This is a genomic window from Streptomyces sp. NPDC029152 (genome assembly GCF_055564355.1).
On sequence record NZ_JBVHWR010000009.1, the window covers coordinates 234,243 to 290,398 of the forward strand.

The 56,156-nt window shown below is 73.9% G+C and carries 51 protein-coding genes and 1 pseudogene (1 of these 52 only partly in view); 25 read left to right on the plus strand and 27 right to left on the minus strand.

Translation table 11 applies throughout. The features are described 5' to 3' along the window. The first annotated feature begins 137 nt into the window (after positions 1 to 137). The 3 genes from ACZ4V6_RS20955 to ACZ4V6_RS20965 all read left to right on the plus strand — a co-directional run bounded on the left by ACZ4V6_RS20955 (position 138) and on the right by ACZ4V6_RS20965 (position 2,976). Positions 138 to 1,118 (plus strand): glycosyltransferase family 9 protein, encoded by a 981-nt coding sequence (locus ACZ4V6_RS20955; RefSeq protein WP_467829656.1) that lies wholly within the window; start codon positions 138 to 140, stop codon positions 1,116 to 1,118. 119 nt (positions 1,119 to 1,237) lie between these two features. Continuing rightward, positions 1,238 to 2,083, plus strand: a complete 846-nt coding sequence (locus ACZ4V6_RS20960) for a glycosyltransferase family 2 protein (protein WP_467829658.1) — start codon at positions 1,238 to 1,240, stop codon at positions 2,081 to 2,083. Continuing rightward, complete coding sequence (locus ACZ4V6_RS20965) at positions 2,080 to 2,976, plus strand: glycosyltransferase family 2 protein (RefSeq protein ID WP_467829452.1); 897 nt, start codon at positions 2,080 to 2,082, stop codon at positions 2,974 to 2,976. The genes ACZ4V6_RS20960 and ACZ4V6_RS20965 overlap by 4 nt, the downstream gene beginning before the upstream one ends. 79 nt (positions 2,977 to 3,055) lie before the next feature. On the opposite strand, the gene ACZ4V6_RS20970 is transcribed toward ACZ4V6_RS20965, so the two are convergent. From ACZ4V6_RS20970 to ACZ4V6_RS20980, 3 genes are all read right to left on the minus strand, one after another. Then, positions 3,056 to 3,364, minus strand: a complete 309-nt coding sequence (locus ACZ4V6_RS20970) for a DUF3040 domain-containing protein (RefSeq protein ID WP_077797557.1) — start codon at positions 3,362 to 3,364, stop codon at positions 3,056 to 3,058. A gap of 56 nt (positions 3,365 to 3,420) precedes the next feature. Further along, positions 3,421 to 4,308: a polysaccharide pyruvyl transferase family protein gene (locus tag ACZ4V6_RS20975; protein ID WP_467829455.1), complete on the minus strand. Its 888-nt coding sequence runs from the start codon at positions 4,306 to 4,308 to the stop codon at positions 3,421 to 3,423. A 114-nt stretch (positions 4,309 to 4,422) separates the two neighbouring features. Then, the gene (locus tag ACZ4V6_RS20980) at positions 4,423 to 5,151 is read right to left on the minus strand and encodes an MgtC/SapB family protein (protein ID WP_467829457.1); all 729 of its coding nucleotides are present in this window, start codon (positions 5,149 to 5,151) and stop codon (positions 4,423 to 4,425) included. A gap of 376 nt (positions 5,152 to 5,527) precedes the next feature. Between ACZ4V6_RS20980 and ACZ4V6_RS20985 the strand changes: the two genes are divergently transcribed. Next, the gene (locus tag ACZ4V6_RS20985) at positions 5,528 to 6,634 is read left to right on the plus strand and encodes a winged helix DNA-binding domain-containing protein (protein WP_467829460.1); all 1,107 of its coding nucleotides are present in this window, start codon (positions 5,528 to 5,530) and stop codon (positions 6,632 to 6,634) included. A 122-nt stretch (positions 6,635 to 6,756) separates the two neighbouring features. Here the strand turns inward: ACZ4V6_RS20985 and ACZ4V6_RS20990 are convergent. Next, positions 6,757 to 6,924: pseudogene (locus ACZ4V6_RS20990) on the minus strand (trypsin-like serine protease); the annotation flags it as partial. 392 nt (positions 6,925 to 7,316) lie between these two features. On the opposite strand from ACZ4V6_RS20990, the gene ACZ4V6_RS20995 reads away from it, so the two are divergent. Continuing rightward, positions 7,317 to 8,153 carry an alpha/beta fold hydrolase gene (locus ACZ4V6_RS20995; protein ID WP_467829462.1) on the plus strand — a complete coding sequence of 279 codons (837 nt, stop codon included), beginning with the start codon at positions 7,317 to 7,319 and terminating at the stop codon, positions 8,151 to 8,153. 219 nt (positions 8,154 to 8,372) lie between these two features. Here the strand turns inward: ACZ4V6_RS20995 and ACZ4V6_RS21000 are convergent, their stop codons facing one another. Together ACZ4V6_RS21000 and ACZ4V6_RS21005 are read right to left on the minus strand one after the other, a co-directional pair. Next, on the minus strand, positions 8,373 to 11,195 hold the full coding sequence (locus tag ACZ4V6_RS21000) for an AAA family ATPase (RefSeq protein ID WP_467829465.1): 2,823 nt from the start codon (positions 11,193 to 11,195) through the stop codon (positions 8,373 to 8,375). 290 nt (positions 11,196 to 11,485) lie between these two features. Further along, a complete protein-coding gene (locus tag ACZ4V6_RS21005) occupies positions 11,486 to 12,325 on the minus strand; it encodes a helix-turn-helix transcriptional regulator (RefSeq protein WP_467829467.1) in 840 nt (279 codons plus the stop codon). Between the two features lie 124 nt (positions 12,326 to 12,449). Here ACZ4V6_RS21005 and ACZ4V6_RS21010 point away from each other — a divergent pair, with 124 nt between their 5' ends. Next, a complete protein-coding gene (locus ACZ4V6_RS21010; protein ID WP_467829469.1) occupies positions 12,450 to 14,123 on the plus strand; it encodes an AMP-binding protein in 1,674 nt (557 codons plus the stop codon). Then, complete coding sequence (locus tag ACZ4V6_RS21015) at positions 14,120 to 15,733, plus strand: AMP-binding protein (RefSeq protein ID WP_467829472.1); 1,614 nt, start codon at positions 14,120 to 14,122, stop codon at positions 15,731 to 15,733. Before ACZ4V6_RS21010 ends, ACZ4V6_RS21015 begins: the two co-directional genes overlap by 4 nt. A gap of 18 nt (positions 15,734 to 15,751) precedes the next feature. Here ACZ4V6_RS21015 and ACZ4V6_RS21020 read toward each other — a convergent pair whose 3' ends face one another. Then, positions 15,752 to 16,438, minus strand: coding sequence for a hypothetical protein (locus ACZ4V6_RS21020; protein WP_467829474.1), 687 nt, complete (start codon positions 16,436 to 16,438; stop codon positions 15,752 to 15,754). Positions 16,439 to 16,623: 185 nt separating this feature from the next. On the opposite strand from ACZ4V6_RS21020, the gene gcl reads away from it, so the two are divergent. Then, positions 16,624 to 18,408 (plus strand): glyoxylate carboligase, encoded by a 1,785-nt coding sequence (gene gcl, locus ACZ4V6_RS21025; RefSeq protein WP_467829476.1) that lies wholly within the window; start codon positions 16,624 to 16,626, stop codon positions 18,406 to 18,408. Positions 18,409 to 18,486: 78 nt separating this feature from the next. Here gcl and ACZ4V6_RS21030 read toward each other — a convergent pair whose 3' ends face one another. The 5 genes from ACZ4V6_RS21030 to ACZ4V6_RS21050 form a co-directional block, all read right to left on the minus strand. Beyond that, on the minus strand, positions 18,487 to 19,125 hold the full coding sequence (locus ACZ4V6_RS21030; protein ID WP_467829478.1) for a TIGR04222 domain-containing membrane protein: 639 nt from the start codon (positions 19,123 to 19,125) through the stop codon (positions 18,487 to 18,489). A 101-nt stretch (positions 19,126 to 19,226) separates the two neighbouring features. Next, positions 19,227 to 19,472, minus strand: a complete 246-nt coding sequence (locus tag ACZ4V6_RS21035) for a hypothetical protein (protein ID WP_107481879.1) — start codon at positions 19,470 to 19,472, stop codon at positions 19,227 to 19,229. A gap of 502 nt (positions 19,473 to 19,974) precedes the next feature. Continuing rightward, a complete protein-coding gene (locus tag ACZ4V6_RS21040) occupies positions 19,975 to 21,438 on the minus strand; it encodes a catalase (RefSeq protein ID WP_467829480.1) in 1,464 nt (487 codons plus the stop codon). Between the two features lie 177 nt (positions 21,439 to 21,615). Further along, positions 21,616 to 22,530, minus strand: a complete 915-nt coding sequence (locus ACZ4V6_RS21045) for a 2-hydroxy-3-oxopropionate reductase (protein WP_467829482.1) — start codon at positions 22,528 to 22,530, stop codon at positions 21,616 to 21,618. Positions 22,531 to 22,562: 32 nt separating this feature from the next. Beyond that, entirely contained in the window at positions 22,563 to 23,402 is an 840-nt protein-coding gene (locus ACZ4V6_RS21050; RefSeq protein ID WP_467829484.1) for a TIM barrel protein, read from the minus strand. 141 nt (positions 23,403 to 23,543) lie between these two features. On the opposite strand from ACZ4V6_RS21050, the gene ACZ4V6_RS21055 reads away from it, so the two are divergent. The 8 genes from ACZ4V6_RS21055 (at position 23,544) to ACZ4V6_RS21090 (ending at position 30,765) form a co-directional block, all read left to right on the plus strand. Next, the gene (locus ACZ4V6_RS21055) at positions 23,544 to 23,795 is read left to right on the plus strand and encodes a YkoF family thiamine-binding protein (protein ID WP_467829486.1); all 252 of its coding nucleotides are present in this window, start codon (positions 23,544 to 23,546) and stop codon (positions 23,793 to 23,795) included. Continuing rightward, entirely contained in the window at positions 23,792 to 24,160 is a 369-nt protein-coding gene (locus ACZ4V6_RS21060) for a helix-turn-helix domain-containing protein (protein ID WP_467829489.1), read from the plus strand. Before ACZ4V6_RS21055 ends, ACZ4V6_RS21060 begins: the two co-directional genes overlap by 4 nt. Positions 24,161 to 24,309: 149 nt before the next feature. Next, positions 24,310 to 24,816: a 2-oxo-4-hydroxy-4-carboxy-5-ureidoimidazoline decarboxylase gene (uraD, locus tag ACZ4V6_RS21065; RefSeq protein WP_467829492.1), complete on the plus strand. Its 507-nt coding sequence runs from the start codon at positions 24,310 to 24,312 to the stop codon at positions 24,814 to 24,816. A 48-nt stretch (positions 24,817 to 24,864) separates the two neighbouring features. After that, positions 24,865 to 25,266, plus strand: a complete 402-nt coding sequence (gene uraH, locus ACZ4V6_RS21070) for a hydroxyisourate hydrolase (RefSeq protein ID WP_467829495.1) — start codon at positions 24,865 to 24,867, stop codon at positions 25,264 to 25,266. 7 nt (positions 25,267 to 25,273) lie between these two features. Further along, complete coding sequence (gene pucL / locus ACZ4V6_RS21075) at positions 25,274 to 26,209, plus strand: factor-independent urate hydroxylase (RefSeq protein WP_467829498.1); 936 nt, start codon at positions 25,274 to 25,276, stop codon at positions 26,207 to 26,209. Between the two features lie 64 nt (positions 26,210 to 26,273). Further along, complete coding sequence (locus ACZ4V6_RS21080; RefSeq protein WP_467829501.1) at positions 26,274 to 27,686, plus strand: nucleobase:cation symporter-2 family protein; 1,413 nt, start codon at positions 26,274 to 26,276, stop codon at positions 27,684 to 27,686. Positions 27,687 to 27,755: 69 nt separating this feature from the next. Next, complete coding sequence (locus tag ACZ4V6_RS21085) at positions 27,756 to 29,144, plus strand: 8-oxoguanine deaminase (protein WP_467829504.1); 1,389 nt, start codon at positions 27,756 to 27,758, stop codon at positions 29,142 to 29,144. Between the two features lie 232 nt (positions 29,145 to 29,376). After that, on the plus strand, positions 29,377 to 30,765 hold the full coding sequence (locus ACZ4V6_RS21090) for a nucleobase:cation symporter-2 family protein (RefSeq protein ID WP_467829507.1): 1,389 nt from the start codon (positions 29,377 to 29,379) through the stop codon (positions 30,763 to 30,765). A 93-nt stretch (positions 30,766 to 30,858) separates the two neighbouring features. Here the strand turns inward: ACZ4V6_RS21090 and ACZ4V6_RS21095 are convergent, their stop codons facing one another. The 6 genes from ACZ4V6_RS21095 to ACZ4V6_RS21120 form a co-directional block, all read right to left on the minus strand. Next, a complete protein-coding gene (locus tag ACZ4V6_RS21095) occupies positions 30,859 to 31,281 on the minus strand; it encodes an acyl-CoA thioesterase (protein ID WP_467829508.1) in 423 nt (140 codons plus the stop codon). A 56-nt stretch (positions 31,282 to 31,337) separates the two neighbouring features. Then, complete coding sequence (locus ACZ4V6_RS21100) at positions 31,338 to 31,997, minus strand: hypothetical protein (RefSeq protein WP_467829660.1); 660 nt, start codon at positions 31,995 to 31,997, stop codon at positions 31,338 to 31,340. Between the two features lie 48 nt (positions 31,998 to 32,045). Continuing rightward, positions 32,046 to 32,645, minus strand: coding sequence for a histidine phosphatase family protein (locus ACZ4V6_RS21105; RefSeq protein ID WP_467829511.1), 600 nt, complete (start codon positions 32,643 to 32,645; stop codon positions 32,046 to 32,048). A gap of 60 nt (positions 32,646 to 32,705) precedes the next feature. After that, positions 32,706 to 33,374, minus strand: a complete 669-nt coding sequence (locus ACZ4V6_RS21110) for a maltokinase N-terminal cap-like domain-containing protein (protein ID WP_467829513.1) — start codon at positions 33,372 to 33,374, stop codon at positions 32,706 to 32,708. Between the two features lie 168 nt (positions 33,375 to 33,542). Then, positions 33,543 to 34,697: a serine hydrolase domain-containing protein gene (locus tag ACZ4V6_RS21115; protein ID WP_467829515.1), complete on the minus strand. Its 1,155-nt coding sequence runs from the start codon at positions 34,695 to 34,697 to the stop codon at positions 33,543 to 33,545. Between the two features lie 85 nt (positions 34,698 to 34,782). Then, positions 34,783 to 35,991, minus strand: a complete 1,209-nt coding sequence (locus tag ACZ4V6_RS21120; RefSeq protein ID WP_467829517.1) for a pyridoxal phosphate-dependent aminotransferase — start codon at positions 35,989 to 35,991, stop codon at positions 34,783 to 34,785. Positions 35,992 to 36,078: 87 nt separating this feature from the next. Here ACZ4V6_RS21120 and ACZ4V6_RS21125 point away from each other — a divergent pair, with 87 nt between their 5' ends. Further along, entirely contained in the window at positions 36,079 to 36,720 is a 642-nt protein-coding gene (locus tag ACZ4V6_RS21125; protein ID WP_467829519.1) for a winged helix-turn-helix transcriptional regulator, read from the plus strand. A 49-nt stretch (positions 36,721 to 36,769) separates the two neighbouring features. Here ACZ4V6_RS21125 and ACZ4V6_RS21130 read toward each other — a convergent pair whose 3' ends face one another. The 3 genes from ACZ4V6_RS21130 to ACZ4V6_RS21140 all read right to left on the minus strand — a co-directional run bounded on the left by ACZ4V6_RS21130 (position 36,770) and on the right by ACZ4V6_RS21140 (position 40,410). Further along, on the minus strand, positions 36,770 to 37,570 hold the full coding sequence (locus tag ACZ4V6_RS21130; RefSeq protein ID WP_467829521.1) for a hypothetical protein: 801 nt from the start codon (positions 37,568 to 37,570) through the stop codon (positions 36,770 to 36,772). Beyond that, entirely contained in the window at positions 37,570 to 38,844 is a 1,275-nt protein-coding gene (locus ACZ4V6_RS21135; RefSeq protein ID WP_467829524.1) for a vWA domain-containing protein, read from the minus strand. Before ACZ4V6_RS21135 ends, ACZ4V6_RS21130 begins: the two co-directional genes overlap by 1 nt. A 63-nt stretch (positions 38,845 to 38,907) precedes the next feature. Continuing rightward, positions 38,908 to 40,410 (minus strand): IucA/IucC family protein, encoded by a 1,503-nt coding sequence (locus ACZ4V6_RS21140; protein ID WP_467829526.1) that lies wholly within the window; start codon positions 40,408 to 40,410, stop codon positions 38,908 to 38,910. A 115-nt stretch (positions 40,411 to 40,525) separates the two neighbouring features. On the opposite strand from ACZ4V6_RS21140, the gene ACZ4V6_RS21145 reads away from it, so the two are divergent. Then, positions 40,526 to 42,085: an IucA/IucC family protein gene (locus tag ACZ4V6_RS21145; RefSeq protein ID WP_467829529.1), complete on the plus strand. Its 1,560-nt coding sequence runs from the start codon at positions 40,526 to 40,528 to the stop codon at positions 42,083 to 42,085. 43 nt (positions 42,086 to 42,128) lie between these two features. Here the strand turns inward: ACZ4V6_RS21145 and ACZ4V6_RS21150 are convergent, their stop codons facing one another. After that, a complete protein-coding gene (locus ACZ4V6_RS21150; RefSeq protein WP_467829531.1) occupies positions 42,129 to 44,951 on the minus strand; it encodes a SpoIIE family protein phosphatase in 2,823 nt (940 codons plus the stop codon). A gap of 246 nt (positions 44,952 to 45,197) precedes the next feature. Continuing rightward, on the minus strand, positions 45,198 to 45,572 hold the full coding sequence (locus tag ACZ4V6_RS21155; RefSeq protein WP_467829663.1) for an ATP-binding protein: 375 nt from the start codon (positions 45,570 to 45,572) through the stop codon (positions 45,198 to 45,200). Positions 45,573 to 45,779: 207 nt separating this feature from the next. On the opposite strand from ACZ4V6_RS21155, the gene ACZ4V6_RS21160 reads away from it, so the two are divergent. From ACZ4V6_RS21160 to ACZ4V6_RS21170, 3 genes are all read left to right on the plus strand, one after another. Further along, a complete protein-coding gene (locus ACZ4V6_RS21160) occupies positions 45,780 to 45,926 on the plus strand; it encodes a hypothetical protein (RefSeq protein WP_467829533.1) in 147 nt (48 codons plus the stop codon). A gap of 106 nt (positions 45,927 to 46,032) precedes the next feature. Further along, the gene (locus tag ACZ4V6_RS21165) at positions 46,033 to 47,229 is read left to right on the plus strand and encodes a hypothetical protein (RefSeq protein WP_467829536.1); all 1,197 of its coding nucleotides are present in this window, start codon (positions 46,033 to 46,035) and stop codon (positions 47,227 to 47,229) included. A gap of 218 nt (positions 47,230 to 47,447) precedes the next feature. After that, positions 47,448 to 48,359 (plus strand): HipA family kinase, encoded by a 912-nt coding sequence (locus ACZ4V6_RS21170; protein ID WP_467829538.1) that lies wholly within the window; start codon positions 47,448 to 47,450, stop codon positions 48,357 to 48,359. A gap of 116 nt (positions 48,360 to 48,475) precedes the next feature. Here the strand turns inward: ACZ4V6_RS21170 and aceB are convergent, their stop codons facing one another. Both aceB and ACZ4V6_RS21180 read right to left on the minus strand, forming a co-directional pair. Beyond that, on the minus strand, positions 48,476 to 50,098 hold the full coding sequence (gene aceB / locus ACZ4V6_RS21175) for a malate synthase A (protein WP_467829540.1): 1,623 nt from the start codon (positions 50,096 to 50,098) through the stop codon (positions 48,476 to 48,478). 184 nt (positions 50,099 to 50,282) lie between these two features. Continuing rightward, on the minus strand, positions 50,283 to 50,882 hold the full coding sequence (locus ACZ4V6_RS21180) for a nucleotidyltransferase family protein (protein ID WP_467829542.1): 600 nt from the start codon (positions 50,880 to 50,882) through the stop codon (positions 50,283 to 50,285). A gap of 223 nt (positions 50,883 to 51,105) precedes the next feature. On the opposite strand from ACZ4V6_RS21180, the gene ACZ4V6_RS21185 reads away from it, so the two are divergent. Continuing rightward, entirely contained in the window at positions 51,106 to 51,393 is a 288-nt protein-coding gene (locus ACZ4V6_RS21185; protein ID WP_467829545.1) for a DUF5955 family protein, read from the plus strand. A 69-nt stretch (positions 51,394 to 51,462) separates the two neighbouring features. Here the strand turns inward: ACZ4V6_RS21185 and allR are convergent, their stop codons facing one another. Then, complete coding sequence (gene allR / locus ACZ4V6_RS21190; RefSeq protein ID WP_467829548.1) at positions 51,463 to 52,266, minus strand: allantoin degradation transcriptional regulator AllR; 804 nt, start codon at positions 52,264 to 52,266, stop codon at positions 51,463 to 51,465. Positions 52,267 to 52,569: 303 nt separating this feature from the next. Between allR and allB the strand changes: the two genes are divergently transcribed. Next, the gene (allB, locus tag ACZ4V6_RS21195) at positions 52,570 to 53,910 is read left to right on the plus strand and encodes an allantoinase AllB (protein WP_467829551.1); all 1,341 of its coding nucleotides are present in this window, start codon (positions 52,570 to 52,572) and stop codon (positions 53,908 to 53,910) included. Positions 53,911 to 53,971: 61 nt separating this feature from the next. Next, positions 53,972 to 55,102, plus strand: a complete 1,131-nt coding sequence (gene alc, locus ACZ4V6_RS21200; protein ID WP_467829554.1) for an allantoicase — start codon at positions 53,972 to 53,974, stop codon at positions 55,100 to 55,102. Positions 55,103 to 55,239: 137 nt separating this feature from the next. Here the strand turns inward: alc and ACZ4V6_RS21205 are convergent, their stop codons facing one another. Then, the gene (locus ACZ4V6_RS21205; protein ID WP_467829556.1) at positions 55,240 to 56,004 is read right to left on the minus strand and encodes an SDR family oxidoreductase; all 765 of its coding nucleotides are present in this window, start codon (positions 56,002 to 56,004) and stop codon (positions 55,240 to 55,242) included. A gap of 143 nt (positions 56,005 to 56,147) precedes the next feature. On the opposite strand from ACZ4V6_RS21205, the gene ACZ4V6_RS21210 reads away from it, so the two are divergent. Then, positions 56,148 to 56,156 carry the start of a ribonuclease domain-containing protein gene (locus ACZ4V6_RS21210; protein ID WP_467829559.1) on the plus strand. It continues 417 nt past the right edge of the window, so only the first 9 of its 426 coding nucleotides appear in the window; the start codon lies at positions 56,148 to 56,150; the stop codon falls past the right edge of the window.

Here is a 56,156-nt window from a genome sequence, read left to right on the forward strand (position 1 = left end):
GCGGTCCGGGGTCCCGGCCGTCCGGAGGTCTCGCGCCTTCGCCGTCGGCGGGCGGTCCGGTGACGGGGGATCCGGTGCATCCGCCGTCCGCCGGTTCCGTGCCCGGGGCGTCCACGCCCCCGCCCGCCGCCGGACCGGTGTCCCGGGGGGCCGGGGCGGGGACACGTCCCCGCGTTCTCGTCCTGCGCGCTCTCGGGCTCGGGGACCTGCTCGCCGGCGTGCCCGCGCTGCGTGCCCTGCGCCGGGCGTACCCCGGTCACGAGCTGGTGCTGGCCACCCCCGCCGAGCTGGCGCCCGTGGCCGCGGCGACCGGTGCCGTGGACCGGGTGCTGCCCGCCGCCGAGCCCGGCCGGGCCGTGCCCCGCACCCTCGACTGGACCGGCCCGCCCCCCGACGTCGCCGTCGACCTGCACGGCAACGGACCGCCCAGCCACCGCCTGCTGACGGCTCTGCGCCCGCTGAGGCTGATGGCGTTCGCCCACCCGGAGACCCCGGAGGTCGACGGCCCGCCCTGGTACGCGGACGAGCACGAACGCGACCGCTGGTGCCGGCTCCTGACGGCCTACGGCATCGACGCCGACCCCGCCGACCTGCTCCTGCCCCGACCGGACACGCCCTCCCCGGCGCCCGGCGCGATCGTCCTGCACCCGGGCGCGGGTGCCCCCTCCCGGTGCTGGCCCGTCGAGCGGTACGCCGCCGTCGCCGCCGTCCTGCGCACCCGCGGCCGGCGGGTCGTGGCCACCGGGGGAGCGGACGAGGGCGACCTCGTGGCCCGCCTCGCCAAGCTCGCCGACCTCCCCGACACGGACGTGTTCGCCGGCGGCCTGCCCCACGACCGGCTCTCCGCCCTGGTGGCCGGCGCCCGCGCCGTGGTCAGCGGCGACACCGGCATCGCCCACCTCGCCGTCGCCCACGCCGTACCCTCCGTCACCCTCTTCGGCCCCGTCCCGCCCAGCCGCTGGGGCCCGCCGGACCACCCCCGCCACCGCGCCCTGTGGCACCCCGGGCCGGACGGCGACCCGCACGGCCGCGAGACCGACCCCGCGCTGCTGCGGATCGGCACCGACGAGGTCCTCGCGGCGCTCGACGCCCTGGACGCCCTCTGCGAGGCACCGTGAACCACGGCACCCCCCACGGCCCCGGCCCCGCGGCGCACCGGGCCGCCGGCGCCGGCCGCGCCGCGACGGCCACCCGCGAACGACCGCGCACCGGCCCCGCGGGGCACGCCCCCGTCGGCATCGTCATCGCCACCCGCAACCGCTCCGCGAGCCTCGCCGTGACCCTGCGCCACCTGCTCGCGCTGCCCGAGCGGCCCGAGGTCCTCGTCGCCGACAACGCCTCCACCGACGACACCCGCGCGATGCTCGCCCGCGACTTCCCCCGGGTCCGCGTCCTCGCCCTGCCCCTCAACCGCGGAGCCCTCGCCCGCACCCACGGCGTCCGCGCGCTCGGCACGCCCTACGTGGCGTTCAGCGACGACGACTCCTGGTGGGCCCCCGGCGCGCTCGCCGCGGCGGCCCGCCTGTTCGACGAGCACCCGCGGCTCGGCCTGCTCTCCGCCCGCACCCTCGTCGGCCCCGCCGAGGACCCCGACCCGCTCAACGACGTGCTCGCCGGCTCTCCCCTCGGCCCCGCCGCCGACCTGCCCGGCACCCAGGTGCTCGGCTTCCTCGGCTGCGCCGCCGTCGCCCGCCGCGAGGCCTACCTCGACGCCGGCGGCTACCACCCGCTGCTGTTCTTCGGCGCCGAGGAGACCCTCCTCGCCTACGACCTCGCCGCCCGCGGCTGGGGCGTCGCGCACTGCCCCGAGGTCGTCGCCCACCACCACCCGGACCCCGGCCCGCGCACCGGCCGCCCGGCCGTCGTCCGGCGCAACGAACTCCTCACCGCCTGGCTGCGCCGCCCCCTGCCGCACGCCCTCGCCCGCACCCGCGCCCTCGCCGCCGAGGCCCGCCGGGACCCGCACGCCCGCCGCGCCCTGTACGAGGCCCTCACCCGCCTGCCCTCCGCCCTGCGCGCCCGCAGGCCCCTGCCCCCGCACGTGGAGCGGGGCGCCCGCCTCCTGGAGGAGGCGACCTCATGACGGACCCCCGCACGACCGTCGTCGTCATCACCCACAACCGGCGCCCCGAACTCCTGCGCACGCTGGACCGTCTCACCGAGCTGCCGGAGAGGCCCCCGGTGATCGTCACCGACAACGGCTCCACCGACGGCACGGCCGACGCCGTCGCCCGGCACCACCCGGACGTGACGCTGCTGCGCCCCGGCCGCAACCTCGGCGCCGTCGGCCGGAACCTGGCGGTCCGACAGGTCACCACGCCGTACGTGGCCTTCTGCGACGACGACTCCTGGTGGGCGCCGGGCTCGCTGTCGGGGGCCGCCGACCTGCTCGACCGCCATCCCGCGGTCGGCTCGGTCACCGCCCGCATCGTCGTCGAACCGGACGGCACCGAGGACCCGATCGTCGCGGAGCTGCGCGACTCCCCCGTGCCCCGCCCGGACTGGCTGCCGGGACCCGCGCTCGGCTCGTTCCTGGCCGCCGCGACCGTCCTGCGCACCGACGCCTTCCGGGCCGCGGGCGGCTTCCACCCCCGGCTGTGGCTGGGCGGCGAGGAGGAGCTCCTCGCCGCGGACCTGGCCGCCGACGGCTGGTGGCTGACGTACGACGACGACCTGGCGATCCATCACCACCCCTCCACCGTGCGCGACCCGACGCTGCGGCGGGCGCACGGCATCCGCAACACCCTGTGGTTCACCTGGCTGCGCCGCCCGGCCGGACACGCCCTGCGCCGCACCCTGCACCTGGCCCGGACCGTCCCGCGCGACACCGCGTCCCTGCGGGCCTTCGCCGAGGCGGCGGCCGCCCTGCCGTGGATCCTGCGCGAGCGCCGGGTGCTGCCCGCGGAGGTGGAGGCGCGCCTGCGCGCCCTGGAGCCGGCCCAGCGCGCGTCGACGGCGCGCAGCTACACGGGCTGAGGAACCGCACGCGCCCGGCCCCCCGCCGAGGGGACGGGAGGCCGGGCACGTGTGCGGCGCCGTACGGGGGAAGGGACCCTCAGCCCTGTGACCACCGGCACAGCAGCCGGAACGCCGCGAACAGCGTGGGCGGCCATACGACGGCGAACGCCCAGATCACGGCGGGTTCCGAGGTGACGATGCCGGTCACCATGAGGGTGACGGACAGCGTGAGCAGCAGAGCGACCGTCAGGGCGCGCGGGCGGTAGGACGCCAGACGCGTGAGGTCGGGACCGCGGCGCAGGCGCAGGGTGCGCAGCTGCCGGTCGAGCCGGCGGTCGCGGCGCAACGCCCGTTCCACCTGGTCGAGTATGCGCTGTTCGTGATCGGGGAGGCGGTCGATGGTCATGGTGTCTCCTCCTGGGCGCGGACCGACCACCACCGGGTGCCCGCCCGCGGGCGGGGTCAACCGGCCGGCCGCAGTCCCAGGGCCGCCACGAGGCCGTCGGCGCCGTCCGGTCGCGCCCCGGCCCGGAACCCGGCGCCGATCCGCCGCGCGGCCTCCCGCCCGTCGGCCAGGCACCACTGCCACCAGCGTTCCAGCACGTCCGTCTCCAGCCGCTCGGCGGCCACCAGCGCGGGCCAGCCGCAGGTGCGGGCCTGCGCCGTCACCTTCGCGCCGCCCGCGACCGGGTCCACCGCCAGCGCCGGCGTCCCGGCCCGCAGTGCCAGCACCAGCCCGTGCAGCCGGTCGGTGACGACCAGGTCCAGCCGGGACAGGACGGCCTCCAGCTGGGCCGGCGTGCCGCACAGCCGCCAGTCGTGCGCGTCCAGCCGGGTCTCCAGCTCCAGGCGCGCGCAGTCCTTGTCGGCCAGCCAGCGCGTCACCCCGGCGGCGACCCGTCCGTGCCGCCGCCGGGCCCCGTACTCGTGCTGGCCGTGCGTGAGCACCACGCCGACGACGGGCCGGGCGGGCAGGGCGGGGGCGCGGGCCGCGAGGTCCGGGGTCGGCGTGGTGCCGGCGGCGTCCCGGGCCAGGACGCGGTCGAAGCCGGTGACGGCCGGGGAGCCGGGGTCCACGACGGAGACGCCGACCGCGATCCGCACGCAGTGGGCGAACCGCCGGTGCAACTCCTCGACCTGCGGCCCGTGCGCCGGCCCGCACACGAACACCAGGTGCGTCCAGTGCGCCGGGTCCACGTCCGCGAAGTGCAGCGCGTCCGCCCGGAATCCTGGGCTCCACACGACGTCGTGGGGCAGTCCCGCGCCCCGCAGCACCTCCTCCACCCGGCGCAGGGCGAGTACGTCCCCGGCGGTCGCCTCCCCGTCCGGGAAGCTGAACCAGCCGGTCACCAGCGCGCGGTCCCGCCGGACCCGGCCGTCACGTCCGTTCGGTGCGTGTGGTCGCTGCACAGTGGCACCGGGTGCCCGCCCGGCCGGAGGGGAACCGTCGTGTCCCCCGTTCGGCTACTCCTCCTCGGCGGCCGCGTTCATGTCGGCGTCGATCACGCCCTCGGCGTGGAACAGGTCGGAGGTCAGCCGCACCGCGTCCCCGGTCCCCTCCAGCCGCAGCAGGACCCGGGCGGCCGGGTCCGTACGGCCCGGCAGCCGGTCGGCGGTCACCCGCAGGATGCGGAACCCGCGCCGCGTGCACGTCTCCATCAGCTGCGGCAGCAGCGCCCGGCCGGTCAGGTAGGTCAGCCGGATCTCCACCGTGGTGGCCGTCTCCTTCGCGATGCGGGAGGCCAGGGCCGGATAGCCGCGCACGACCACGAAGTGCAGCGCGGTGGTCGCCAGGGCCAGGACCGGCAGCCCCCCGCCGCAGGCCATGCCGACCGCGCAGGTCAGCCAGATGGTCGCCGCGGTCGTCAGCCCCCGCACCGCGTCGCGCCGTACGAAGATCAGGCCGCCGCCGATGAAGCCGATCCCGGAGACGATCTGGGCCGCCACCCGGGACGGGTCGAGGGAGACGCCGTCCATGCCCAGCACGCCGGAGAAGCCGTGCTGGGAGATCTCCATCATCAGCGCGCTGGCCACGCCGACCAGGGTGTGGGTACGCAGCCCCGCGCTCTTCTGCTGGGCCTCGCGCTCCCAGCCGATCAGGCTGGACAGCAGCAGGGCCAGTCCCAGCTCGGCCAGCTGACGCAGCCCCTGCCCGTTGCCCACGTCCCACAGCGACACCGCCAGCTCACGCATCCGCGGCCTCCCTCGCTCGCGATCCCGTCGTTCCCGCACGGGCCGGCCCTCTTCGCGATCATCCCCCAGGACCGCTCCGCCGGCCCACCGGGCACCCGTCCGGCCCGCCGTCCGGCCCCCGGGTGCCCGGCGCGGGCCCGGGGGCGCGGGGGGGGGGGGGGGGGGGGGGGGGCGCCGTGTACGAGATGGCGCCCCAAGAAACCACACCAGCCCCCCTTCCCCGCACCCGCCCTCTCCCCCACACCACACCCCCCCCCCAGGACCGCTCCCCCGCCCAACTGGGCCCCCTTCCGCCCCCCCGTCTGTCTCCGGGGTGCCGGGGGGGGGCCCGCTGGGGGGGAGGGGGGCCGGCCGCGACGCCGCTACCGTGCACGGCATGACGCCCAAGGCACCCACGACGGCCCCCGTGCTCGGCATCCGCGCGCTCAACCGCGCCACGCTCGCCCGGCAGTTGCTGCTGCGCCGCGCGCCGGTGTCCGCCGAGGACGCGGTCGCGCACCTCGTCGGACTCCAGGCCCAGAACGTGAAGCCCCCGTACTACGCGCTCGCCGCCCGCCTCGACGGCTTCGGCCCCGAGGACCTCTCCGCTCCGATGGCCGGCCGCCGGGTCGCCCGCATCGTCACCCTGCGCTCGACCATCCACACCCACACCGCCGACGACTGCCTGACCCTGCGCCCGCTGGTGCAGGCCGCCCGGGACCGCGAGCTGGGGGCCTTCCGCAAGGGACTGGCGGGTGTCGACCTGGACCGGCTCGCCGTCGTCGCACGCGAGCTGGTGGAGGCAGAGCCGCACACCATGGGGCAGTTGCGCCGGGCACTGCTCACCGAGTGGCCCGACGCCGACCCGCAGGCCCTGGCCGTCGCCGCGCGCTGCCGGCTCCCGCTCGTGCAGGTGACCCCGCGCGGACTGTGGGGCCGCGGCGGCCAGGTCACGCTCACCACCGCCGAGCACTGGTTCGGGCGCTCCGCGCAGCCGGTGCCGGCACCGGACGGCACCGTGCTGCGCTACCTCGCCGCCTTCGGACCGGCATCCGTGAAGGACATGCAGACCTGGGCCGGGCTGACCCGGCTGCGGGACGCCTTCGAACGGCTCCGCCCCCGGCTCCTCACCTTCCGGGCCCCGGACGGCACCGAACTGTTCGACCTGCCCGACGCGCCCCGCCCCGGCCCGGACGTCCCGGCCCCGCCGCGCTTCCTGCCCGAGTTCGACAACCTGCTCCTCTCCCACGCCGACCGCACCCGCCTGGTCCCGCCGGAGCACAAGGGCCGCACCTGGCGGGGGAACCTGGCGTACCGCGTCCTCCTCGTCGACGGCTTCGTGGCCGGACTGTGGAAGCTCGGGGACGGCGCCCTCGTCGTCGAGGCGTTCGGCCGGCTCACCAGGGCGCAGCGGGCCGAGGTCGTGGCCGAGGGGGAGCGGATGCTGACGACGATGCACCCGGGGGAGGCGTACGACATCCGGTTCGGGACCGTGCGCGGCTGACCGGCGGCGCCGTCCGGCGACCGCCGGGCATGGAGAGGGGGCGCTGCGGGCCGCTCGTGGTGGCTCGCAACGCCCCCCGGTCTCGCTCCTGAGGGCCACTCAGGAGTCCTGCTGGGGCGGGGTCAGGCGGTGACCCGCGCGGTCACCGGGTCCGAGGAGGCGGCCGGCCGGGAGCAGACCCCGGGCGGCCGGCTCGGGCGCGGCCCTCGCCCCGGGAAGTGATCCCTGCCAGGGCGTCCCCCGTTGAGCAGGGGCCCGCCGCTGACGCCCTGGCAGGTGTCCATGTCGCCAAAGGCGCGTCCGGCGCCGGGCGCGACCGGCGGTGCGGCGGTGGCCGGTCTGGCGCGGGTGGACCCGGACATGAGCCTCCTCAAGATCGCCGGTGGGGGGTCGCGCGGGCGTGGGGGGTGAGCACGGGGGTCTCGGGACAGACCCCCGTATGCCCGGGCGAGCGGCACGTCCTCACGCTAGGACCGGCGGCGTCGGCGGCCCAATGGGGGAAGCCCCTAGGGGAACCGGACAGGGAAAACCCTCGATCGGCCCCGGCCGAACCCCCTGCCCGGCATCCGGATCCGCCGCGTGCCCGGACGCGCCGACGGGCTGGGAGGACCTCCTTGACAGGGTCGGCTAACGACATTAGCTTCAAGCTAACAACGTTAGCCATTCGGAGCCGGGGGATGCCATGACCGAGTACCTTGCCGTCGACGGCGGCACGATCGCATACGAGGTGGCGGGCACCGGCCCCCTCGTCGTCCTCGCCCACGGCATGGGCGACAGCCGCGCCGCCTACCGCGCCGTGGTCCCCGCCCTGGTCGAGGCGGGCCACCGGGTCGCCGCCGTCGACCTGCGCGGCTGCGGCGAGTCCAGCGTCGGCTGGCCGGCCTGGAGCCGCACCGACATCGCCGGCGACCTGCTCGCCGTGATCCGGCACCTGGGCGGGCCGGCCGTCGTCGTCGGCCACTCGGTCTCCGGCGGCGCCGCCACCATCGCCGCCGCGCAGGAGCCCTCGCTGGTCACCGCGGTCGTCGAGCTGGCGCCCTTCACCCGCAAGCAGTCGGTCCGCCTCGGCGACCTGCGGGTCGAGCGCTTCAGGCGGGGCATGCTGCGGCTGCTCGGCGCGGGCGCGCTCGGCAGCCTGCCGCTGTGGCGCTCGTACCTCGAGGTGGCCTACCCCGGCGTCAGGCCGGCGGACTGGGCCGAGCGGCTCGACCGCATCGACGCCCTGCTGCGCGAGCCCGGCCGGATGAAGGCCATGCAGGCCATGGGCCGCAGCGCCCCGGTCGACGCCGGCGCACGGCTCGCGGCCGTCCGCTGCCCGGTCCTGGTCGTGATGGGCACGCTCGACCCCGACTGGGCCGATCCGCACGCCGAGGGCTCGGCGATCGTCGACGCCCTGCCGCCCGGCCTCGGCCGCCTCGAGATGATCGAGGGTGCCGGACACTACCCCCACGACCAGTTCCCCGACCGGGTGGTGGAGCTCGTCCTCGCCTTCCTCCGCTCGGACGCCGCCCGCGCGTAGCCCCGGCGCCGACCGGCGGGACGGAGGCGGGACATGCCGGCTGTGAGGGCCGGAACCGGACGGCGAGGGCCGCGAACGCGGTGGTGCGGGGGCGGGCGTTCGTCCGGGCCGCTCACACCCGGGAGGTGTTCGCGAGCCCGTACCGGGCGGCCAGGGCGGTGAACATGCCCTGGCACGGGCCGCCCTCCCGGGCCGTCCCCCCGGCATGCCGAAGCACCGCTAGGCCTTCCCGCCCGCCGCCAGTCTCACGATGTCGACCCGGGACCGGATCCCGAGCTTGCGGTAGACCCGGGTGAGCGTCGCCTCGACCGTCTTGACGCTGACGAACAGACGGGCGGCGATCTCCCGGTTGGTGGAGCCCTCCATGACGAGCGACGCCACCTGACGCTCCATCGACGCCAGACCCGCCAGGCAGTCCAAAGCGGCGGCCGGCCGTGCGGGGGCCGGTGCGGCCGCGGCCGTCCGCGCCGCGGCGGCCGCCTCCACCCGCCGCAGCCAGGGCAGCGCCCGGCAGCGCCGGAAGAGCCGCGCCGCCTCGTCGTACGACACCGGACCCGGCCGCTGAGCCCGCAGCTGGGCCAGTGCGAACGCCGCCCGCGCCTCCTCCAGGCCGAACCCGAGCTCGGCCAGCCGTTCCCGTGCCGACACCAACCGCGTGACGGCCGCCCGGTGTTCGCCCCGCGCCGCCCGCAGCCGCGCCTCCGACCGGTCCAGCACCGCCAGCACGCTCCCGCGGCCCAGCCGCAGCGCGTGCGCGCGCGTCACCTCGATGACCTCCTGCGCCTCGTCCGGCTGCCCGGTCCGCACCAGCGCCTCCGCGAGATCGCCCTGCCACCGGCCGCGCGCCGGGTCGGTGATGCCCGCCCCGGCCTCCAGCCCCCGTACCCGGCGCAGCGCTTCCACGGCCGCGGGGGCGTCGCCCGCCACCAGGTGGGCGTGGCCGAGCGCGGCCAGGGCGCGCGAGAGGTACACGGCGTCGCCGTCCTCCTCGGCCCGTCGCACCGCCTCCCGCGCCAGCGACAGCGCCCGCTCCACGTCCCCGCCCGCGGCCTCGGCGAGCGCCGCCTGCATCGCCCCCGCGCCCTCGCCGATGCCCGCGTCCCGCGCCAGCGTCAGGCTCTCCCGGGCCAGTTCCAGGGCCCGGCCGCAGTGCCCGGCGTGCAGTTCGGTCTCGGACAGGAAGCGCAGGTAGTGCACCTCGCTCTCGGCCATGCCGCGCCGCCGCACCTCGCGCAGCAGCGCGGTGACGGTGCTGCGCGCCTCGGCGAGCCGGTCGCTCATCACCAGCCAGCGGAACCGCGTCGAACCCGCCCCGTTGTGATGGCACGCCACCCGCGGGTCCTGCGGCTCCTGCCGCGCCCGTTCGATCGTCACGGGGGCGTCCGGGTGCCCCATCAGGGTCTCGGCCTGGGCCTGGAACGCGAGCGCGAGCAGCTCGGTGGAGCGGTCCCCGGCCCGCGCCGCCAGCCGGGCCGCGTGCGCCGCCTCCTGGCGGCCCTGGGCGAAGTCTCCCTGCACCACCAGGCCGCGCCAGGCCAGCTGGTAGTGGACCAGGGCCAGCAGCCGGGGGTCGTCGCCCGCGTCGGCGAGGGCCTGCGGGAAGACGGCGTCGACGTCGCCGATGGCCTGCCCCGCCGCCTCGATGACCACCATCCAGGCCCGCACGCGCTCACCCGGTCCGGTGGCCCGGGTCAGCACCTCGCGGGCGACGTCCCGGGCGAGGTCCACCTCGCCCGCGGTGATCGCGTCCTCGGCGGCCCGGAGCCGGTGCTCGTCCGGCCCCGGCCCGCCGTCCGCCGGGGTGTGCCGGGCCGCCAGCAGACCCAGCGAGGCGGCCACCGACGGCGCACCGCGGTCCCGGGCCAGCGCGGCGGCCTCGGCGAGCCGCGCCGCCACCTCCGGGTCGGTGCCGGTGGTCGCCAGGGCCAGGTGCCGGGCGCGCTCGATCGGGTCGGACGCCGCCGTGGACAGCGCGGCGTGCGCGGCCCGCCGTTCCGGCGCCGGGGCCTCGGCGTACAGCGCGGCCGAGATCAGCGGATGCGCGAACCGTACGGCCGGGTCCTCCGGGTCGCTCGCCAGCAGACCCAGCTCGGCGGCCTGCGCGGTCTCGGCCTCCGCGTCGGTCCGGCCGGCCGCGTGCAGCAGGGCCGGGGTGGGCCGGGCGCCCGCGCTGGCCACCAGCAGGGTGCGGCGGGCCTCCTCCGACAGCATCTCCAGGCGGTTGAGCACCAGCGCGCGCAGCGAGGTCGGCACCGGCAGCGGCTCGCCCGGCCGGGGCGGGGTCGGGCTCTCGGCCAGGGCGCGGCCCAGCTCCAGCGCGAACAGCGGGTTGCCGCCGCTGGTGCGGTGGATCTCGCGGACCGTGGAACGGGGCAGGCCGGAGAAGCCGCGCCGGCCGAGCAGTGCCGTCACCTGGGCCAGGGTCAGCGGCTCCAGGCGTACCGCCCGCGTGTCCGGCGGGGAGGCCCGCAGGTGGCGGTCGTACTCGTGGCCGTACTCCTGGCCGTCGGTCCGCACCGCGCACAGCAGCCGCACCGGCGTGTCGCCCAGGCGGCGGGCGGCGAAGCCGAGCAGCTCGGTGCTGGCCGGGTCCAGCCACTGCCGGTCGTCGGCGACGACGAGGACGGGGCCCTCGGCGGCGAGCGCGCGCAGCGCGGACAGCACGGCCAGGCGCAGCGCGAGCCCGTCGCGCTGGAGCGTGGACTCGCCGCGGCCCGTGAGCGCCGACTCCAGCGCGGTGCGCTGCGCGGCGGGCAGGGCGCCGGACACCTCGTCCAGCACCGGGCCGAGGAGGTCGGCGAGGGCGAGGAAGGGAAGGTGGGATTCGGACTCCGTGGCCGAACAGCGCAACACGGTGCGCGTCGTGCGGGCACATTCGGCGGCCAGTGTCCGCAGCACGGTCGACTTTCCGATTCCGGCGGGGCCGTGCAGGAGCACGCTGCCCCCTCGGGCGAGCTGCTCACGGGCCGCGCCGAACGGTGCCTCCCGGCCGATGACCAGGTCGGAGCGGCACCCGGCAGGCTCCGTGAAGTCCCGTCGCACGGTGACCGCTCCCCTCAGAGTGTCGTGTCCCGGCCAATATTAGGCATCGGGGCAATGAACGAAGGGAGGGCGGGAAAGTGAGGAAAACGACAAGGCGGTGAACACAGAATACAAAAGGCCCCGGAATGCCCGCCGCCGGGCGGGCCGGTTCCCGCTCCGCTCCGCCGGGAGCCCGTACCCGTGCACCGGGAAGGCGGGGGCCGCGCGACCGGCCACGGCGGACCCGCGGACGCACGACGCCGTGCGGGCCCCGGGAACGTCCCCGCACGCCCCTCGCCGGTGCCGGACGGCTACGGCAGCCATCCCGCCCGGCGCGCGGCGACGACCGCCTCGCCGCGGGTGCGGGCGCCCAGCTTGCGCATGGCCGACCGCAGGTACCCCTTCACCGTCTCCGGGCCCACCCCCAGCCGCTCCGCCGCCGCGGCGTTCGTCGCCCCGGCGGCCACGCACGCCAGGACGTCCACCTCGCGCGGAGCCAGCCGCACCCCGCCGGCGGACCCTCCGCCCGCGGCGAGCATCCCGCACGCGCGCAGCAGCTCCTCCCGCAGTGCCGGGTCCGTGATCCTCGGCGCCAGCGCCCGCAGCGCCGCGTGCGCCTCCCGCACCTGCTCCCACGCCGCGGGGTCCGCCGGGCCGCGCGCCGGCTCCGGCCGCCGGGCCGCGGCCAGCAGCTCGCCCGCCTCGTCCCGCAGCAACAGCGCCTGTTCCACGTCCCGTGCCGCCTCCACGGCCGCGCTCAGGGTCCGGTCGCCCAGCGGCCGGGCCGTGCGCAGGGCGCCGTAGAGCACCCCGCGCACCCGGCGGCGTACGACCACCGGCACCGCCACCACCGAGCGCAGGCCCTCGGCGGCGACGGGGAGGTCGTACTCGTGGCTGATCTGCCGGGAGACGGAGTAGTCCGTGACGGCGCACGGCCGGGACAGCGCGACGGCCTTGCCGCCCAGGCCGTTGCCGGAGGTCACCGCGAGGGCGCTGAGCGCGGCCGTCGCGGTGCCGCTCAGCTCGCTGATGCGCACCTGTCGCCGGCCGGACTCCACCAGTCCGCCGAAGGCGACCGGCAGTCCGGTGGCGCGCCGCAGCCGTACCAGCGCGCCACGGATCTCCGCCGTCTCGGCCACCTCCACCGCCACTGCGCCCACCCCTTCGCGGCCGGTTCCGTCGCGCCCACCCCCGTTCGGGGGTGGTGAGACCTGTATCACGGAGTAAACGATGGCAGAGAGCCGCCCGGCAATGGTCCGGCACCGAGGAGGACAGATGACGACGGCGACCGAGCTGTTCCGCAGCGCCCGTGATTTCCTGCTGGAACACCGTGAGGACTACGCCACCGCCTACGAGGGCTTCACCTGGCCCCGCCCCCAGTACTTCAACTGGGCGCTGGACTGGTTCGACGTCATCGCCGAGGGCAACGAGCGCACGGCGCTGCACATCGTGGAGGAGGACGGCTCCGAGGTCCGCGTCTCCTTCGCGGAGATGTCCGCCCGGTCCGACCGCGTCGCGAACTGGCTGCGCGAGCGGGGCGTCCGCGCCGAGGACCGCATCCTCGTGATGCTCGGCAACCAGGTCGAGCTGTGGGAGACCGCCCTGGCGGCGATGAAGCTGCGCGCCGTGGTCATCCCGGCCACCACCCTGCTGGGCCCGGCCGACCTGCGCGACCGCGTCGACCGCGGCCGGGTGCGGCACGTGATCGCGCGGGCCGGGGACACCGGCAAGTTCGACGACGTGCCCGGCGATTACACGCGCGTCGCGGTCGGCGGCGGCGCGGCCCCCGGCTGGCAGGCGTACGAGGACGCCTCCGCGGCCGCCGCCGGGTTCGTCCCGGACGGCCCCACCGCCGCCGACGACCCGCTGATGCTGTACTTCACCTCGGGCACGACCGCCCGCCCCAAGCTGGTCGAGCACACCCACGTGTCGTACCCCGTCGGGCACCTGGCGACCATGTACTGGATCGGCCTGAAGCCGGGTGACGTGCACCTGAACATCTCCTCGCCCGGCTGGGCCAAGCACGCCTGGTCGAACCTGTTCGCGCCGTGGAACGCCGAGGCGACCGTCTTCCTGCACAACTACACCCGGTTCGACGCGGCCCGGCTGATGGCCGAGATGGACCGGGCCGGGGTGACGACGTTCTGCGCGCCGCCGACGGTGTGGCGCATGCTCATCCAGGCCGACCTGTCCCAGCTCGCCACCCCGCCGCGCGAGGTCGTCGCGGCCGGTGAGCCGCTGAACCCGGAGGTCATCGAGCAGGTCCGCCGGGCCTGGGGCGTGACCATCCGGGACGGCTTCGGCCAGACCGAGACCGCCGTGCAGGTGTCCAACAGCCCGGGCCAGGTGCTGAAGACCGGTTCCATGGGCCGTCCCAGCCCCGGCTACCGCGTCGAACTCCTCGACCCGGTCACCGGCGCCCCCGGCGCCGACGAGGGCGAGATCGCCCTCGACCTGTCCGAACGCCCCGTCGGCCTGATGACCGGCTACCACGGCGACCCCGGCCGCACCGCCGAGGCCATGGCCGGCGGCTACTACCGCACCGGCGACATCGGCGCCCGCGACGCCGACGGCTACCTCACCTACGTGGGCCGGGCCGACGACGTGTTCAAGGCCAGCGACTACAAGATCAGTCCCTTCGAGCTGGAGAGCGCCCTGCTGGAGCACGAGGCGGTCGCCGAGGCGGCGGTCGTGCCGGCCCCCGACGAACTGCGGCTCGCGGTGCCGAAGGCGTACGTCGTCCTGGCGGCGGGCTGGGAGCCGGGCCCGGACACCGCGAAGGTCCTCTTCGAGCACTCCCGCGAGGTCCTCGCCCCCTACAAGCGCGTCCGCCGCCTGGAGTTCGGCGAGCTGCCCAAGACCGTGTCCGGCAAGATCCGCCGCATCGAGCTGCGCGAGGCCACGGCGGCCGGCTCGCGGGACGAGTACCGCGAGGAGGACTTCCGGTGACCGCGACCGCGCTGTCCTACGCCCACGGCACCAGCGAGATCCCCCTCCTCGGCGACACCATCGGCGCCAACCTCGACCGGACGATCGCCGCCCACCCCGGCCGCGAGGCCCTGGTCGACGTGCCGTCCGGACGGCGCTGGACCTACGCCGAGTTCGGCGCCGCCGTCGACGAGGTGGCGCGCGGGCTGCTGGCGAAGGGCGTCGCCAAGGGCGACCGGGTCGGCATCTGGGCGGTCAACTGCCCCGAGTGGGTCCTCGTGCAGTACGCCACCGCCCGCATCGGCGCCATCATGGTGAACGTCAATCCGGCGTACCGCGCCCACGAGCTGGAGTACGTGCTCAAGCAGTCCGGGATCAGCGTGCTCGTCGCCTCGCTCGCCCACAAGAGCAGCGACTACCGGGCGATCGTGGACGAGGTCCGCGGCCGGTGCCCCGCGCTGCGCGAGACCGTCTACATCGGCGACCGGTCCTGGGACGCGCTGACCGCGGGTGCCGCCTCGGTGCCGCGGGAGCGAGCGGCCGCGGTGGCCGCCGAGCTGAGCTGCGACGACCCGGTCAACATCCAGTACACCTCGGGCACGACCGGTTTCCCCAAGGGCGCCACCCTCTCCCACCACAACATCCTCAACAACGGCTACTGGGTGGGCCGTACGGTCGGCTACACGGAGCAGGACCGGATCTGCCTGCCCGTCCCCTTCTACCACTGCTTCGGCATGGTCATGGGAAACCTGGGCGCCACCTCCCACGGCGCCTGCATCGTCATCCCGGCCCCGTCCTTCGAGCCGGCGGCGACGCTGGAGGCGGTGCGGCAGGAGCGGTGCACGTCCCTGTACGGCGTCCCGACGATGTTCATCGCGGAGCTGAACCACCCGGACTTCGCCTCGTACGACCTCTCCTCCCTCCGCACCGGCATCATGGCGGGCTCGCCCTGTCCGGTGGAGGTGATGAAGCGGGTGGTCGCCGAGATGCACATGGAACAGGTCTCCATCTGCTACGGCATGACCGAGACGTCCCCGGTCTCCCTGCAGACCCGCATGGACGACGACCTCGAACACCGCACCGGCACCGTGGGCCGGGTGCTGCCGCACATCGAGGTGAAGGTCGTCGACCCGGTGACCGGCGTGACCGTTCCCCGCGGTGAGGCCGGCGAGCTGCGCACCCGCGGCTACAGCGTGATGCTCGGCTACTGGGACGAGCCGGAGAGGACCGCCGAGGCGATCGACCGGGGCCGCTGGATGCACACCGGGGACCTCGCGGTGATGCGCGAGGACGGCTACGTGGAGATCGTCGGCCGCATCAAGGACATGATCATCCGGGGTGGCGAGAACATCTACCCGCGCGAGGTCGAGGAGTTCCTCCACGGCCACCCGAAGATCGCGGACGTCCAGGTCGTCGGCGTACCGCACGAGCGCTACGGCGAGGAGGTCCTCGCCTGCGTCATCCCGCGCGACGCGGCCGACCCGCTCACCCCGGAGGAGCTGCGCGCCTACTGCGAGGGGCGGCTGGCCCATTACAAGGTGCCGAGCCGGGTGCGGAACATGGACGCCTTCCCGATGACCGTCTCCGGGAAGGTGCGCAAGATCGAGCTGCGGGAGACCTACGGCGACTAGGTACCGCGCGAACGGAGTTCAGCCGGCCGTGGCGTCCAGCGCCACGGCCGGCGCGTTGACGGGGCGGGCCGTGCCCGAGGGGTCGAGGACGAACAGCGCGAGCTCCAGGAGCCCGGCGCGGGCGAGGGCGTCGTCGGTGTAGCCGGCGAGGGAGAAGCACAGGCCCCGCGCGGACTCCGCCATGGCCGTCAGCCACAGGCACTCCACGTCCCGCACCGGGACCGGGACCGTCGTCGGGTCCACCCGGACCACGATCCCCGGCGCGGCCGGCCCGGTCCCGGACGGCGGCCGCCGGCCGGCGCGGCGCACGTCCCGGTGGCCGAGGCCGCGCAGGTACAGGACGGTGGCGGTGACCGCGTCGCGGGCCGTGCGGACCGGGACGGCCCGGTGGGCCGGGACCCGTGAGCCGGGCGGCCGCCCGGCGCGGCCCGCGGCCGTCCGGTCCAGCGGTACGCACAGCACCGTCCCGCACGGACAGCCCAGTTCCGGGCGCGGCCACCGGCCCTCGGTCCCGCAGGCCGTGCAGCGCACGCCGATCCACTCCTCGTCCCAGACCCGGTGGGTGACCACCGTCGGGCTCCCGCGGGGATCCAGCACCGGGGCGACGGGCGTGCCGCACGCGCACGGATAGGACGGTGCCGTGTAGCGGTGCCGGCGCCCGCAGGCGGCGCAGCACACCGAGATGGTCCCGGACATGACCCCCATCGTCCTCCGGACACCCCCGTCCTGTCCGCGTCTTGGCGATCCCGGTCTCTTGACGGCCCCCTGCCGCCCCCTTAGATTACTTCCAGATCGTAGAAATCATATTTCGCTATACGGAAAAGCTACGGAACGACTCACCGCGGGGCGCGACGGGAGTGCGAATCCGGCAGCCGGAGCAGGAGTACTCGATGGCTCGTATGACCGCTGCCCGAGCGGCAGTTGAGATCCTCAAGCGCGAGGGCGTCACCGACGCGTTCGGTGTGCCGGGCGCGGCGATCAACCCCTTCTACGCGGCGCTCAAGGCATCCGGCGGCGTCAACCACACCCTCGCCCGGCACGTCGAGGGCGCCTCGCACATGGCCGAGGGCTACACCCGCACCCACGCCGGCAACATCGGCGTCTGCATCGGCACCTCCGGGCCGGCCGGCACCGACATGATCACCGGCCTGTACTCGGCGATCGGCGACTCGATCCCGATCCTGTGCATCACCGGCCAGGCGCCGACCGCGGTGATCCACAAGGAGGACTTCCAGGCCGTCGACATCGCCTCCATCGCCAAGCCGGTGACCAAGATGGCGGTCACCGTCCTGGAGGCCGCGCAGGTCCCCGGCGTCTTCCAGCAGGCGTTCCACCTCATGCGCTCCGGCCGTCCCGGCCCGGTCCTGATCGACCTGCCGATCGACGTCCAGCTGACGGAGATCGAGTTCGACCCCGAGACCTACGAGCCGCTCCCGGTCTACAAGCCGGCCGCGTCCCGCGCCCAGATCGAGAAGGCGATCGGCATGCTCAACGCCGCCGAGCGCCCGCTGATCGTGGCCGGCGGCGGTGTCATCAACGCCGACGCCGCCGACCTCCTCGTGGAGTTCGCCGAGCTGACCGGCACCCCGGTCGTGCCGACCCTGATGGGCTGGGGCCTGCTGCCCGACGACCACGAGCTGAACGCGGGCATGGTCGGCCTGCAGACCTCGCACCGCTACGGCAACGCGACCTTCCTGGAGTCGGACTTCGTCCTCGGCATCGGCAACCGCTGGGCCAACCGCCACACCGGCAAGCTGGACGTCTACACGGCCGGGCGGAAGTTCGTCCACGTCGACGTCGAGCCCACCCAGATCGGCAAGATCTTCGCCCCGGACTACGGCATCGCCTCCGACGCCAAGGCCGCGCTGGAGCTGTTCGTCGAGGTCGCCAAGGAGCTGAAGGCGGCCGGGAAGCTGCCCGACCGCTCCGCGTGGGCCGCCTCCGCGCAGGAGCGCAAGGCGAGCCTCCAGCGCCGTACGCACTTCGACGACATCCCGATCAAGCCGCAGCGCGTCTACGAGGAGATGAACAAGGCCTTCGGCCCGGAGACCCGGTACGTCTCCACCATCGGCCTCTCCCAGATCGCCGGCGCCCAGATGCTGCACGTCTACCGGCCGCGGCACTGGATCAACTGCGGTCAGGCCGGCCCCCTCGGCTGGACCGTTCCGGCCGCGCTCGGCGTCGCCAAGGCCGACCCCGAGGCCCAGGTCGTGGCGCTCTCCGGCGACTACGACTTCCAGTTCATGATCGAGGAACTGGCCGTCGGCGCGCAGCACAAGATCCCCTACGTCCACGTCCTGGTGAACAACTCCTACCTCGGCCTGATCCGCCAGGCGCAGCGGGCGTTCGACATCGACTTCCAGGTCAAGCTGGAGTTCGAGAACATCAACTCGCCCGAGCTCGGCGTCTACGGCGTCGACCACGTCAAGGTCGCCGAGGGCCTGGGCTGCAAGGCGATCCGGGTGACCGACCCGAACGAGCTGGGCGCCGCCCTGGAGCAGGCCAAGAAGCTCGCCGCCGAGCACCAGGTGCCGGTGATCGTCGAGGCGATCCTGGAGCGCGTCACCAACATCTCCATGTCGGGCACCAACGACATCAGCAACGTCGTGGAGTTCGAGGAGCTGGCGACCGAGCCGGGGCACGCCCCGACGGCGATCCGGACGCTGAAGGTCTGACCCGTACGACCTGCACGGCCGTCGGCCGAGGGCGGTCCGTCATCCCGACGGACCGCCCTCGCGCGTGTCCGGGGCCGTTCAGTCCCCGCCGCCCCCCGAGCCGCAGCCGCCCGCAGGGTCCACGTGGTCCGCGGACCGGTCGTCCGGGACCGAGTCCTCGTACTCGTCGCGCCACCGGAGGAACCGGCCCCGGCCGAGCGGGAAGCGCACCCCCTCGGCCGGGGCGCCCGGGTCCGTCAGCCCGGCCCGCAGCGCGAAGCGCGGCAGGAGCAGGCGCAGGGCGGCATCGCCGTGCAGGGCGACCGCGAGCAGCGTGTCCTGGTCCGACAGCCCGTGCCTGGCCGCCGGCAGCGGGTACCGCTCCCGCCAGAACGCCACGCGGCGGCGGGCGCCGCGGGTCGGTCCCAGCCGGGGGTAGCGCAGCAGCCCGTCCTCCGCGAGCGGGATGCGCGCCAGGGCCAGCGCCAGGCGCACGTCCGGATGCCGGACCAGCTCGCGAACGGTGAGCGGCTCGCACAGACAGTCCAGGACGGTCCCCTCGAACGGGCCCAGCCCCTCCGGCTCCGGCCCCGTCGCGCACAGCGTCCTGCGCGGGCCGGTCTCGACGGCGCCCCGCAGGTGCAGGGCGACCACCGCCACCGTGACGGCGGCTCGCGGCCCGCCGCCGAGCAGCGCGATCTCGTGCGGCTCCCACCCGATGTCCGTGCCCCTGTCCATCGGCTCACCCCCCGTGTGCCCGGGGATGTGCCCGGCGCGGGGGGTGGTTCAAGCGTGCGGCCGCGTTCTCGGAGGAAGACTTGAGGGAAACCTCCCCGCCTTCAGCTCCCGTGGGGCTCGTGATGCTCGTGCAGTCCCGGCCAGTCGTCGGGGCCGCCGCCCTGCCACTCGACGAGGTCGCTGGTCGCGACGTCGGTCACGTACAGGTCGGCCAGCCGCAGGATCTCGGCGACGTCGTCGAGGTGCGAGGCGACCCCGAGCGTCTCCTCGCCCGAGGTGACCCGGCGGGAGCCGTCCAGGGCCGCGGGGCGGACCACGACGGGGGGATGCTCCGGTGGATGTGCCATGACTCCAGCCTGCTGCGCCCGGGGGACACCCGCACCCCGGGGCCGTGGCGGAGGCACGCGAACGCACCGGACGCGCGGAAGCACCGGACACGGAAAGGCGCCGGATGCGGGACCGTCCGCATCCGGCGCCTCTCGGCCCGGTGAGGGTTTTCTGGGTGGGGAGGGTTTTTCCGGGTGGTTCCCGTCCGACGGCGCGAGGCTGGGCGCGACAGGTCGTTCGCGCCGCCGGACGGAGTCTGTGGTGCCTGGCGGCCCTTCGGGCCGCCGGAGGCGAGTGGCTGGGACCGCGGCGGCTCACGACGGGTCCGGGTGACTCCTCCCCTCAGGTCGTAGGAGAAGTCCCGGGCCCTTCACCACCGCACTGGCTCGCAGGCCGCCGCGGTCCTCGCCCTGCCCGCGCCGGCACCGGGCGGCCACCCCTCATCCGGGCCGTTCCGATGCCTGCGCGGGCCGCCCACACGGTCTTGACCTCCCCGTCAAGTCCCGTGGGCGAGCTGGTGGGTCAGTCCTCGCGCAGGGCGCGGACCGCCTCCTCCACGCGCTTGCCGTACTCCGTGTCGGCGGCGTGGAAGTGCGCGAGGTTCTTCTCGACCACGTCATTGCGGGAGACCTGGGACAGGCCGCCGGCGATGTTCGCGATCAGGCGCTTCTTCTCGTCCTCGGACATCAGGCGGTACAGCTCACCGGCTTGGAAGAAGTCGTCGTCCTTGGTGTGCAGCGGCGCCTCGTGGGTGCCGGTGTGGCCGGAGACCGCGAGCGGCGCGGCCAGCGGGCGGCCGGTCTCGACCGGGCCGTCGTACGAGTTCGGCTCGTAGTTCTTGGCGGCGCGGCCCTGGGAGTTGGACGCCATGAAGCCGTCGCGGCCGTAGTTGTTCGCGCCGCCGGGCACGGCCTTCGGGGCGTTCACCGCGAGCTGGGTGTGGTTGACGCCCAGGCGGTAGCGGTGCGCGTCCGCGTAGGCGAACAGGCGGCCCTGGAGCATCTTGTCGGGGGAGGGGCCGATGCCCGGAACGAAGTTGTTCGGGGAGAAAGCGGCCTGCTCGACCTCGGCGAAGACGTTGTCCGGGTTGCGGTCGAGGACCAGCCGGCCCACGCGGCGCAGCGGGTAGTCGCCGTGCGGCCACACCTTGGTCACGTCGAACGGGTTGAAGCGGTAGTTCGCCGCCTCGGCCACCGGCATCAGCTGCACGTGCAGCGTCCAGGACGGGTACACGCCCCGCTCGATGGCCTGCACCAGGTCGGTCTGGTGCGAGGTCGGGTCCTCGCCCGCGAGCTTCGCGGCCTCGTCGGCGGTCAGGCAGCGGATGCCCTGGTCCGTCTTGAAGTGGTACTTGACGAAGAAGGACTCGCCCTTGGCGTTCGTCCACTGGTAGGTGTGCGAGCCGAAGCCGTCCATGTGGCGGTAGGACGCCGGGATGCCGCGGTCGCCCATCAGCCAGGTCACCTGGTGCGTGGCCTCGGGGGAGTGCGCCCAGAAGTCCCAGACGTTGTCCGGCTCCTGCCGGCCCGAGAAGGGGTCGCGCTTCTGCGAGTGGATGAAGTCGGGGAACTTGATCGGGTCCTTGATGAAGAACACCGGGGTGTTGTTGCCGACGAGGTCGTAGTTGCCCTCCTCGGTGTAGAACTTCACCGCGAAGCCGCGCGGGTCGCGGACCGCGTCCGCGCCGCCGAGCGAGTCGGCCACGGTGGAGAAGCGCAGGAAGACCTCGGTGCGCTTGCCGACGGTGCTCAGGAAGTCGGCGTGCGTGTAGTCGGTGACGTCGTCGGTCACCTCGAAGTGGCCGTAGGCGCCGGAGCCGCGGGCGTGCACGACGCGCTCCGGGATGCGCTCGCGGTTGAAGCGGGCGAGCTTCTCCAGCAGGTGCTGGTCCTGGATCAGGAGCGGGCCGCCGATGCCGGCGGAGGCGGAGTTCTGATTGTCGGCGACCGGGGCGCCGGACTCTGTCGTGAGCACGCGCTGCGACATCGGGGACCTTCCGTGCGAGGGGTCAGCGGAAAACTGTTTCCGCTTCGTGGAGCCTAGATTTGGGGTGCTGAGCACGTCAACACTTTGTTGAAGAGGGGTTTCCGGGCGGCGCCGCCGCTCGGGCGCGACAGGACAGGTGTCAGCGGCGGCGCCGCCCGGAGGTCTCGGGAGGGTGCGTCAGACCTGGGCGCCGGAGAGGCGCTCCACGGCCCGCAGCAGGGCCGAGTGGTCCAGGCCGCCGTCGCCCTGGGCGCGCAGCGAGGCGACCAGCTGGGCGACCACGGCGCCCACCGGCAGCGCGGCGCCGACGTTGCGGGCGGCGTCGGTGACGATGCCCATGTCCTTGTGGTGCAGGTCGATGCGGAAGCCCGGCTTGAAGTCGCGGGCCAGGAAGTTGTCCTTCTTCCGGGTCAGCACGGTCGAGCCGGCCAGACCGCCGTTGAGGACGTCGAGGGCGGCCTTCAGGTCCACGCCCGACTTCTCCAGGAAGACCACGGCCTCGGCGCACGCCTGGATGTTCACGGCGACGATGAGCTGGTTGGCGGCCTTCACGGTCTGGCCCGAGCCGTGCGGACCGCACAGCACGATGGTCTTGCCGAGGGCCTCCAGGATCGGCTTGGCCTCGTCGAAGTCGGCCTGCTCGCCGCCGACCATGATGGACAGGACGGCCTCGATCGCACCGGCCTCGCCACCGGAGACGGGGGCGTCCAGGACGCGGATGCCCTTGTCCTTGCCGGCCTTCGCGAGGTCCACGGAGGTCTGCGGGGTGATCGAGGACATGTCGATCAGCAGCGCGCCGGACCTCGCGTTCTCCAGGATGCCGTCGGGGCCGTAGGCGATGGCCTCGACCTGCGGCGACGCGGGCACCATGGTGATGACGACGTCGGCGTCGCGCACGGCCTCGGCGATCGAGCCGGCCGCGGTGCCGCCGGCGGCGGCCAGGCGGTCCAGCTTCTCCTGCTCCAGCGTGAAGCCCGTGACCTGGTAACCCGCCTTGATCAGGTTCTCGGACATGGGGGAGCCCATGATGCCGAGGCCGATCCAGGCGATCGTCGGGCGGGCGGGGCGGGAGGAGTCGGCGGGGTTGCTCATGATGGGTGCCTCTCGAAAAGAATCAGGGGGTGTCAGCGGGCGGCGCGGGCTTCGCGGGGCAGCCAGTCGAAGGCCTCCGCGCTCGGACGGTCGCCGGGCTTGTACTCCAGGCCGACCCAGCCCTCGTAACCGGCCTTCGCCAGCCGGTCGAGCAGCTCCTCCAGGGGGAGCGAGCCCGTGCCCGGGGCGCCGCGGCCGGGGTTGTCGGCGATCTGCACGTGGCCGGTCTTCGCGGCGTACGCGTCGATCACCTGCGGGAGGTCCTCGCCGTTCATGGACAGGTGGTAGAGGTCCATGAGGAACCTGGCGTTGCCGAGTCCCGTGGCCTCGTTGACCTTGTCGACGACCTCGATCGCGGCCGGCGCCGACACCAGCGGGTACAGCGGCGACTCGGGCTCGTTGAGCGCCTCGATCAGCAGGACCGCGCCGATCCGGTCGGCCGCGCGGGCGGCGAGGACCAGGTTCTCCAGCGCGAGCCTGTCCTGCTCGGCCGGGTCCACACCCTCGACGCGGTTGCCGTACAGGGCGTTGAGCGCCGTGCAGCCCAGCGACTTCGCGAAGTCGGCCGCCACGTCGATGTTGGCGCGGAAGCGGTCCGACTCCTCACCGGGGACCGACAGGGCGCCGCGGTCGGGGCCCGGCAGCTGCCCGGCGTAGAAGTTCAGCCCGGTGAGCTGGACGCCCGCGTCCTCGATCGCCTTCTTCAGGGCGTCGAGCTCGGACCGCTCGGGGGTGGGGGAGTCGATCCAGGGCCACCACAGCTCGACCGCGGTGAAGCCGGCCGCGGCGGCGGCCGCGGGGCGCTCCAGGAGCGGGAGTTCCGTGAAGAGGATCGACAGGTTGACGTTGAAGCGCTGGTCTGCGAATCCCATCGGGTGCCGCGCTCCCTTCCGTTGCGAGGGTCTTTCCGTATTACGGAAGTTCGTTTCTGCTTAACGGAAGATTGCCGAAGCCGGGCGGAGGTTGTCAAGAGGGGGCGGCGGAAAACGGTCACCGCGGGTTAAGTTGACCGGGTGCGATTGAGAGTGGAGTTCACGACCGAGCCCTTCGATCTCGACGAGGCGCCCGCCCACGCGGTCGTCGCCCGGGAGGTCGTCGAGGCCGCGGAGCTGGACGAGGTCGACGTCGGCCCCTTCGGCAACACCGCCGAGGGCGGCGCCGACGCGGTCCTCACCGCCGTGGACGCGCTGCTGCGCCGCTCCCTGGCGGCCGGCGCCACCCGGATCTCGCTCCAGGTCAACGTCGTCGAGGAGGGCGAGCGGTGACCGGCCCCGGCGAGGAGCCCTTCATCGCGGCCGTGAAGCCCCTGGTCGACGCCATCGGCGGCGAGATGCTCCCGCCGGACGAGGCGGGAGGGGACGACGTCGTGCTCACCTGGGAGGGCGCCGACGTCGTCGCCGTGCGCCTGCCCCAGCTCGCCGACTCCCTGGACCACATCCTCGCCGCCATGGAGCGCCGGCAGGGCAGGCCGCTGTCCGAACTGGACCGCAGGGCCAAGCAGGAGGTCGTGCGTACCCTGGAGGCACGCGGCGCCTTCTCCGTGCGGCACGGCGTCGAGACCGTCGCGAGCGCGCTGGGCGTCAGCCGCTTCACCGTCTACAACTACCTCAACCGCGAGAAGGACTCCTGACCTGGGCGGGAGCCCCGCGCGACGAGCCGCCGTCCGGTAACCGGGCGGCGGCTTTTGTTACCCCGAATTTTCAACAAAGTGTTGACGCGTTGTTTCCAAGGGCGTTAGCTATCGGCACGCCCGTTCAGCACAAGGCCACGGAGGCTCCCGTGACGTCCACTTCCGCGTCGGGCCTGGCCCGTTTCAACGCTCTCGAGGAGACCGCGGCGCTCGCGGAACTCCACGAGGCGTGTGCCTCCACGGCGTGGGCCCGGCAACTGATCACCGCCCGTCCCTTCACCACCCCCGAGGACCTCTACGCCGCGTCCGACGCCGCCATGGCCGGGCTGACCGCGGCGGACCTCGGGGAGGCGATGGCCGGGCACCCGCCGATCGGCCGCCCCAAGCCCGGCGATCCCACCTCCTCCCGCGAGCAGGCGGGGATGGCCGGCGCCTCCGCCGAACTCAAGGCGGAGATGCTCGAACTGAACCTGGCCTACCAGGAGAAGTTCGGCCACGTGTTCCTCATCTGCGCCACCGGCCGGACCGGCGAGCAGATGCGGGACGCGGTCAAGGAGCGGATCGGCAACTCGCCCGAACAGGAACGGGAGATCGTCCGCACCGAACTGGGGAAGATCAACCGTATCCGGCTGGCCCGGCTGCTCGACGCCGCCTGACCCGCCGCAAGCCGACCGACGTCGCTGCACACCGCAAGAGGACATCGCATGAGCACCGATACCACCGCTTCCGTGTCCACGCACATCCTGGACACCAGCGTCGGCCGCCCCGCCGAGGGCGTCGCCGTCCACCTCTCCGCCCGCGGCGGATCCGAGGCGGACTGGCAGGCGCTCGGCGGCTCCGCGACCGACGCGGACGGGCGGTGCAAGGACCTGCCGGCACTGCCGGAGGGCACCACACACGTACGGCTCGACTTCGACACCGAGACGTACTTCGCCAAGAAACAAGCCGCGGCCCAGCAGGACGCCCCCGCGCTCCGGGACAGCGAGAACGGCCGGCCCGTGTTCTTCCCCGAGGTCACCATCACCTTCGCGGTGGTGCCCGGCGAGCACTACCACGTTCCGCTGCTGCTCAACCCGTTCGGCTACTCCGTTTACCGAGGGAGCTGACCGACACATGACCCGTTTCGTCCTGGGACAGAACCAGTACGGCAAGGCAGAGAACCGCGTTGTCAAGATCACGCGTGACGGCGACACGCACCACATCAAGGACCTGAACGTCTCCGTCGCCCTCTCCGGCGACATGGAGGAGGTCCACCGCAGCGGTTCGAACGCGAACGTCCTGCCCACCGACACCACCAAGAACACGGTGTACGCCTTCGCCAAGGAGCACGGGATCGAGAGCGCCGAGGACTTCGGCGTCAAGCTCGCCCGCCACTTCGTGGACAACACCGAGTCCATCACCCGGGCCCGCATCCGCGTCGAGGAGTACGGCTGGGAGCGGATCGAGACCTCGAAGGGCGGCGCCCGCTTCGTCGGCTCCGACGAGATCGCCCACTCCTTCGTCCGCAAGGGCCAGGAGACCCGCGTCGCGCAGATCACCTACGACGGCCACGGCATCCAGGTGCTCTCCGGGTTCAAGGACCTGACCGTCCTGAACACGACCAACTCCGAGTTCTGGGGCTACCTGAAGGACAAGTACACCACCCTCAAGGAGGACTACGACCGTATCCTCGCCACCACCGTCTCCACCTGGTGGCGGCACAACTGGGACGGCATCGACTCGCACGCTCCCGACTGGGAGCGCTCGTACAACGGGGTGCGCAAGCACGCGCTCCAGGCGTTCGCCGAGACCTACTCGTACTCGCTCCAGCAGACCCTCTTCGAGATGGGTGTGCGGGTGCTGAACTCCCGCGACGAGGTCGACGAGATCCGCTTCTCGATGCCGAACAAGCACCACTTCCGCTCGGACCTGTCGCCCTTCGGGATCGACAACGAGGCCAAGGACGGCGCCGTCTACTACGCCGCCGACCGCCCCTACGGCCTGATCGAGGCCACCATCCTGCGCGACGGCGCCGAGCAACTCATCCCGGTCGACATGACCAACCTCTGACGCGGGAAGCGCGCCCCCGGCCGGGCATCCGGACCCGGGGGCGCGCCACACCGGAGGGAACAACATGGCACTGCCTGCGAAAGGGCCGGTCACGGGCCCGAGTTCCACCCCGCCGGAGCACATCGAGGACGCCGTCACGTCCGTGCACCCGGTGGACGAGAAGCTCCACCCCTCGCGGCTCGTCCCCGCCGCGCTTCAGCACATCGCCGCCATGTACGCGGGCGTTGTCACTCCTCCGCTCATCATCGGCCAGGCCTGCGGACTCGACCTCGAGGCACGCACCCGGCTGATCGCCGCCTCGCTGCTCATCGCCGGCGTGGCGACGCTGCTGCAGACCCTCGGCGTCAAGGGCTTGGTCGGCAACCGGCTGCCCTTCGTCAACGCCGCCTCGTCGGCCGGCATCGCCCCGATCCTCGCCATCGCCGAGACCAACGACAAGAGTGACCAACTCCCCGCCATCTACGGCGCGGTGATGGTCGCGGGCGTCTTCTGCCTCGCCGTCGGCCCCTTCTTCGGGCGGCTGCTCAGGTTCTTCCCGCCCCTGGTCACCGGTGTGGTCATCACCCTGATCGGCGTCACGCTGATGCCGGTCCCGGTCGGCTGGGCCCAGGGCGGCGACAAGGACGCCGCCGACTTCGGCGCCATGCACAACCTCGCGCTCGCCGCCTTCACCCTCGGCGTCATCCTCGTGATGCAGCGCTTCGGCAAGGGCTTCTTCAAGCAAGTCGCTCTGCTCTTCGGCCTGTTGATCGGCACCCTGGCCGCCATCCCCTTCGGCATGGCCGACTTCAGCGCCCTGAGGACCGCACCGGTCGCCGCGCTGCCGACGCCCTTCGCCTTCGGCGCCCCCGAGTTCCAGCCCGCGGCCATCCTGTCGCTGTGCATCGTGATGCTGGTCCTGATGACCGAGTCCAGCGCCGGCATGCTCGCCCTCGGCGAGATCTGCGACCGCCGCGCCGACGCCAAGATCATCACCCGCGGCCTGCGCACCGACGGCCTCGCCACCCTGCTCGGCCCCGTCTTCGGCGGCTTCCCCACCTCCGCCTTCGCCCAGAACGTCGGCGTCGTCTCCCTGACCCGGGTCCGCAGCCGCTACGTCGTCGCCGTCGCCGGCGCCACCCTGCTGGTCCTGGGCGCCTTCCCGGTCCTCGGCGCGGTCGTCTCCCTGGTCCCCATGCCGGTCCTCGGCGGCGCGGGCATCGTCCTCTTCGGCTCCATCGCCGTCAGCGGCATCCGCACGCTGTCCGAGGCCGGACTGGACGACAGCTCCAACATCATCCTGGTCGCCGTGGCGCTCGGCGCGGGCATCATCCCGCTGGCCGCCCCGACCTTCTACGCCGACTTCCCGGCCTGGGCGCAGACCGTGCTCGGCTCCGGCATCAGCGCCGGCGCGCTCGTCGCGGTCGTCCTCAACCTGTTCTTCCACCACCTCGGCACCCGGAGCGGCAGTACGGTTCCGGCACTCAAATCCTCCTAGGGTCCTGCCGTGCCCCCCTCGTGGGTACCCACCCCGCCCACGGGCCGCACCGAAAGACAAGGAAGAAGCATGGCAGCAGCATCGCCGGCCGAGCGCACGGTCATCGAGAACTGCGCGGTCGCCACCGTGGACGCGCACGACACCGAGTACGCCCGCGGCCACGTGGTGATCGCCGGCAACCGGATCGAGTCCGTCGGCGCGGGACGGGCACCCGAGGGCCTGGAGAACGTGGTCCACCGGATCGACGCGACCGGTCACCTGGTCACGCCCGGTCTGATCAACACCCACCACCACTTCTACCAGTGGATCACCCGGGGCCTGGCCACCGACCACAACCTGTTCGACTGGCTGGTCGCGCTGTACCCGACCTGGGCGCGCATCGACGAGCCGATGGTGTACGCGGCGGCCCAGGGCTCGCTCGCGATGATGGCCCGCGGCGGCGTCACCACCGCCACGGACCACCACTACGTCTTCCCGCGGGGCTCCGGCGACCTGTCCGGCGCGATCATCCGCGCCGCCCGCGAGACGGGCGTCCGCTTCACCCTCGCCCGCGGCTCCATGGACCGCGGCGAGTCGGACGGCGGGCTGCCGCCGGACTTCGCGGTGGAGAGCCTGGACGACGCGCTCGCCGCCACCGAGGCCACCGTCGAGGAGCACCACGACGCCTCCTTCGACGCGATGACCCAGGTCGCCGTCGCGCCCTGCTCGCCCTTCTCCGTCTCCACCGAACTGATGCGGCAGGGCGCCGAGCTGGCCCGCCGGCTCGGCGTGCGGCTGCACACCCACGGTTCGGAGACCGTGGAGGAGGAGAAGTTCTGCCACGAGCTGTTCGGCATGGGCCCGACCGACTACTTCGAGTCGACGGGCTGGCTCGGCGAGGACGTGTGGATGGCGCACTGCGTCCACATGAACGACTCCGACATCGCCGCCTTCGCCCGCACGGGAACCGGCGTCGCCCACTGCCCGTCCTCCAACGCGCGCCTCGCCGCCGGCATCGCCCGCGTCCCCGACATGCTCGCCGCCGGCGTTCCCGTCGGCCTCGGCGTCGACGGCACCGCCTCCAACGAGTCGGGCGAACTCCACACCGAGCTGCGCAACGCCCTGCTCGTCAACCGCCTCGGCGCCCACCGCGAGGGCGCGCTGAACGCCCGCAAGGCGCTGCGCCTGGGCACCTACGGCGGCGCCCAGGTCCTGGGCCGCGCCGCCGAGACCGGCTCCCTGGAGGCGGGCAAGCTCGCCGACCTGGTGCTGTGGCGGATGGACACCCTGGCCCACTCCTCGATCGCCGACCCGGTGACCGCCCTGGTCCTCGGCGCCGCCGCCCCGGTCACGGCGTCGTTCGTGAACGGCCGCCGGATCGTCGAGGACGGCAGGCTGCTCACCGTCGACGAGGACGCCGTCGCCCGCTCCACGCGGGACGAGGCGCGCCGACTGGCCAGGATCGCCGCACAGGGCTGAACGCCGTACGGCCGAACACCACATGATCTCCGGCGGGAGGGACGGCTCCCGCCGGTAGCCGTGGACCCGAGCGGGGTCCACGGTGGCCGTCTCCGGGGTGCGCGCACCCGCGCGCACCCCGGAACGGTGCCGTTCTCCCCGAACGGGCCGTCCCGGTCCCGCACGACCACCCGCACCACCTCCCTGACACCCACGTCAGAGTCGACGTGTACCCGACCGGAGGAACGCCGCCGTGGCCGACCACCCTGTTGACGAGAAACTCCCGCCGCTCAAGATGGCGACGACCGGCCTGCAGCACGTGGCCGCCATGTACGCCGGGGTCGTCGCCCCGCCCCTGATCGTCGGCGCGGCCATCGGCCTGAGCGCCACCGAGCTCACCTTCCTCACCGGCGCCTGCCTGTTCACCGCGGGCCTCGCCACCTTCCTCCAGACCCTCGGGATCTGGAAGATCGGAGCCCGCCTCCCCTTCGTCAACGGCGTCACCTTCGCCGGTGTCGCCCCCATGACCGCCGTCGTCGCCTCCACCGAGGACAAGTCCGACGCCCTGCCGATCATCTTCGGCGCGGTCATCGTCGCCGGCCTGCTCGGCTTCCTGGCCGCACCCGTCTTCTGCAAGGCGATCCGCTTCTTCCCGCCGGTCGTCACCGGCACCGTGATCACCCTCATCGGCATTTCCCTGCTCCCGGTCGCCTTCGGCTGGGCACAGGGCCCCAGTCCCACGGCCGACGACTACGGCTCGTCGACCAACCTGGGCCTGGCGGCGATCACGCTCGTCATCGTCCTGCTCCTGCGCCGCTTCACCCGGGGCTTCGTGAAGCAGATCGCGGTGCTGCTCGGCCTGGTCGCGGGCACGCTCATCGCCATCCCGTTCGGCGTCACGGACTTCGGGCCGGTCGCCGACGCGGACGTCGTCGGCTTCCCGACGCCGTTCCACTTCGGCGCCCCGCAGTTCCAGGTCGCCGCGATCCTGTCCATGTGCGTGGTGATGGTGGTCTCGATGACCGAGTCCACCGCCGACATGCTCGCCCTCGGTGAGATCGTCGAGCGTCCGGCGGACGAGAAGACCATCGCGGCCGGCCTGCGCGCCGACACCCTCGGCTCGGCACTCAGCCCGGTCTTCAACGGCTTCATGTGCAGCGCCTTCGCGCAGAACATCGGCCTCGTCGCGATGACGAAGATCCGCAGCCGCTTCGTGGTGGCCGCGGGCGGCGGCTTCCTGGTCCTGATGGGCCTGTGCCCGATGGCCGCCTCGCTGATCGCCGTCGTCCCCCGCCCGGTGCTCGGCGGCGCCGGCGTCGTGCTGTTCGGCTCGGTCGCGGCCAGCGGCATCCAGACCCTGGTCCGGGCGAGCCTGGACAAGGACAACAACGTCCTGATCGTGGCGGTCTCCCTGGCCGTCGGCATCATCCCGATCGCGGCGCCGGAGTTCTACCACTCCTTCCCGGAGAACGCGAAGATCATCCTGGACTCGGGCATCTCGACGGGCTGTATGGCCGCCGTCCTGCTCAACCTGGTCTTCAACCACATCGGCGGCAAGGGCCGGGACGCGGAGGACGTGACCCACCCGATGGAGGCGGGGGAGGAGATCAGCGAAACGTCCCGCACCGCCGTCGCGCAGTGACGACGGGGCCCGGGACGCCCGGGGCATTACAGCGGGCCGGCGCCCGGAGAAGGGCGCCGGCCCGCACACCTTCGTGCCGGGCGGGGGCGTCGGCTACGGCCCGAACAGCTCCGGCTCCGCCGCCAGTTCCTCGAACCGCTGCCGCGGATCGGCCACCAGCCTGCGCTCGCGCAGGTCCATGAGCCCGCCGACCGCATCGATCTCCGCCGCCACGGTGCCGTCGGCCTTGCGGACGGTCTGCCGGATCCGGAACGTCTTCCCCTCGCCCCACTCGAAGGCGCACGTCACCTCGACCTCGTCACCGGCGAGCAGCTCCCGCCGGAAGCGGATGGTCGTCTCCAGCGCCACCGGCCCGATCCCCCGGGCCACCAGATCGGTCTGCCGCACACCGGCCGCCCGGAGCAGCGACCAACGGGCGTGCTCGGCGTAGTTGAGGTACACGGCCTGGTTCAGATGCCCCTGCGTGTCCGTCTCGTACCCGCGGACGGTCACCGGAACGGAAAACGGCTCGCTCACCACCACTGCCTCTCCTCGTGGACGTACCGACCGACCGATCCTGACACGGGCGAGCGTCACACCTTGCGCGGGGAGGCCAGCAGATAACGGGCCCGGGTGCGCGGCTCGGTGTGCTCCCCGACCTGCCAGCCCGCCGCCTCCAGCGTCGCCGCGCAGGCTCCCAGCGCCGTGCCGTCGGCCGCGTGCACGGCGACCGCCTCCGGCTGCGGCGTCGCGCGCACCCGGTACCCGTCGTCGCCGGCCGGGCCCGCGGGGCGGTGCCCGGCGGCCTCGAGCGCGAGCGCGGCGGCCCGCACGAGATGCGCCCGCTCCCATCCGCACGGCCGGTCCACGGCACCGTCCGGACGGGTCATCCGGCGCAGTTCCAGCAGTCCCTCCCAGGCCCCGCGCACCTCCCGCAGCCGCGCCGGCCCGGCCTCGTCCGGCACGCTCTCCTCACCACCGACCCGCGCGGCGAACACGCCGTCGGCGGTGGCGGAAGCGGCGGGCCCCGCGGCCCGGGCCGCCTCCGGCGCCGTCCCGGACTCGTCGGGGGTCTCCCGTGTCCGGTGCCCGGCCGGTGTCAGGAAGCAGTCGTGCGGAGGCCGCGGATGCCGGAAGGCCAGCCCCCGCTTCACCAGCGCCGCGAGCTGCGCCTCCGTCCCCCGCAACCGTCCGGTGACGGGATCGGCGGCGTCGACGACACGCCGCTGCGCGGCGGTGAGCGGCCGTACCACGGCGTCCCCCTTCCTCACCGGTCCCTCGCCGGTCGACACCGTCGAAGACTACGACGGGGGTCTGACATTCCACGCGGCGATCACCGGCCGCCCGTGCTCGGTGCCCAGCCGGCACAGCGTCCCCGTCCCCAGCTGGAACAGCGCTCCGTGGGACGGCGGAAGCCCCAGGTGCCGTGCGGTGAGCACCCGCAGGAAGTGCCCGTGCGCCACCAGCACCACGCACCCCTCGGTGTCGGCGAACGCGGCCTCCACCGTGGCCAGCACCCGGTCGGCCCGCTCGCCGACCTGCTCCGGCGTCTCCCCGGGACGCCCGGGCGGCCCGGGCGCGACCCCGTCCGTGAACAGGAACCAGTCGGGCCGGGTCCGCTGGATCTCGACCGTCGTGACGCCCTCGTACCCGCCGTAGTCCCACTCGTGCAGGTCGGCGTCGACGCGGGGCGCGTGCAGCCCGATCAGCTCGGCCGTCTCCCGCGCCCGCTGGGACGGGCTGACGAACGAGGCCCCGATCCGGTGCGACCGGATCAACGGCACCAGGCGCCGGGCCTGCTCCCGCCCGTTCTCGGTCAACGGGACGTCCGTCAGCCCGGTGTGCCGTCCGGACCGCGACCACTCGGTCTCACCGTGCCGGACCAGAAAAAGATCACCCATACCCCCAGGCTACGGGCCGTTCCCCGGAGTCCGCCGCGCGGTGACCGCCGCGGACGCGGGCTACGCCCGGCCGGCGACGCGGGAGACGGCGAACACGCCCCGGACGCGGGTGCCGTCCTGGGCCTGCCAGGAGCCGGTGACGCGGCCGGCGGTCCCCGGCCGCGCGGGGGAGGGGCCGTCCGGGGCGGGCCGCAGGACCCGGTGCAGGCGCAGGGCCGCTCCGTGCGGTGCGGTCAGCTCGGTGCCGTCCCGGTCCTCCGCGACGGTGAAGTGCGCGAAGTCGCCCAGGAGGGGGTCCTCGCCGCCGTGGGAGACGGCGACGTCCCGGTCGGGCGTGTCGCTGACGTCCTGGGACTGGGCCTGGGCCCGCCCCTCGGCGAGGGCCGCGAACCGCTCGACCAGCACGGGGTCGTGGCAGCCGTCGTAGACCCAGCGCTTCCCCAGCACGCCGTGCTCCGTGGTGCCGACGAGCGCGTCCTCCGCCCCGTCGAGCGGGGCGCTCCGATAGGTGAGCGGCACCAGGTAGGCGGCCGGGCGGGACCCGGAGGCGTCGGTGACCACGATGAACTCGATCCCCACCTCGCCCTGCGGATCGTCCAGCCGGAAGCCGCCGGCCCTGGCCAAGGAGGGTTCCGCCGCCCCGCCGCGGTACCACGGCCGGGAAGGCAGCCAGGAGGCGAGCAGTTCCAGCTTGGTCGGCCGGAGCGTGGTGCGGTGGATGACGGACACGTCGAAGGTCCTTCCGTCGGAGTCGGTGCGATCACTTTCACCTTCGCACCCGGGCGGTGCCGGAGGAGGACTTTCCCGCCATGCCGCCGGACTTCGCGCACCGGCCGGCGGGCCGGGTCGCGGCGGGGCGGCCACCGGGCACGCCCGAACGGCTCACCGGCACGGCCGTCACGCGCGCGCCGCGGCCCGCAGGACCGACCCGGCCAGACGGCCGTTCTCCGGGGACGCGCCCTGACCCGACGGGAACGCGAAGCGGCGGCGCGTGTAGGCGTACGCCACCCCGCTCGCCGGGTCCGCGAAGGCGAGCGATCCGGTGGCCCCGCTGTGCCCGAAGGAGTTCTCGCCGAGGAACGGGTACTGCTCGGCGAGGTACTCGAAGCCGAGGCCGAAGTGGTTCTCCTGGCCGGTCACCAGGTCCGTGCCGGGCGTGCGCAGCCCGGCGAACTCGGCGACCGTCGCGGAGGTGAGCAGCGGTCCCCCGCCGTCGACCGCGCCGATCGCGGCCGCGTACATGCCGGCCACGCCCCGCGCGCTGCCCACACCGCCGGAGGAGGTGGGGCCGAGCGCCCGCACCGTGCGGGTGTTGGCGAAGTCGACCAGATCGGTGGTCTGCGGGGCGTGGACGTTGAAGGCGACGCCCCGGAGGCTGTCGGGCGCCGCCGCCCGGGCCGCCAGCGCCTCCGTCTCCTCCGGGGTGGGCACCAACGGCAGCACCTCCCGCCACCGCGGCTCCAGTTCCTCCGGGAAGCCCACGTAGAAGTCCAGACCGTACGGTGCGCGCACCCGCTCCTCGTACAGCTCGGCGATGGTCCGCCCGGTCGCCCGCCGCACCACCTCCCCGGTGAGCGCGCCGATGACGAACGCGTGGTAGCCGTACCCCGTCCCCGGCTCCCACCACGGCTTCTGCCCCGCCAGCCGCGCGGCCATCGCCCGGTCGTCGGCCAGCTCCGCGGCGGTGAACCCGCCGTCCGCGCCGATGAGTCCCGCCCGGTGCGTGATCAGCTCGCGCAGCGTCACCCGCCCCTTGCCCTCGACCGCGAACTCGGGCCAGTAGTGCGCCACTTCGCGGTCGAGGTCGAGCGCCCCCTCCTGCACCAGCAACGCCACGACCAGGTGCGCGGCCCCCTTGGTGATGGAGAACAGGCTGGTCACCGTGTCCCCGTCGACCCCTTCCCCGGCCCACAGGTCCACCACCCGCCGTCCGCGCCGGTACACGGCCAACTGCGCCCCGGGATCGTCCCGTTCACCCTCGAGGAACGCGGCGAACTCCTCCCGGACGCCTTCGAACCCGTCGGCCACCGTTCCGTGCACCTGCTGCGTCATGCCCTGCCCCCAAGTCGGCGATCCGGTACGGGGATCACCAACCCGCGGGGGCCGCCGGACATTCCCCCGGGACCTCGAGGCGCGCCTACTGGCGGTATCCGCTCAGGAACCGGCCGATCCGGCCGATCGCCGCCTCCAGGTCGTCCGCGTGGGGGAGGGTGAGGATGCGGAAGTGGTCGGGGGAGGGCCAGTTGAAGCCGGTGCCCTGGACCACCTGGATCTTCTCGCGCAGCAGCAGGTCCAGGACGAACTTCTCGTCGTCGTGGACCGGGTGCACCTTCGGGTCGATGCGCGGGAAGGCGTACAGCGCGCCCTTGGGCTTGACGCAGGAGACGCCGGGGATCTCGTTGAGCTTCTCCCAGGCCACGTCGCGCTGTTCGCGCAGCCGTCCGCCCGGGGCGGTCAGCTCGCGGATGGACTGGCGGCCGCCGAGCGCGGCCTGGATGGCGTACTGGGCGGGCGCGTTGGCGCACAGACGCATGGAGGCCAGCATGGTCAGGCCCTCCAGGTAGTCCTTCGCGTGCTGCCTGGGGCCCGTGACGACCAGCCAGCCGGAGCGGAAGCCCGCCACCCGGTACGTCTTGGACAGGCCGCAGAAGGTGAGGACCACCAGGTCGGGGGCGAGGGCGGCGGCCGAGTGGTGGACGGCGTCGTCGTAGAGGATCTGGTCGTAGATCTCGTCGGCGAAGACCATCAGTCCGTGGCGGCGGGCGAGGTCGAGGATGCCCTCGACGATCTCCTTCGGGTAGACGGCGCCGGTCGGGTTGTTCGGGTTGATGACGACGACCGCCTTGGTGCGGTCGGTGATCTTCGACTCCATGTCGGCCAGGTCGGGGTACCACTCGGCCTGCTCGTCGCACAGGTAGTGGACCGCCTTGCCGCCGGCGAGGGTCGTCACCGCCGTCCACAGGGGGAAGTCGGGGGCGGGGATCAGGACCTCGTCGCCGTCCTCCAGCAGGGCCTGTACGGCCATGGAGACCAGTTCGGAGACGCCGTTGCCGAGGAACACGTCGTCCACGCCGACCTCCAGGCCGAGGGCCTGGTAGCGCTGGGCGACGGCGCGGCGGGCGGAGAGGACGCCGCGCGAGTCGGTGTAGCCGTGCGCCCGCGGCAGCATCCGGATCATGTCCTGGAGGATCTCCTCCGGCGCCTCGAAACCGAAGAGGGCCGGGTTGCCGGTGTTCAGGCGCAGCACGCTGTGCCCCGCCGCCTCCAGCGCGTCGGCGTGCTCGATCACCGGGCCGCGGATCTCGTAACAGACCTCGCTGAGCTTGTTCGACTGCCGGAACTCCATGCGCGGCTTCCCCTCCGGTATCTGGTGTTGCTTGGTTTTACCAAGTGGGAGCTTGGAAAGTCCAACAACATGTCTACACTGCGTCGCATGTCACCTCGCCGAAGCTACGACCAGTACTGTTCCGCCGCCCGCGCGCTCGACACCGTCGGCGACCGCTGGACCCTGCTGATCGTCCGCGAGCTCCTCGCCGGACCGCGGCGCTACACCGACCTGCACGCCGACCTGCCCGGCGTCAGCACGGACGTACTGGCCTCGCGGCTGAAGGACATGGAGCGCGAGGGGCTCACGACCCGGCGCCGGCTGCCGCCGCCCGGCGCGGCGTACGTCTACGAACTCACGCCCCGGGGGCGCGCGTTGCTGCCCGTCCTGGAGGCGCTCGGGGCGTGGGGCGCCGGTGAGCTGGGGGAGCGCCGGCCCACGGACGCGGTGCGGGCCCACTGGTTCGCGCTGCCCCTGCTGCGGGCCCTGCGGGCGGCGGGAGCGGCGGAGGGGACCGTCGAGGTCCGGCTGGAGGAAGGCGACTTCCACCTGTACGCCGGCGCGGACGAGGGCCCGGTGTACGGTGACGGGCCCGCGCCCGGGGAGCCCGACGCCCGGCTGGTGCTGGACGCCGGCACGTGCGCGGCCCTCAGCCGCGGGGAGCTGGACCTGCGGGACGCGGTGCGGGACGGGCGCGTCGGGGTGACCGGCGACGGCGCGGCGGCCAAGGCGCTCGGCGGGGCCGCTTGAAACGGCAGGAGGCCCGTCCCCCGGGGGGGACGGGCCTCCTGACCGGTGCTCAGGCGCCCGGCGGCACCCGCGACGGGCGTCCGGAACCCCGCGTCAGCGCGTACCCGCCGATGCCCGCCAGCGCCGCCAGCACGGCACCGATGCCGGTCCACACCCACCGGTCGGACCACCAGCCCGACGCCCAGCCGTCCTCGGGCTCGATCGCGGACAGCACGGCGCCCCGCCCGGAGTCCTCGTCCCGCCCGGACGTCATCGCGGTGCCCGGCACCAGCGGCTCGGCCAGCGAGCCGTCGACGGCGGCCGCTCCGCCCATGTCCCTGGAGTCGACCCGGATCTCGGCGCCGACCGGTATGCCGAGGTCGGGCGTCGGCAGGTCCACCGCCGTCAGCCGGACGTAGTAGGTGCCCGGCAGCGGGTCGTTCGCCCACGGCTCGGACCAGGCGCGGACCGTGCGCAGCACGCACGCCAGCTCCACGGAGGGCGCGCCCTCGGCCGCCGTGCGGGTCTGCGCGCCCCACTGGCAGGCCTGGCGGCGGCGCAGGCCGTCGTACACGTCGATCCGCCAGGTCTCGGCGGCGTGCGTCCCGGGCAGCTTCACCGTGGCCCGCACGGTCGGCCGCTGCTGCGCGTCCGCCGGGAACGACCAGTACAGGTAGTCGCCCGCGGAGGCGTTCGCCGTGGCCCGCTGCCCCTGCTCGATCTCCGTCGCCGTACGGAAGGACGTGCCCGCCGCGGTCGGCGCGCCGCCCTTCTCCGACGGGCTCGCGGAGGGCGAGGAGTCGGCCGCCGCGGGTGCCGCGGCGAGGCCGGCCAGCAGCACGGCGGCACTCAACGCTCGGGTGATACGCATCAGTTGGTCCTCCAGACCGCGAACCGCCAGCGCGACAGCCAGCCCCACAGCAGACCGGCGAGGAAACCGACGAGCACCAGCACGCCCAGCAGCCACCAGCCGCGCCCGAGGCCGAACGCGGCCACGTCGTCGGCCTGGCTCGGACCGTCCACGACGTCGACCGTCAGCTCCAGCGGCAGACCGGGGGTGGTCTTCACGCCGGACGCGACGGAGAAGGAGTTGGTGACCTGGAGGCAGACGGTCTCCGCGGCCGGCTTGTCCGCGTCCGCGTCGTCGCTCTCCGGCTTCGGGTAGCGCAGACCGGTCGAGATCACGTCCGTACGGCCGTTGTCCGCGGCCTCGCCGCGCACGATCTCCCGGCCGTGCACCGTGACCGCCCGCAGCAGCACGCCGTAGGACGGGTTCACGGCCCGGTCGGCGGACACGCTCACGGAGGCGCGCAGCTCCTCGCCGGGCAGCACGTCCACCCGGTACCAGCGCTGCTTGCCGAACTCCTCGCGGTCGGTGTACAGCCCCGACTTCAGCGTCGGCGCCTTCGCGCACGCGTCCGCGCCCCCGACGGCGACCGGCGTCACCACCGGGTCGGCCGCGCGGTCGACCAACTGGTTCACCTTGTCGGTGAGTTCGTCGGTGTGCTCCACGGAGGTGTAGGTGCCGCCGGTGGCCTCGGCGATGCAGCTGAGCTGCTGCCGCATCTTGGTGTTGGGGACCAGGCCGAGGGTGTCGATGGTCAGCCCGATGCCCTTGGCGGCGATCTCCCGGGCCACCTCGCACGGGTCGAGCGGGGCGCAGGTGTCCTCGCCGTCGCTGATCAGCACGATCCGCTTGGAACCGTTCCCGCCGTCGAGGTCGTCGGCCGCCTCGAGCAGTGCGGGTCCGATCGGCGTCCAGCCGGTGGGCGACAGGGTCGCCACCGCCGTCTTGGCCTCGGTGCGGTCCAGCGGGCCCACCGGGTAGAGCTGCGCGGTGTCCTTGCAGCCCGTCCTGCGGTCGTCGCCGGGGTAGTCGGCGCCGAGGGTCCGGATGCCCAGCCGCACCTCCTCGGGCGTCGCGTCGAGCACCTCGTTGAACGCCTGCTTCGCCGCGGCCATCCGCGTGCCGCCGTCGATGTCCCGGGTGCGCATCGAACCGCTGACGTCGAGCACGAGGTCGACCTTCGGCGCGTCCTCGCCCGTGGGTTCACCGGCGGCAGCACCGGCCGGCAGGGCGATCCCGGCCGTCAGCGCGGCGAGCAGGGCGCACACGCCCGCCGCCAGCCGTTTTCTTGTGATCATCGGCGGATCCTATTGACCGGGACTGCCGTGATCCAAAACGAGACCCCCGTGGACGCCGCGACGTCACCACGAACGCAGGGGATTGGGCAGATCCGTCCACACGTCCCCGCCGGCCCCCGGCGACATGCGCATCAGCGTCAGCGCCTTCACCGGCAGCGGCTCCTCGCGCAGCGCCACCAGGTCCGGCGTGCGCGGCAGTTCGCCGAGGACCGGCTCCAGGGCCGCGCCCAGCGCCGCCCCCGACCCCGCCGTGCCGGCGAGGGCACCGGCGACCAGCGAGCCGAACAGCTTGCGGCGCAGGGCCGCCGGATCGTCGGTGAGCATGCGCGCGGGCAGGTCCGGGACCGGCACGCCGTGCCGGGCGAGGCGGGCCGGGCTGACGCGGATGTCGGCCAGGTCGCGGTAGACCAGGCGCAGCGGCTCGCCCGACGCCGAGAGCACCACGAGCAGGTTCTGGCCGTGCGCCTCCAGCGCCACGCCCAGTCCGAGCAGACCCAGTCCGACGGTGAGGCACAGGCGAGCGAAGCCGGCCAGCCACGCGGGGGACCGGGGCAGCCCGGTGGTCGCCAGCGCCGCCACCGGCACGACGTGCTCGCCGGGGGCCGCGTACGCCCGGGGCGGCTCGCGCAGGACGGCGGCCAGGTCGGGGGAGTGCGCGGTGGCCGCGCCCAGGGTGCGGGTGACGTCCAGCAGCCCGTCCGTGCGCGCCGCCAGCGCCTGGCCGAAGACCGACAGGGTGTCCGACGCGGCGACCGAGGCGACGGAGATGTCCCGCACCGAGGACGTCAGCCGTGTGCTCAGCGCGGTCTTCACGTGCGGGCCACCGGGCACGGCGAGCGTGCGCAGGGACATCAGCGGATGCGCGGCCAGCGCCGTCCCCCCGCCCGTCCGCTCCAGCACGTGCGCCGCCTGCCAGGGGTGCACCGGCAGCAGCAACCGCCCCTCGTCCCGGAACTCCCGCGGCCAGGCGCCCGTCACCAGGCACTCCGCCGCCGGGACCGGCACCAGTTCCAGCTCCACGACCGGTCCGTGCTCGGGCCCGTAGGCGAGCTGTTCGGCCACCGAGAACCCGGGCCGCGAACGGCAGTTGGGATGGAACGGGTGGCCGTCGACCACCCGCTGCTCCCAGCCCCGGTCACTGTCCGGCCACTCGTCCGGGTGATTCTCCCGGCCCGTTCGCGACAGCGCCAACGACGCGGCGCTGTGACCGAGTTCGGCGGCGAAGCCCGCGCAGTGCGGTACGGCGAGATCCGTCATCAGCCGCGCGGGATCGTCGTACGGCGTCCCGTCGAGCCGTACGGCCGTGACGTACGCGGACGTGCGGTACGGATCCGCGGCCGGACCGCACAGCCGGCGCCCGTCCGCGAGGCGCAGCACGAGCCCGTCCCGCACGGACCTGCGGCCGGTGATCCACGGCAGCGGCTCGTGCGCGAGCGCCCGCCACAGCCGGGTCAGCACGGCCGCGCGGGCACCGGGCAGCCCGGCCGTGTACCGGGGGAGGAGACCGGGCCGGACGGCGGCCAGTTCACCGGCGATCTCGGCCTCGGCGGCGGCGGGACGGTGCACGGGCGGACTCCTCGGGTACGGGGCGGGAACGGGTCGAGTACGCGCGGGACGTCACGACGAAGGGACCACGACAGACATACTGATCGTCTCCGCCCTTTCAGACCGTAGGGAACGAGTGGAACGCGTGGATCTCCTGCCCCCGCCCTCCGGCACCGCATTCCCGGACGGCATCGCGGAACGCGCCGACGCCTACGCGGCGGTGCCGCTGCTGAACTGCCTGCTGCGAGAGGTGGCCGAACCGTGCCCGGCCTCCGGCGACCGCCCGGTGTACCGGCTGCCCGGCGGCCGGCTGCTCCGGGTCCGCGGCGGCCGGCGCCCCGCCGAGCCGGAGGTGCGCGCGGCGGACGGCTGGCACCGCGTCGGCCACGCCGAACTGGTGAAACTCGTCGCCGAGGAACTGCGCCGCCACACCGGCCTGCCCAACCACGAACTGCCCGTCGAGATGACCGACAGCCGGGACGCGGTCGCCGCGCTCCTGACGGCACGCGCGGGGGCCGCCCCGCCCGGCGACCCCTACCTGCGCTCCGAACAGTCCCTGCTCACCGGCCACACCCATCACCCCGCCCCCAAGGCGCGCGGCGGCGGCCCGCACACCGGCTGGCTCCCCTACGCGCCGGAGGCGCACGCCCGGTTCCCGCTGACGCTGCTCGCCGTGCGCGCGGACACGGTCGTCGAGGAGGGCGACACCACCGCCCTGGACGCCCTCGGCGAGGCCCCGCCCGGCTACCGCCTGCTGCCCGCCCACCCCTGGCAGCTCGACCTGACGGCGACGGCCCTCGCCCCGTGCTTCGCCGACGGACGGCTGATCCGGCTGGGCACGACCGCGTTCCCGGTGTGGCCCACGGCGGCCGTCCGCACGGTGTACGCGCCCGAGTGCCCTTGGGGACAGGACCTGTTCCTGAAGTTCAGCCTCGACGTGCGCATCACCAACGACATCCGCCGCCTGTGGCGCCACGACCTGCTGGGACTGCGCCGCACCGACACGGCGGTCACGGAGGCCTTCGAGTCGATCGGGCCCCCGGCGGTCTGGCTCGCCGACCGCGGCTACCGCACCGCCGACTTCGCCTTCGAGGAGCTCGCCGTCGTCGTCCGCGACGGCCTGCGCACCCGCCTGCTGCCCGGCGCGACCCCGCTGCTCGCCGCGGCCCTCGTGGAGGGCTTCCCCGGCAGTCCGCTGGCGGCCGCGCCGGACCCGGCGGCCTGGTGGGAGGCGTACCTCGCCGCCGTCGTCCCGCCCGTCCTGACCGCCTTCGCCGACGACGGCGTCGTCCTGGAGGCGCACCTGCAGAACACGCTGGTCGCCGTGGACGCGGACGGCACCCCGGTGCAGGCCCTCTTCCGGGACGCCGAGGGCGTCAGACTCCTGCCGGACACGCCCCGCGCGGCCGGCTGGGAACGGCTGGTGTACTGCCTGGTCGTCAACCACCTGCTGGAGATCGCCGGCGCCCTCGCCGACCACCACCCGCGCTTCGACTCGCGGCCCGCCCTCCGCGCCGCCCTGGCCCGCCACGACCTGCCCGAGATCCCGGCCCTGCTCACCGCGCCGGCCCTGCCCGCGAAGACGAACCTCCTGCTGCGCTGGACGGGCGCGGACGGCGCCGCCGCACGCTACCGGCCGCTGCCGAACCCGCTGCTGCCCACCGCCGCGCCCCACCTCCCTCCCGACGGGCGGTGAGGGCGCCCCGAGGGCGTCGCGCGGGACACGTCCGGCCGGCGGGTCAGCCGGGGTCGTCGAACATGGCCAGCAGCGTCTGCTCGTCCGGATCCGCCTCGGCCCGTCCCCGCTGCGGAACCTGCTCGGCCCACACCGTCTTGCCCTGCGGCATGTAGCGGGCTCCCCAGCTCCTGGTGAACTGCGCCACCAGGAACAGACCGCGCCCGCCCTCCTCGGTCGTGGCCGCCCGCCGCAGGCGCGGGGAGGTGTTGCTGCGGTCGGAGACCTCGCAGATCAGCGACTCGTCGCGCAGCAACCGCAGGCACACCGGCCCCTGGCCGCCGTACCGCACGGCGTTGGTGACCAGCTCGCTGACCACCAGCCCGGTGGCGAAATCCAGCTCCCGCATGCCCCAGGCGGCGAGCTGGGCACGGGTGAGCTCCCTGGCCCGCGCCACGACCGAGGAGTCGGACGGGAACTCCCAGGACGCCACCCGGTCCTCGGGCAGCGCGTGCACACGGGCCAGCAGGAGGGCCACGTCGTCGTGCGCACCGCCGGGCAGCAGGGCGCCCGTCACCCGGTCGCAGACGTCCTCCAGCTCCGGACCGGCGCCGTCCAGCGAGGCCAGCAGCAGCCCGGTGCGCGCGTCGGTGTCCCCGTAGCCGCGGCTCTCCTTGAGCAGGCCGTCGGTGTACATCGCCAGCAGGCTGTCCGAGGGCAGGTCGACGACGGCGGACTCGTACGGCTGGATCCCGCCGAGCCCGAGCGGCGGCCCGGCCGGCAGGTCGAGCAGCCGCGCCCGGCCGCCCGGCGTCAGCAGGGCGGGCGGCGGATGTCCGGCCCGTGCGGCCGTGCAGCTGCACGCCACCGGGTCGTACACCACGTACAGGCAGGTCGCCCCGGTCGCGGGGTCCTGTTCGCCGGCCGACTCGTCGTGGGTGCGGCTGACCAGGTCGTCCAGGTGGGCCAGCACCTCCTCGGGCGGCAGTTCCTGCCCGGCCAGCGTCCGCACCGCCGTCCGCAGCCGGCCCATGGTCGCCGCCGCCTGCAGGCCGTTTCCGGGCACGTCCCCGACGACCAGCGCCACGCGCATCCCGGACAGCGGGATCGCGTCGAACCAGTCCCCGCCCACGCCCGCCCTGGCGTCCGCGGGCAGGTAGCGGAAGGCGAGGTCGACGACGCTCAGCCGGGGCAGGGTGTGCGGCAGCAGACTGCGCTGCAGGGTGAGGGAGGCGTGGTGCTCCCGGCGGTAGCGGCGGGCGTTGTCCACGCTGATCGCGGCACGGGCCGCCAGCTCGCCCGCCAGCGTCAGGTCGTCCTGCTCGTACGGCCGCGCCCTGCCGCGGCGGTAGAACCCCGCCAGGCCCAGGACGGAGCCCCGCGCGGACAGCGGAGCGCCCAGGTAGGAGTGCTCGCCCTCGCCGAGCAGACCGACGGGGTGCACCCGGCCGGCCGGGTGTCCGGCCAGGGCGGCGGTCATCACCGAGTCCATGACCGGCCGCCCGGTCTCCAGACACCGGGCCTGGGGGGTGCCGGCGGGGTAGTCGGCCGGCTCGTCCACGCCGCCGGCCGGGGTGTCGCGGGAGCCCTCGCCCGCCCAGGCGGCCACCCGGCGCAGCACCACGTCGGGGGAGAGCCGTCCGGGCGGTGGCTCCTCGCCCGCCAGGACGCTCTCCACCAGGTCGACGACGACCAGGTCGGCGAAGCGCGGCACGGCGATCTCCGCCAGTTCCTCGGCGGTGCGCCGCATGTCCAGGGTGGTGCCGAGTCCGGTGCCCGCCTCGTTCAGCAGGGACAGCCGCCCGCGCGCCTCGGCGGCGAGCCGGCCGACGCCCGGCTCGCCCACCAGCAGCAGCCACGCGTCGGCCGGTCCGGCGGTGTGCCGCTCCGCCGCCGCGCCGGGCGCCGGCCCCGCAGCCGCGGTGGGACGCTCCAGGAGCGGCACGTGACGGCCGTCGGGGGCGGTCGCGGTGGCCGGGCCCGCCGCTCCCGTGCCGCGGCTGTTCTCGAAGCTGACCTCGACCGCCGCGCCCTCCGCGCCGCCGTGGTGCAGCTCCCGGCGGCGCAGCACGGCCACGCGGCCGCCCGCGAGGGGGACCTCGGCGTACGACTCACCGGCCGAGGAGATCAGCTCGACGGCATGCTCCAGCAGTATCAGCCGCTCCTGCGAGGCCAGCCGGGGCGGCGGTCCGCCGAGCCGGGACAGCTCCCCCGAGCCGAGGTCCAGCTCGGCGTGCCCCCCGCGCTCCCTGGCCCGGCGGAAGGAGCGCATCAGCTCCAGCTCGCGGGCCGTGCCCAGCTCCAGCAGGCGTTCCCCGATGCGTTCGGTGGCGTCCTGCAGGACCAGTGCCATGCCGGGGTCGGCCAGCTCCCGGGGCACGGAGAGGTTGACCGCGCCCCGTACGGCGCCGCCCACCGGGTCGCGCACCGGCGCGGCCATGCAGGTCAGCTCCTTGAGGCCGTGCAGGAAGTGTTCGTGGCCGACGACCACGAACGGCGCCCTGGTGCTCAGCACCATGCTGACGCTGCTGGTCCCCATGAACCGCTCGTCGACGTTGGCGCCCGGCACCAGGGAGGCGGCGTCCATCAGGCTCAGCCCCGCCGGGGCGCCCCACCGGTCCACGATGTTCGCCCGTGAGTCGGCCAGCGCCACGGTCACCGGCACGCCCGAGAAGCGTTCGTACAGGCGTTCCAGCACCGGCGCGGCGGCCCTGACCAGCCGGGAGTCGGGGTCCAGGTCGCTCTCGACCGGCAGGACGGCCTCCTCACGGTCGATGCCGAGCGACTGCGAGCGCTGCCAGGAGGCGAGGATCTCCGGACGCAGCCCGGCGACCGGCGGCGTCCGGCCGTCGTGACCGCTGTCCGGGGGAGTTGAAGACGACTCCACGGAATCAGGGTAAGCGGACATATGGGGCATCCGCTCGGTGCGGGCACTCGGCCGTCGTCACCGGTTCCTGCGGCGGCAACGGCGAAGGACGCCCCGCCGTTCCGGCAAGGGCCTCGTCGTCACCCCCTCGGGGCCGGCCCGCCCGACGGCGGGCCGGCCCCGAGGGCCGCCGACGGCCTGCTCGGCACGGCCCGGGCGCCCCTTCCGGATCCGCGGCCCGTGAGGTCCCCGCACGTCACGCGGGCCTCAGCGGGGCTCCTGTGCCGCGGTCGGCGGGTGGAAACAGGCGATGACCGTCTTGCCGTGCGGGCAGGGGCGGGCCTCCCAGCTGTCGGTGAGGGCGTCGACCAGGATCATGCCCCGTCCCCCGGGCTGGTCGGTGCTCGCGGCACGCTGGGTGGGCAACGTGGTGGAGGCGTCGTGAACGGCGACGTGCAGGCACCTCCCGTCCCAGGTCATCACCAGCTGGGCGTGGGAGTGGGCGTGCACATGGGCGTTGGTGACCAGCTCCGAGACGGTCAGCAGGACGTCGTCCACCGTCTGGGGGGCACCGTCGGTCCACGGCAGGGACCGCAGGTGGTGCAGGGCCCAGTCACGCGCCTCCTTGGGACCGGTGTCCATCGGCAGCGACCGCGCCCAGCCCACCGCCCGAAGCGAGGAATCGTCTTCCACTCAAGCCTCCCTGACTCGTCCGCTGCAGTGCGTCTGCCCCCTCCGGGCCGCCCGACGCCGCCCGTGTGCAGAAACAGGGCCGCGGGCAACCGAGCGGCGGCAGAACCCGTCTTCGTGATCACAGCAGGTCACAGGGCGGACATGAGGGGATCGGACATGGAAGAGGCTGCGGCTTCGGCGGTCGTGCGCGCACTGAAGGGCGTGGGCCTGCTCGCGTACGACGTGGTCGGCTCGGTGGGCGACCTGCTCGCCGTCCACGTCCCGTGGAACAAGCGTCGCGGGCGCACCGCCGAGGAGGAGTAGCGCCACCGCCGCAAGACGGCCGCCGATCGTCAACTCTCCCTCGGCACCTGTATGTTCGGGTCGATCTTCGTCACCGGGGGCGGGATCGCTGAGGACGAGGAGACGCATGGACACGGCTACCGTCACGGCACTGCTGGAAGAGGCGCGTACAGCTGACGCCAGGACGCGCGACCGTATCTGTGACGAGGTGGCGGCGCAGCTGCTGGCGGCCGGGGCCCCGCCCTCCTTCGAGGTGGGTTCCGCCGACCTCCGCCTCGATCCCTGCTTCATGTCCGTCGACCGCTACTGGCGCCGGCGGTTCCTGGAGCGGCCGACGGCGCGTACGGCCCTCGAGTGCGCACGGTGGATGTCGGACCACGTACAGGACGGGGCCTGGGGCGCCGTCGCCGAGCAGTGGGGTCTCGGCAACGGGTTCCTCAACCGGGGAAGCGTGGAGTCGGTGGACCGGATCGCGGAGGCCGTGGGAGAGGCGGGTGCCGGCCCCGAAGCGGAGCGCGTCGCGTTCTTCCTCGTCCTCTTCCACGCGGGCAAGCTGCGGGCGAACTTCTGCTTCGACGAGTTGCACGCCTTCCTGACCTCTTCGCCCTGGTCCTCGTCGGCCGGCTCCCTCCGCGAGGAGCCCGTGCTGCTGGCGCTCCGGTCGTTCGCCGCGTTCGGCAGCCGGGCACTGACCGTCGCCTACGCCGTCGACCTCCTGAACCGGGCCTGGTCCTCGCCCGGACGGACCCGCCACGCCGTGGACATCTGCCTCAACGGGCTGGCGTCCGCCGTCCCCTTCCCCGAGCAGGGCGAACTGCTCCGCCGCCACGCGGAGGAGGCGGTGCAGGCGTATCCGGACGACCACATGTTCCACGCCCGACTGGCCGCGGGGCTGCACATGTGCGGCCGCCACGACGAGGCGCTGGAGAGCATCGACACCGCTCTCACCCTGCTCGCGGCGAGCCCCACGGCCAGCCTCGGCGTTCTCCAGGACCAGTACCTGACCAAGCGGGACGCCATCCAGGAGGAACGGCTGAGAGCCGCACGGGACGCGGAGCACCAGCGGCGATGGGAACAGCAGGCGGAGGCCAACACCCAGCTGGAACGCTCTCTGCACACCTCCTCGGTGCGCGCCGTCGAGGTCGTCGCCGTCTTCACCGCGGCGATCGCCTTCGCCGTCGGCTCCCTCCAGGTCACCCTGACCGGCGACCTCCCGCTGGCCGACCGGCTGTGGCTGCTGGCCGCACAGGGCGCGGGCCTGGCATTGTTCGCGTTGCTGATCGTCGGCGGAACGTGGCTCATCACCCGAGGCCGTCGACCGTAGGAGAGCGGAGCCGGCGCGTCTTCCCCTCCGGTCCGCCCGGCGCCGCCCGCGTGCCGGGACGATCAGCGGAAGGCGGGGGCGAGGGCGACGGCGCCCCACCCCGACGGGGCCGGGCGAAGGCCCTCGTCCGTGCCGGAGGCGGAGGAGGCGGCGGTGACGCCGGCGCGACGGCCGGGCCTTCCTCTCCCGCTGTCGTGCCCGGTCACTATGCTCGCTCCATGAGACAGGTCACCGCCACCCGCTACGTCGAACCCCTGCACACCGGCGGCTCCGTCCCCGGCGTCGTCGAGGCCGATGACCTGGGCACGTACGTCGTGAAGTTCACCGGCTCCGCGCAGGGGCGCAAGGCACTGGTCGCCGAGGTGATCGTCGGGCGGCTGGCGGCGGCGCTGGGACTGCGCGTGCCCGAGCTGGTGCTCGTCGACTTCGACCCGGCCGTCGGCGCGGGGGAGCCGCACCAGGAGGTGCGGGACCTGCTGAACGCCAGCGCGGGGGTCAACCTCGGCATGGACTACCTGCCGGGCGCCGCCGACTTCACGCCCGAGGTCGCGAAGAGGTTCCCGGTGGACCCGGTGGAGGCCGGGCGGATCGTCTGGCTGGACGCCCTCACCGTGAACGTCGACCGGACGGTGCACAGCTCCAACCTCATGGTGTGGCCCACCTTCGGCGCCGTGCCCCCGCGCCTGTGGATCGTCGACCACGGCGCCGCGCTGGTCTTCCACCACCGCTGGGACACGTCCGCGCCCGAGAAGGCGTACGACTTCCGCCACCACGCCCTCGGCCACAGCGCCCCCGACGTCCGGGCCGCCGACGCCGAACTGGCGCCGAAGGTCACCGACGAGTTGCTGCGCGCGGTCACCGCCGAGGTGCCGGACGCCTGGCTGGCGGGGGAGCCCGGCTTCGCGGGCCCGGACGAGGTGCGGGCGGCGTACGCGGACTACCTCTGCGCGCGCGTGAAGGCGTCCGCCCAGTGGCTGCCGACCGACTTCCCCAGCCGGGAGGAGCTGGCGGCCGAGGAGGAACGGCGCGCGGCGCGCACCCGGCGGGGCCGCCCCGACTGGCTCAAGCAGGTCCCCGACCTGCACGGCAAGCCGGCCGCCCAGCAGGACTGGTCCGTGCACCTGGAGTGACGCCGTGCGCCGGAGGTGACGCCGCGCACCGGGGCGGCGCCGAAGCGGACGTGCCCGTGCCCCCGGTGCTGTGCGGTACCGGGGGCACGGGCATGTGGTGGGCGCCGGGCCGGGGATCAGCCCTTGAGCTGCTCGTAGGCCGGCAGCGTCAGGAAGTCGGCGTAGTCCTCGTCGAGGGAGACCGTCAGCAGCAGGTCGTGCGCCTGCTGCCAGTTGCCGGCCGCGAACGCCTCGTCGCCGATCTCGGCGCGGATGTTCGCCAGTTCCTCGGCGGCGACCTTGCGGGCCAGCTCGGCGGTGACCTGCTCGCCATTGTCGAGGACGACCTCCGCGTTGATCCACTGCCAGATCTGCGAGCGGGAGATCTCGGCGGTGGCCGCGTCCTCCATCAGGTTGAAGATGGCGACGGCGCCCAGGCCGCGCAGCCAGGCCTCGATGTAGCGGATGCCGACCTGGACGGCGTTGACCAGGCCCGCGTACGTCGGCTTGGCGTCCAGGGAGTCGATCGCGATGAGGTCCTCGGCCCTGACGTCGACGTCCTCGCGCAGGCGGTCCTTCTGGTTCGGCTTGTCGCCGAGGACCTTGTCGAAGGACTCCATGGCGATCGGGACCAGGTCGGGGTGGGCGACCCAGGAGCCGTCGAAGCCGTCGCCGGCCTCGCGGTCCTTGTCGGCGCGGACCTTCTCGAAGGCCACCTTGTTGACCTCGGGGTCCTTGCGGGACGGGATGAACGCCGCCATGCCGCCGATCGCGTGCGCGCCGCGCTTGTGGCAGGTGCGCACGAGGAGTTCGGTGTACGCCCGCATGAACGGGGCGGTCATCGTGACCGCGTTGCGGTCCGGGAGCACGAACTTCTCGCCGCCGTCACGGAAGTTCTTGACGATGGAGAACAGGTAGTCCCAGCGGCCGGCGTTCAGCCCGGAGGCGTGGTCGCGCAGCTCGTAGAGGATCTCCTCCATCTCGTACGCGGCCGTGATCGTCTCGATCAGGACGGTGGCGCGGACGGTGCCCTGCGGGATGCCGACGTAGTCCTGCGCGAAGACGAAGATCTCGTTCCAGAGGCGGGCCTCCAGGTGGGACTCCGTCTTCGGGAGGTAGAAGTACGGGCCCTTGCCGAGGTCCAGCAGGCGCTGGGCGTTGTGGAAGAAGTACAGGCCGAAGTCGACCAGGGCGCCGGGGACGGGGCGGCCGTCGACCTGGAGGTGGCGCTCGTCGAGGTGCCAGCCGCGCGGGCGCATGACGACCGTCGCCAGCTCCTCGTTCGGGCGCAGGGCGTACGACTTGCCGGTGCGCTCGTCGGTGAAGTCGATGGTGCGGGTGTAGGCCGCGGTCAGGTTGAGCTGGCCGAGGACGACGTTCTCCCAGGTCGGGGCGGAGGCGTCCTCGAAGTCCGCGAGCCAGACCTTCGCGCCCGAGTTGAGGGCGTTGATGGTCATCTTGCGGTCGGTCGGGCCGGTGATCTCGACGCGGCGGTCGTTCAGCGCGGCCGGAGCGGGGGCCACCTTCCAGGAGTCGTCCGCGCGGATCGCGGCGGTCTCCGGGAGGAAGTCGAGCGTGGAGGTGCGGGCGATCTCGGCGCGGCGCTCCGCACGGCGGGCGAGGAGCTCGTCACGCCGGGGCGTGAACCGCCGGTGCAGCTCGGCCACGAAGGCGAGCGCCGCATCGGTGAGGACCTCCTCCTGCCGGGGCAGGGGCTCGGCGTCGACGATGGCCAGCGTGGACGGCGCTGGTGCGGACATGAGCTGTCACTTCCTTCAGCGGTGGCACCGGGTGCCAACGGGCACGTATGGGGCATAGCGCACCCTCTGTGCGGTGGGGTGCTTCTGGTCAGTGGATAGTAGTTTCCTCATCGTGGAACTTCAATGGTTTGTTGATGTCGAGATTCTCTGAGTCGAGGAACAGTGGCGCCCAGTGCCACGCCCCTCACTCAAGGTGGCGCAGGTCGGTCTCGGTGTCGATGTCGTACGGCCGCGCCACGTCCCCGCACTCGACGAGCGCGATCTCCGCCTCGTGCTCCCTCAGGTAGGCGCGTGCCCCCCGGTCGCCGGTCGCGGTCGCCGTGACGCCCGCCCAGTGGGCCGCGCCGAGGAGGACGGGGTGCCCCCGCACGCCCGCGTACGCGGCCGCGACGAGCGACGTCTCGTCCCGGTACCCGGCGCGCACCCGCGCCGTCGCCTCCGCGCCGATGCCGGGCTGGTCCACCAGCGAGACCAGCGCCGCCCGCGCCCCCGTACCGGACAGCGAGGCGAGTCCGGCGCGCAGCGAGGTGCCCATGCCCCGCTCCCACTCGGGGTTGTCCACCAGGACGCATCCCGCGAGCGCCGCCCGTGCGCGCACCTCCCGGGCCCGCGCCCCCAGGACGACGTGCACGCGGGCGCAGCCGGCCGCGCGCAGCACCTCGACCGCGTGCTCGACGAGCGGGCGCCCGCGGTGTTCCAGCAGAGCCTTGGGCCGGCCGCCGAGCCGTCGTCCGCCTCCCGCGGCGAGAAGCACCCCGGCCACCCGGTCCTCGTTGTCCGTCATGGGTCCTGCATACCCGACCGCGCGTCGCCCGGCGGGCACGCGCCCCTTCCCGGGGGACTGAATTTCGGCCCTCGCGGTGGCGCGTCCGGCGCCGGGTGGCGTTTACTGGCCCGCGTCCCCGGCGCCCGGACGGCGTCCCGGGGCCCGGCACGTTCACCGCGGAGGGGCGCACGACGGGGTGCGAGGGGGAGGGACTGTGTCGCGGAGCTTGGGGCAGAGGCACGTGACCGTCGGTGACGAGGACGTGAGGGTGGCGGCGCTGCGGACCACGGTGTCCCGGCTGCGCCGCCAGCTCGCCCTGCTGCCCGCGGACTTCCCGGACCGGGTGATCGCCGAGGACGAACTGGCCGGCCTGGCCGCGATGGCGGACCACGGGGTCCCGGAGGCGCCGAGGCTGCGCCGCTCCCTGTTGCTGATCGCCGGTGCGATCGGCTCCGTCAGCGCCCTGTCGCCAGGACTGGCGGACGTCCGCCACGCCGTCGAGCTGTTCGGGGAACCGCCGCGGCGCTGAGACGCCGGCGCACGACGGAAGCGACCCCCGGCGGTGTCCCCGCCGGGGGCCGGACGTCTGCGGCGCGGCTCAGGCGGCCGGGTTGCCGTTCGAGGCCAGCAGCGCTTCCGAGAGCTCGGCCGCCACCTGCTGCAGCAGCGGCACCATCCTGTCGGTCGCGGCCTCGGTCACGCGGCCCGCCGGGCCCGAGATGGAGATGGCGGCGGCGGTGGGGGAGTTAGGCACGGAGACGGCCAGGCAGCGCACCCCGATCTCCTGCTCGTTGTCGTCGATCGCGTACCCCTGGCGCCGCACCTCCTCCAGCGCCGCGATGAACCCGTCCGGGGTGGTGATCGTCTTCTCCGTCGCGGCCGGCATGCCGGTGCGGTTCAGCAGGGCCCGCACCTCCTCCGCGGGGAAGCCGGCGAGCAGGGCCTTGCCGACGCCCGTCGAGTGCGGCAGGACACGCCGTCCGACCTCGGTGAACATGCGCATCGAGTGCTTGGACGGCACCTGTGCGACGTAGACGATCTCGTCCCCGTCGAGCAGTGCCATGTTCGCCGTCTCGCCGGTCTCCTCGACCAGCCGGGCCAGGTGCGGGCGCGCCCAGGTGCCCAGCAGGCGGGACGCGGACTCGCCGAGCCGGATCAGGCGCGGGCCGAGCGCGTAGCGCCGGTTGGACTGCTGGCGTACGTATCCGCAGGCCACGAGGGTGCGCATCAGGCGGTGGATGGTGGGCAGCGGCAGCCCGCTGCTCGCGGACAGCTCGCTCAGACCGACCTCGCCGCCCGCGTCCGCCATCCGTTCGAGCAGGTCGAAGGCGCGTTCCAGGGACTGGACGCCACCTGGGGCGGACCTGGCGGAGTCGGTGGTGCTGGCGCTGGACGTCGGCACGGCACGTTCCTTTCGGGGCTGGCGGGAGGGCAGAAGCCTACCCGGCGGCCGGTTGACTCCCCGCTTGTACATAGCTACGTTCTGTCTGTCGGAATTCTAATTCCGCTTTGTGGAAACGTCCAGAGCGGAGTCGTCGGTCGTGCCTGGACGAAGGGTGCCTCTTGACGACGTGGAACGGGAAGTGAAGACTCCTTCAACAGAACGTTGAAGTCCGTTACGTGGTGAGAGATCCCGTTTCCCGGATGTGAACCGGCGGGCCGCCGGTGGACCGGCGGCGGAACGACTGCAGAGAGAGGGGTTCGGGTGTCCCAGGCTGAACTGGTGCTGCGCTCGACGCGCGTCATCACTCCCGAGGGCATACGCGCCGCGTCCGTCGCGGTGAGCGGCGGCACGATCACGGACGTACTCCCGTACGACGCGCCCGTCCCGGAGGGCGCCCGCCTCGAGGACGTCGGCGACCACGTCGTCCTGCCCGGTCTGGTCGACACCCACGTGCACGTCAACGACCCCGGGCGCACCGAGTGGGAGGGCTTCTGGACCGCCACCCGCGCCGCGGCGGCCGGCGGCATCACCACCCTCGTCGACATGCCGCTCAACTCCCTCCCGCCCACCACCACGGTCGAGAACCTGCGCGTCAAGCAGCAGGTCGCCGCCGACAAGGCGCACATCGACGTCGGCTTCTGGGGCGGCGCCCTGCCCGACAACGTCAAGGACCTGCGCCCGCTGCACGAGGCCGGCGTCTTCGGCTTCAAGGCGTTCCTGTCGCCGTCGGGCGTGGACGAGTTCCCGCACCTCGACCAGGAGCAGCTCGCCCGGTCCCTCGCCGAGATCGCCGCCTTCGACGGCCTGCTGATCGTGCACGCCGAGGACCCGCACCACCTGGCCGCCGCCCCGCAGCAGGGCGGTCCCAGGTACGCCGACTTCCTCGCCAGCCGTCCCCGCGACGCCGAGGACACCGCCATCGCCGCCCTCATCGAGCAGGCGAAGCGGTTCAACGCCCGCGTGCACGTGCTCCACCTGTCCTCCAGCGACGCCCTGCCGCTGATCGCCGAGGCCCGCGCCGAGGGCGTCCGCCTCACCGTGGAGACCTGCCCGCACTACCTCACGCTCACCGCCGAGGAAGTCCCGGACGGCGCGAGCGAGTTCAAGTGCTGCCCGCCCATCCGCGAGGCGGCCAACCAGGACCTGCTGTGGCAGGCGCTCGCCGACGGCACCATCGACTGCGTGGTCACCGACCACTCGCCGTCCACCGCCGACCTGAAGACCGACGACTTCGCCACCGCCTGGGGCGGCATCGCCGGTCTCCAGCTGAGCCTGGCGGCCATGTGGACCGCGGCCCGCGAGCGCGGCCACGGCCTGGAGGACATCGTCCGCTGGATGTCGGCGAACACCTCCCGGCTCGTCGGGCTCCAGGCCCGCAAGGGCGCCATCGCGCCGGGCCACGACGCCGACTTCGCCGTCCTCGCCCCCGACGAGACCTTCACCGTCGACCCGGCCGGCCTCCAGCACCGCAACCGCGTCACCGCGTACGCGGGCAAGACCCTGTACGGCGTCGTGAAGTCCACCTGGCTGCGCGGAGAGCGCATCGTGGCGGACGGCGCGTTCACCGACCCGAAGGGACAGCTCCTCACCCGGACCCCGTGACACACGTCCGGACCCGCCCCGACACACACCCGAACGACCCCGAAAGGAACTCCTGATCACCGTGACGGCCCAGCAGAACACCTCGTTGGCCAGCTTCACCGGAGACGCGAACCCCTACGGAGGCGGCGACCCGTACGCGGACTACCGCACCGCCGACCTCCCCTTCACCCAGTACGCCAACCTTGCCGACCGGCAGCTCGGCGCGGGTGTCGTCGCCGCCAACGACGAGTTCTTCGCCCAGCGCGAGAACCTGCTGGTGCCCGAGCGCGCCGAGTTCGACCCCGAGCACTTCGGGCACAAGGGCAAGGTCATGGACGGCTGGGAGACCCGCCGCCGCCGCGGCGACTGCGCCGAGCACCCCTGGCCCACCGAGGACGACCACGACTGGGCGCTGATCCGCCTCGGCGCGCCCGGCGTGATCCGCGGCATCGTCGTCGACACCGCCCACTTCCGCGGCAACTACCCGCAGGCCGTCTCCGTCGAGGGCACCTCGGTCGCCGGCTCCCCGTCGCCGGAGGAACTGCTCGCGGACGACGTGAAGTGGACGACCCTCGTCCCGCGCACGGCGGTCGGCGGCCACGCCGCCAACGGCTTCGCCGTCTCGGCCGAGCAGCGCTTCACCCACCTGCGCCTCAAGCAGCACCCCGACGGCGGCATCGCCCGCCTGCGCGTGTACGGCGAGGTCGTCCCGGACCCCGAGTGGCTCGCGGCGCTCGGCACCTTCGACGTGGTCGCGCTGGAGAACGGCGGCCAGGTCGAGGACGCCTCCAACCTCTTCTACTCGCCGGCCACCAACACCATCCAGCCGGGCCGTTCCCGCAAGATGGACGACGGCTGGGAGACCCGCCGCCGCCGCGACCGGGGCAACGACTGGATCAGCTACCGGCTGGTCGACCGCTCCCGGATCCGCGCGGTCGAGATCGACACGGCGTACCTGAAGGGCAACTCGGCGGGCTGGGCGTCGGTGTCGGTGAAGGACGGCGAGGACGGCGAGTGGCGCGAGGTGCTGCCGCGGACCCGGATGCAGCCCGACACCAACCACCGCTTCGTCCTGCCCGAGGCGGCCGTCGGCACCCACGCGCGCGTGGACATCTTCCCCGACGGCGGCATCTCCCGCCTGCGCCTGTTCGGCTCCCTGACCGAGGACGGCGCGGCCCACCTGGCCGCCCGCCACCAGGAACTGGGCGGCTGACGCACGGACCGGCCGGCCCCGGCGAGGGGGAACGGCCGGTCCCCGAGTACCCGCGGGGCGCACCGGCAGGACAGCACCGGTGCGCCCCGCGCGCGTGGTCGACGGCAGCGTGCTGGCCGCGGCCGGCACCGCGGCCCCTACGCCGCGTGGCCGCCGTCCACCGCGAACTCCGCGCCGGTGACGTAGGAGGCGGCGGCCAGGTACGCCACGGTCGACGCCACCTCGTCCGCCGTGCCGAAACGGCCCAGCGCCGTCATGGCGGCCTGCCCGTCCGCGTAGGGGCCGTCCGCCGGGTTCATGTCCGTGTCGATCGGCCCCGGGTGGACGATGTTCGCCGTGATCCCGCGCGGGCCGAGCTCCCGTGCCAGGGCCTTGGTCAGGCCGACGAGGGCCGCCTTGCTCATGGCGTACAGCGTGCCGCCGGGCCCCGGCACCCGCTGGGTCATGCAGGTGCCGATCGTGATGATCCGGCCGCCCTCCGGCATGCGGGCCGCGGCCGCCTGGGAGGCCAGGAAGACGCCGCGGACGTTCACGGCCAGCAGGCGGTCGACGTCGGCGAGCGACAGGCTCTCCAGCGGTCCGAGCAGCCCCAGGCCCACGTTGTTGACCAGCACGTCGATGCCGCCCCCGAGCGCCTGTGCCGCCCGCTCGACCGCCCCCGCCGCCTCCTGGGCGTCGGCGGAGTCCGCCCGCAGGGCCACCGCCCGGCGCCCCAGCGCCTCCACGGCCCGTACGACGTCCTCGGCCGCGTCCTTGCCGTTCACGTAGGTGAGGGCGACGTCCGCGCCCTCCCGCGCCAGGCGCAGCGCGGTGGCCGCGCCGATGCCGCGGCTGCCGCCGGTCACGAGGGCCGTCCGGCCGGTCAGAGGGGAGGGAACGAGTGAGTTCGTGTTCGTGTTCATGGGTCCATCCCAGCGGCCCCCGCGTGTCCACGCTGGCGGCGAACGGACATCGCCCTGACCCGGCGGCCGAGGTGCCGGTGATGATGGGAACTCGCCGGAAACGCATGGGACGTCCAGGGAAGCTCCACGGTCTTGTCATTGACATGTCATCA

What these genes read in the sequence shown, in the direction of transcription:
- ACZ4V6_RS21010 (WP_467829469.1), top strand. Translation starts at nt 12,450, where the DNA reads ATGACGACGGCGACCGAGCTGTTCCGCAGCGCCCGTGATTTCCTGCTG.
- ACZ4V6_RS20965 (WP_467829452.1), top strand. Translation starts at nt 2,080, where the DNA reads ATGACGGACCCCCGCACGACCGTCGTCGTCATCACCCACAACCGGCGC.
- ACZ4V6_RS21205 (WP_467829556.1), bottom strand. Translation starts at nt 56,004, where the DNA reads ATGAACACGAACACGAACTCACTCGTTCCCTCCCCTCTGACCGGCCGG.
- uraH (WP_467829495.1), top strand. Translation starts at nt 24,865, where the DNA reads ATGAGCACCGATACCACCGCTTCCGTGTCCACGCACATCCTGGACACC.
- ACZ4V6_RS21115 (WP_467829515.1), bottom strand. Translation starts at nt 34,697, where the DNA reads ATGACGCAGCAGGTGCACGGAACGGTGGCCGACGGGTTCGAAGGCGTC.
- ACZ4V6_RS21085 (WP_467829504.1), top strand. Translation starts at nt 27,756, where the DNA reads ATGGCAGCAGCATCGCCGGCCGAGCGCACGGTCATCGAGAACTGCGCG.
- ACZ4V6_RS21160 (WP_467829533.1), top strand. Translation starts at nt 45,780, where the DNA reads ATGGAAGAGGCTGCGGCTTCGGCGGTCGTGCGCGCACTGAAGGGCGTG.
- ACZ4V6_RS21040 (WP_467829480.1), bottom strand. Translation starts at nt 21,438, where the DNA reads ATGTCGCAGCGCGTGCTCACGACAGAGTCCGGCGCCCCGGTCGCCGAC.
- ACZ4V6_RS21105 (WP_467829511.1), bottom strand. Translation starts at nt 32,645, where the DNA reads ATGGGTGATCTTTTTCTGGTCCGGCACGGTGAGACCGAGTGGTCGCGG.
- ACZ4V6_RS21155 (WP_467829663.1), bottom strand. Translation starts at nt 45,572, where the DNA reads ATGGACACCGGTCCCAAGGAGGCGCGTGACTGGGCCCTGCACCACCTG.
- ACZ4V6_RS21130 (WP_467829521.1), bottom strand. Translation starts at nt 37,570, where the DNA reads ATGCGTATCACCCGAGCGTTGAGTGCCGCCGTGCTGCTGGCCGGCCTC.
- ACZ4V6_RS21045 (WP_467829482.1), bottom strand. Translation starts at nt 22,530, where the DNA reads ATGAGCAACCCCGCCGACTCCTCCCGCCCCGCCCGCCCGACGATCGCC.
- gcl (WP_467829476.1), top strand. Translation starts at nt 16,624, where the DNA reads ATGGCTCGTATGACCGCTGCCCGAGCGGCAGTTGAGATCCTCAAGCGC.
- ACZ4V6_RS21020 (WP_467829474.1), bottom strand. Translation starts at nt 16,438, where the DNA reads ATGGGGGTCATGTCCGGGACCATCTCGGTGTGCTGCGCCGCCTGCGGG.
- ACZ4V6_RS21030 (WP_467829478.1), bottom strand. Translation starts at nt 19,125, where the DNA reads ATGGACAGGGGCACGGACATCGGGTGGGAGCCGCACGAGATCGCGCTG.
- ACZ4V6_RS20995 (WP_467829462.1), top strand. Translation starts at nt 7,317, where the DNA reads ATGACCGAGTACCTTGCCGTCGACGGCGGCACGATCGCATACGAGGTG.
- ACZ4V6_RS20970 (WP_077797557.1), bottom strand. Translation starts at nt 3,364, where the DNA reads ATGACCATCGACCGCCTCCCCGATCACGAACAGCGCATACTCGACCAG.
- pucL (WP_467829498.1), top strand. Translation starts at nt 25,274, where the DNA reads ATGACCCGTTTCGTCCTGGGACAGAACCAGTACGGCAAGGCAGAGAAC.
- ACZ4V6_RS21125 (WP_467829519.1), top strand. Translation starts at nt 36,079, where the DNA reads ATGTCACCTCGCCGAAGCTACGACCAGTACTGTTCCGCCGCCCGCGCG.
- ACZ4V6_RS20985 (WP_467829460.1), top strand. Translation starts at nt 5,528, where the DNA reads ATGACGCCCAAGGCACCCACGACGGCCCCCGTGCTCGGCATCCGCGCG.
- ACZ4V6_RS21135 (WP_467829524.1), bottom strand. Translation starts at nt 38,844, where the DNA reads ATGATCACAAGAAAACGGCTGGCGGCGGGCGTGTGCGCCCTGCTCGCC.
- ACZ4V6_RS20980 (WP_467829457.1), bottom strand. Translation starts at nt 5,151, where the DNA reads ATGCGTGAGCTGGCGGTGTCGCTGTGGGACGTGGGCAACGGGCAGGGG.
- ACZ4V6_RS21120 (WP_467829517.1), bottom strand. Translation starts at nt 35,991, where the DNA reads ATGGAGTTCCGGCAGTCGAACAAGCTCAGCGAGGTCTGTTACGAGATC.
- ACZ4V6_RS21170 (WP_467829538.1), top strand. Translation starts at nt 47,448, where the DNA reads ATGAGACAGGTCACCGCCACCCGCTACGTCGAACCCCTGCACACCGGC.
- ACZ4V6_RS21035 (WP_107481879.1), bottom strand. Translation starts at nt 19,472, where the DNA reads ATGGCACATCCACCGGAGCATCCCCCCGTCGTGGTCCGCCCCGCGGCC.
- ACZ4V6_RS21080 (WP_467829501.1), top strand. Translation starts at nt 26,274, where the DNA reads ATGGCACTGCCTGCGAAAGGGCCGGTCACGGGCCCGAGTTCCACCCCG.
- ACZ4V6_RS21165 (WP_467829536.1), top strand. Translation starts at nt 46,033, where the DNA reads ATGGACACGGCTACCGTCACGGCACTGCTGGAAGAGGCGCGTACAGCT.
- ACZ4V6_RS21050 (WP_467829484.1), bottom strand. Translation starts at nt 23,402, where the DNA reads ATGGGATTCGCAGACCAGCGCTTCAACGTCAACCTGTCGATCCTCTTC.
- ACZ4V6_RS21180 (WP_467829542.1), bottom strand. Translation starts at nt 50,882, where the DNA reads ATGACGGACAACGAGGACCGGGTGGCCGGGGTGCTTCTCGCCGCGGGA.
- aceB (WP_467829540.1), bottom strand. Translation starts at nt 50,098, where the DNA reads ATGTCCGCACCAGCGCCGTCCACGCTGGCCATCGTCGACGCCGAGCCC.